General features: G+C 57.3%; 33 protein-coding genes (1 of these 33 cut by a window edge). 17 read left to right on the forward strand and 16 right to left on the reverse strand.

Features of this window, described 5'->3' with window-relative positions; translation table 11 throughout:
• The 3 genes from FHS27_RS01780 to FHS27_RS01790 all read right to left on the reverse strand — a co-directional run.
• On the reverse strand, positions 1–355 hold the 5' portion of the coding sequence (locus FHS27_RS01780) for a trypsin-like peptidase domain-containing protein (RefSeq protein ID WP_315854459.1). It extends 1,034 nt beyond the left edge of the window; only the first 355 of its 1,389 coding nucleotides appear in the window; the start codon lies at positions 353–355; its stop codon lies beyond the left edge, outside the window.
• Between the two features lie 504 nt (positions 356–859).
• The gene (gene rlmN / locus FHS27_RS01785) at positions 860–1,936 is read right to left on the reverse strand and encodes a 23S rRNA (adenine(2503)-C(2))-methyltransferase RlmN (RefSeq protein ID WP_184300845.1); all 1,077 of its coding nucleotides are present in this window, start codon (positions 1,934–1,936) and stop codon (positions 860–862) included.
• 149 nt (positions 1,937–2,085) lie between these two features.
• Positions 2,086–3,645, reverse strand: coding sequence for a hypothetical protein (locus tag FHS27_RS01790; RefSeq protein ID WP_184300848.1), 1,560 nt, complete (start codon positions 3,643–3,645; stop codon positions 2,086–2,088).
• A gap of 179 nt (positions 3,646–3,824) precedes the next feature.
• Here FHS27_RS01790 and FHS27_RS01795 point away from each other — a divergent pair, with 179 nt between their 5' ends.
• From FHS27_RS01795 to FHS27_RS01830, 8 genes are all read left to right on the forward strand, one after another.
• The gene (locus tag FHS27_RS01795; protein ID WP_184300851.1) at positions 3,825–5,471 is read left to right on the forward strand and encodes a hypothetical protein; all 1,647 of its coding nucleotides are present in this window, start codon (positions 3,825–3,827) and stop codon (positions 5,469–5,471) included.
• A gap of 1 nt (position 5,472) precedes the next feature.
• A complete protein-coding gene (locus FHS27_RS01800; RefSeq protein ID WP_009101075.1) occupies positions 5,473–6,105 on the forward strand; it encodes a hypothetical protein in 633 nt (210 codons plus the stop codon).
• A gap of 79 nt (positions 6,106–6,184) precedes the next feature.
• Positions 6,185–8,386, forward strand: a complete 2,202-nt coding sequence (locus tag FHS27_RS01805) for a type II secretion system protein GspD (RefSeq protein ID WP_246418988.1) — start codon at positions 6,185–6,187, stop codon at positions 8,384–8,386.
• Between the two features lie 7 nt (positions 8,387–8,393).
• Positions 8,394–8,849, forward strand: coding sequence for a hypothetical protein (locus FHS27_RS01810; protein ID WP_184300857.1), 456 nt, complete (start codon positions 8,394–8,396; stop codon positions 8,847–8,849).
• Positions 8,850–9,026: 177 nt separating this feature from the next.
• Positions 9,027–10,937: a 4Fe-4S dicluster domain-containing protein gene (locus tag FHS27_RS01815; RefSeq protein WP_184300860.1), complete on the forward strand. Its 1,911-nt coding sequence runs from the start codon at positions 9,027–9,029 to the stop codon at positions 10,935–10,937.
• Positions 10,934–11,869, forward strand: a complete 936-nt coding sequence (locus FHS27_RS01820) for a hypothetical protein (RefSeq protein WP_184300863.1) — start codon at positions 10,934–10,936, stop codon at positions 11,867–11,869. The genes FHS27_RS01815 and FHS27_RS01820 overlap by 4 nt, the downstream gene beginning before the upstream one ends.
• On the forward strand, positions 11,866–14,313 hold the full coding sequence (locus FHS27_RS01825; RefSeq protein ID WP_221224794.1) for a multiheme c-type cytochrome: 2,448 nt from the start codon (positions 11,866–11,868) through the stop codon (positions 14,311–14,313). The genes FHS27_RS01820 and FHS27_RS01825 overlap by 4 nt, the downstream gene beginning before the upstream one ends.
• Positions 14,264–14,965, forward strand: a complete 702-nt coding sequence (locus FHS27_RS01830) for an ATP-binding protein (protein WP_184300867.1) — start codon at positions 14,264–14,266, stop codon at positions 14,963–14,965. Before FHS27_RS01825 ends, FHS27_RS01830 begins: the two co-directional genes overlap by 50 nt.
• A 57-nt stretch (positions 14,966–15,022) precedes the next feature.
• Here the strand turns inward: FHS27_RS01830 and FHS27_RS01835 are convergent, their stop codons facing one another.
• From FHS27_RS01835 to FHS27_RS01845, 3 genes are read right to left on the reverse strand one after another with little or no spacing between them, the layout of a single operon-like run.
• On the reverse strand, positions 15,023–15,808 hold the full coding sequence (locus FHS27_RS01835; protein WP_184300869.1) for a 3-keto-disaccharide hydrolase: 786 nt from the start codon (positions 15,806–15,808) through the stop codon (positions 15,023–15,025).
• A 51-nt stretch (positions 15,809–15,859) separates the two neighbouring features.
• Complete coding sequence (gene hemA, locus FHS27_RS01840) at positions 15,860–17,185, reverse strand: glutamyl-tRNA reductase (RefSeq protein ID WP_184300872.1); 1,326 nt, start codon at positions 17,183–17,185, stop codon at positions 15,860–15,862.
• Positions 17,182–18,123, reverse strand: a complete 942-nt coding sequence (locus FHS27_RS01845; protein WP_184300875.1) for a cytochrome C assembly protein — start codon at positions 18,121–18,123, stop codon at positions 17,182–17,184. The genes hemA and FHS27_RS01845 overlap by 4 nt, the downstream gene beginning before the upstream one ends.
• A 258-nt stretch (positions 18,124–18,381) precedes the next feature.
• Here FHS27_RS01845 and dapB point away from each other — a divergent pair, with 258 nt between their 5' ends.
• From dapB to FHS27_RS01865, 4 genes are all read left to right on the forward strand, one after another.
• Positions 18,382–19,239 (forward strand): 4-hydroxy-tetrahydrodipicolinate reductase, encoded by an 858-nt coding sequence (dapB, locus tag FHS27_RS01850; protein WP_184300878.1) that lies wholly within the window; start codon positions 18,382–18,384, stop codon positions 19,237–19,239.
• On the forward strand, positions 19,239–20,114 hold the full coding sequence (locus tag FHS27_RS01855) for a 1,4-dihydroxy-6-naphthoate synthase (RefSeq protein ID WP_184300881.1): 876 nt from the start codon (positions 19,239–19,241) through the stop codon (positions 20,112–20,114). The genes dapB and FHS27_RS01855 overlap by 1 nt, the downstream gene beginning before the upstream one ends.
• Positions 20,115–20,215: 101 nt before the next feature.
• Positions 20,216–23,536: a serine/threonine-protein kinase gene (locus FHS27_RS01860; protein ID WP_221224795.1), complete on the forward strand. Its 3,321-nt coding sequence runs from the start codon at positions 20,216–20,218 to the stop codon at positions 23,534–23,536.
• A 164-nt stretch (positions 23,537–23,700) separates the two neighbouring features.
• Entirely contained in the window at positions 23,701–24,093 is a 393-nt protein-coding gene (locus FHS27_RS01865; protein ID WP_184300884.1) for a hypothetical protein, read from the forward strand.
• Positions 24,094–24,369: 276 nt separating this feature from the next.
• On the opposite strand, the gene FHS27_RS01870 is transcribed toward FHS27_RS01865, so the two are convergent.
• From FHS27_RS01870 to FHS27_RS01890, 5 genes are all read right to left on the reverse strand, one after another.
• On the reverse strand, positions 24,370–25,641 hold the full coding sequence (locus FHS27_RS01870) for an outer membrane protein assembly factor BamB family protein (protein WP_184300887.1): 1,272 nt from the start codon (positions 25,639–25,641) through the stop codon (positions 24,370–24,372).
• A 161-nt stretch (positions 25,642–25,802) separates the two neighbouring features.
• Positions 25,803–34,472, reverse strand: coding sequence for an Ig-like domain-containing protein (locus FHS27_RS01875; RefSeq protein ID WP_246418989.1), 8,670 nt, complete (start codon positions 34,470–34,472; stop codon positions 25,803–25,805).
• Positions 34,473–35,172: 700 nt separating this feature from the next.
• Complete coding sequence (locus tag FHS27_RS01880; RefSeq protein ID WP_184300890.1) at positions 35,173–37,575, reverse strand: multiheme c-type cytochrome; 2,403 nt, start codon at positions 37,573–37,575, stop codon at positions 35,173–35,175.
• 37 nt (positions 37,576–37,612) lie between these two features.
• Positions 37,613–38,845 (reverse strand): DUF1573 domain-containing protein, encoded by a 1,233-nt coding sequence (locus FHS27_RS01885; RefSeq protein ID WP_009104601.1) that lies wholly within the window; start codon positions 38,843–38,845, stop codon positions 37,613–37,615.
• 94 nt (positions 38,846–38,939) lie between these two features.
• Positions 38,940–39,599 (reverse strand): metallophosphoesterase family protein, encoded by a 660-nt coding sequence (locus tag FHS27_RS01890; protein WP_184300893.1) that lies wholly within the window; start codon positions 39,597–39,599, stop codon positions 38,940–38,942.
• A gap of 465 nt (positions 39,600–40,064) precedes the next feature.
• On the opposite strand from FHS27_RS01890, the gene FHS27_RS01895 reads away from it, so the two are divergent.
• Positions 40,065–42,200: a vWA domain-containing protein gene (locus tag FHS27_RS01895; protein ID WP_184300896.1), complete on the forward strand. Its 2,136-nt coding sequence runs from the start codon at positions 40,065–40,067 to the stop codon at positions 42,198–42,200.
• 62 nt (positions 42,201–42,262) lie between these two features.
• Here the strand turns inward: FHS27_RS01895 and FHS27_RS01900 are convergent, their stop codons facing one another.
• Positions 42,263–45,130 (reverse strand): ADP-ribosylation factor-directed GTPase activating protein isoform b, encoded by a 2,868-nt coding sequence (locus FHS27_RS01900; protein WP_315854454.1) that lies wholly within the window; start codon positions 45,128–45,130, stop codon positions 42,263–42,265.
• Positions 45,131–45,533: 403 nt separating this feature from the next.
• Between FHS27_RS01900 and FHS27_RS01905 the strand changes: the two genes are divergently transcribed.
• Entirely contained in the window at positions 45,534–45,974 is a 441-nt protein-coding gene (locus FHS27_RS01905) for a hypothetical protein (RefSeq protein WP_184300899.1), read from the forward strand.
• A gap of 30 nt (positions 45,975–46,004) precedes the next feature.
• Here FHS27_RS01905 and FHS27_RS01910 read toward each other — a convergent pair whose 3' ends face one another.
• Positions 46,005–46,577, reverse strand: coding sequence for a hypothetical protein (locus FHS27_RS01910; protein ID WP_184300903.1), 573 nt, complete (start codon positions 46,575–46,577; stop codon positions 46,005–46,007).
• Positions 46,578–46,913: 336 nt separating this feature from the next.
• Here FHS27_RS01910 and dnaE point away from each other — a divergent pair, with 336 nt between their 5' ends.
• Entirely contained in the window at positions 46,914–50,510 is a 3,597-nt protein-coding gene (gene dnaE / locus FHS27_RS01915; protein ID WP_184300906.1) for a DNA polymerase III subunit alpha, read from the forward strand.
• A gap of 13 nt (positions 50,511–50,523) precedes the next feature.
• Here dnaE and FHS27_RS01920 read toward each other — a convergent pair whose 3' ends face one another.
• The 3 genes from FHS27_RS01920 to FHS27_RS01930 form a co-directional block, all read right to left on the reverse strand.
• Entirely contained in the window at positions 50,524–51,483 is a 960-nt protein-coding gene (locus FHS27_RS01920) for a DUF1571 domain-containing protein (protein ID WP_184300909.1), read from the reverse strand.
• Between the two features lie 195 nt (positions 51,484–51,678).
• Positions 51,679–52,482 (reverse strand): OmpA/MotB family protein, encoded by an 804-nt coding sequence (locus FHS27_RS01925; protein WP_009104622.1) that lies wholly within the window; start codon positions 52,480–52,482, stop codon positions 51,679–51,681.
• 292 nt (positions 52,483–52,774) lie between these two features.
• Complete coding sequence (locus FHS27_RS01930) at positions 52,775–54,247, reverse strand: sulfatase (protein WP_184300912.1); 1,473 nt, start codon at positions 54,245–54,247, stop codon at positions 52,775–52,777.
• 348 nt (positions 54,248–54,595) lie between these two features.
• Here FHS27_RS01930 and FHS27_RS01935 point away from each other — a divergent pair, with 348 nt between their 5' ends.
• Positions 54,596–55,447 carry a DUF2314 domain-containing protein gene (locus FHS27_RS01935; protein ID WP_184300915.1) on the forward strand — a complete coding sequence of 284 codons (852 nt, stop codon included), beginning with the start codon at positions 54,596–54,598 and terminating at the stop codon, positions 55,445–55,447.
• A gap of 205 nt (positions 55,448–55,652) precedes the next feature.
• Complete coding sequence (locus FHS27_RS01940; protein WP_315854455.1) at positions 55,653–57,608, forward strand: sulfatase-like hydrolase/transferase; 1,956 nt, start codon at positions 55,653–55,655, stop codon at positions 57,606–57,608.
• Positions 57,609–57,671: the final 63 nt, after the last annotated feature.

Genomic DNA, 57,671 nt, shown 5'->3' on the forward strand with positions numbered 1-57,671 from the left:
TCGAGCCGTCGTGCAGAGTGACGTTGATTTCGTAAACGTCTTCGACGACGTGATAGTTCGTTACGACGTATCCACGAGGATCAATGACAACGCCTGTCCCCATGCCGTTGACTTGGCGGGCGACGTCGTTGGAGGATCCCGCCATCGAAGCGGCAGTTTGCCGGATCGTTTTTTGGCCGTGCAGATTGACGACCGACGGGGCCGCACGGCGAATCGCAGTGACGGTCGGTGTTTCACGTAGCGATCGACGGCTGCCGCTGAGCGAGCCATGGTCGGTGGCTGCGTTACGATAGCTGGTTGCGGCTACCGATTGCAAATCCTCCGCCGATGAGAGCGGGGCATTCGCCACGCCCATCGCCGCGATCACGACCACAGCGATCCCCCAAACCCAAGCGTTTCGGACCCCCGAAGGGATTCGAGCCTGAGTGAATTGGAGAGCCCTTGTCGCCGAAACGGGGAGACAGGTATCGATATTCTGATAATAAAAACGCATGTATCCCCGCACCCACCGAGCCGACCGAAGAAAACGGAAGCCGCGTGCCAGCCGGAGTGACCGGCACAAGGGGTAGCATCGGACATTCACGCTCGATCGCTTGATCACGCATAACCCGCCCCGCAAGGTTTACCACGCCGCCTGCCCAAGCCCGGTTAGGTAAGATGGGAGGCTCCGTCAAAAGGTGACGGTCGCTCCTTTTTCGGGGGCCATTGAGAGCGTTTGAGCGATAGAAAACCGATCAAAAAATGAAAGCTCTCTCAAGTCCTGGGTGAATTCGCGTTGCAGGCTCGACAATCGTCGAAGGAAGGCTCAATCGGCGCCACATTGTACGATTGTCGTACGTTGTGTTGGCGTGTTCTGGTTTCACGCGGTGGGGCTGTGGCGTGCCACGTTTGCATTGAGCCGCAACGCGTAGGTTCGGTTTTCTTTACGGACCAGTTGCCCACACGCGGCATCGATGTCACGACCGAGTGAATAGCGAACCGTGGTCTTCACGCCGAGCCCCTTCATCGCCCTGGCGAAGTCCGCGATCGCGTCTGGTTCGGTGCCCGCCAAATGCGGAGCGTCTTCGATCGGGTTGTACGGGATTAGATTCAGGTGAACGTTCAATCCGTCGAGCCATTTCGCTAAACGATCGCGGTCGATCACCGAATCGTTGACGTCGCGAAGCATCAGGTATTCGATCATGACCTCATGGCTTTGAATTTCATTGCACCGCTGAATCGTGGTTCGTAGTTGGTCGAGTGGATAACGTCGGGCGAGAGGAATGATTTTCTCGCGGGTCGATTGATCGGCACTGTGCAGACTCAGTGCGAGGTTGACTTTGGGAAATCGCCCTGCCATCTGAATCATCGCGTCAGATACACCGACGGTCGAAACAAGAATGCGTGAGGGAGAACGGTTGAAGTGGTCCGGGGCGGTGAGCACCTCGATCGTTTTGTGAAGTTGGGATTCGTTGTGAAACGGTTCGCCCATTCCCATGAACACAATGTTGTCGAGGCTGCCATCCTCGGAGGCGAGTAACTGACCGGCCTGCAGGACTTGGTCGAGAATTTCGGTGTAGTCGAGATTCTTGGCGATGCCCATTTTGCCCGTCGCGCAGAAGTCGCACGCGGCCGCGCACCCGACTTGGCTGGACACACACAAGGTGGTGCGTCCGGTCGCGATACGCAGAATCACCGATTCGATCAACATGCCCGCTTCGGTGCGGAACAGCAGTTTGGTCGCACCGTCGAGGTCGGAGTCAAACCGACGATACTGCTGCAGCACATGGCACCGGAGTGAATCCCGAAGGGGGAAATTTGACGTGGCGTCTTCGTCCGACCGAAACTGTTTGAATAAACGATTTCGCAGCGTGCGTACGTATTCCGGGTCGAGTCGGTGTTGTTGGCGTAGCTGTTCGATCGCGTCGGAATCGAATGGAGAAATCGGTTCGGTCACGTTCAATGCGGTGGGGGCTTCGGTATGGGATCTTGGGGAGCGGTGATCGTGGCAAAAACGTGTTCACCATGCCGGCGCTGAATTGCCGGCATGGTTGCGTCGACCTTCATGGCGGTCGAAGGTTGAGTGTTTCGGTGCAGCCGGGGCACTCACGGCGAGTCCTGCAAGAGAGCCGCTGTTAGCGAGGCCACCAATGGCAACATCTGTTGCTGTTGTTGCAGAACCGCGTATGCCCGCCGGCCGGTCAAACCGTGGTGATCGACGTGCTCGAGTTCCGACGCTAATGCCTGCCACGCTAGGGCCAACTGCGAGGCGGGACGTTGCAGCCGTTCGTAGGGTTGGCCGGCTTCGAGGTGCGAGTGAATCGAACGCGCCGCTTCGTAGAGATCATGTGCATGATCAACGAGTGAACGTGCGTAGTCGTCGGGACGCAGGTAGTGTTGCAGCCGTTTCATGTCGGCATAAAAGTACTCCGCGATGCCTTCGAGGGCAGCAGCATCGGACATCCATTTTTCACGAACCATTTCGGGAATGCCGACCGGTGGCAATCCGCTCGGTGGTGGCGCCATCCACAGCAACGCGTAGGTTTCATCACCGCACTGAGTTACGCGGGCGAGTCGTCGGTCGAGTATGGGGTCATGGTACCGGGCGATCGACTCAGCAAATGGTCGCCAACGGGCAACGAAGTTCGTGAAGTTGGTGACGATCTCGTCGTAGGACAACGACGGTAAGTGGTCGGCTTCTTCCAAGATGGCTTGACGTAGCAAACGTGCCTCATGAGTGAGCTCGCGCGATCGGTCGCTCGGCATGCGTGCGTCGGGTAAATCGTCGATGAGAGTTTGGATGTAAGTCGCCGCGATTACCATTTGGTCGTGTAACCCATGACGATCGAATTGCGGTGCGATCTCGCAAATTCCCGCGAGCGTTCGGCACGTCGCGTCACAGCGTGCGATCTGCCTCCTCATCGTTTGATCGCGATCGGGAACCGAACGCAATCGAAAGGACACCTCACGATAGCGTTGGTCGATTCCGCGATACGCGGGAACGAGCGGAGCCAGCGATGATGACGCTTCGGCTTGTGAGATGAGTGCGCCCACTTCGGCGCGAAGTTGGTAGAGCTCTGGTAATTGTGCGCGGAAGTCACGGTTGGATCGCGCGGCCGATTGGACGGTTTGCATGAGCTGAGTTAGCTCATTTTGAAACTGCGTCAACGTCAGGTCGAGCTCATGCACGTCGTGTGGATGGGGATCAACGCGTGAGGGCGGTCGTCGTCCGTATCGCGAGTCTTGGGGGCGTCCGAAGCCGGATGCGTCGTCGGAGGGCCGAGCCGGATCGCGACGTGTGTCGGGTTGCCGCGGGCGTGAGGGTTCACGCGGTGGGGTAACTTGTGGCGACGGCGACGTTGGACGCGGTTGGCCTTTGGCCGGGCCGAGAGGGCCCGCAGGGAATCCACCGGTTGTATCGGAGGGTTTGTCGCGAGGCTGAGGGGCCGGGGTGGGTGTGTCGGGTTGTCCCGTCCGTTCACGAGCTTCTCGCATTTGTTTTTCGGCGATCGAGCGAAACAGGCTCTCGAGAAATGAGCCGTTCTGTGCCATGGCGGTCGATACGGACAAGCTCGACAAACCGAACAGAACGACCATTCCGATTCGTCGGTAAAACCGAGCGTCTGGCGAGAGAAGTCGCAGATGACGCAAAGGATGTCGAAACATAATTAAGCAACCCGCGGGAACGTGGAGGAATAAGGCAAGCGTCAGTGTATCACGTTCACCGCCCGAATTTCATGCGAACAAAATCGACGCGAAGGAATTTCACGTTGCCGAGACTCCTCGTTGAACCGGTATGAGTTTGGCGAAGAGTCGCGGTTTCGATACTCGTTAATGACGCACCGATGCTCTCGTCTCTTTCTCCATTTCAACAACGCAGCGCGGGGCCCGAACTCGGGCAAAACCGCCGGTTTGCCTTTCGGATCGAATGCGACCGCGTGATCTTAGTCATCGCGACGTGCTGTGAGAATGAACCGGTCGATGTTCAAGTTGACTACATCCGACTGACCGCTCAACCGGACAGCATGTCCGAGGAAATTGAAAGCGGAGAGTTCGGCGATGAGACGCTCGATAACGCGGCGCCGACGAGTCGTTCTGCACGTGAGCCGCAAACGGCTCGGATGAATTTTGACTGGATGCTCGGCGACGGTTGGAAACGTCTGCGGGATGCGATCGATACGCTCGCGACTCGGCACAAAATCGGTGGCGAGAGTGTTGCCGTTTCTCTGACCGGTGACTTTTGTGTGACCCGAATTTCGACGGGCACTGTGGATGACGTGGAGCAAAAACTCGGTGCACTCGCCGGTCGGATACCGCGATATTTGCAACTCGGCCCAGGCGGGAAATTGATCGGTCAGGTTCGCGAGACGCTGAGCCCCGGGATCGATCATGCGTTGACCGCCGTCGGCAACTTCACCCGGCTGAATGCACTTTATGAAGCCTTCGTGAGTTGTCATGTCGATGTGGCATGGATCGAACCGTCGCTCGTCAGTATGGCGAGGATGGTGGGGATGCTTGGAATCGATAGCGAGAAGCCGGTTCTGATCGCCGACTCATTCGGGCAATCCTGGGAAGTCGGCATCACGCACCAAGGTCGTTTGTTGTTGGATTACCGTCCCGCGGCGGCTCACGACGCACAAACCTTCGCAATCGCGATCGACCAGCACCTCGCTCGGCTGCGCCGCTTTTGTCAACGTCACCGCGGAATGACGCAGAGTGAATTGAGCGATCTCTACGTCGGAGGTCCGCCGGAAAAAGTTGACACGGTGATCACTCATTTCGGGCCAACCGCCAGCCTCAGTGCGAAACTATTTCAGTTACCCGAATCGTGCGTGTCGGTTCGTGTTCCCAAAGAGATCGAGTCGGACGCGATCGCCGCATTCGCGGCCATCTTGCCGTTAACTCAACCGGATTTTGTTCAGAACCCGCCGGACCTTCTGCAAACGATCCGCCGTGATCGGGCGCAGTCAAAAATCGTTCGGGCTGTGTTAACGGTTTGGCCGATCGCGGTTGCGGCGGTTCTCTTGATGACTGCGTCGTTGTGGGTTGGTTCGTTACGAGATGAAGCGGAGCAGAAACACCAGCAACGTCAATTTGTTGAAGTACAGATGCGGGCAACCCAGGCCCGCATGGCGTCGTTGCAATCGGACCGACGTTGGGTTCAACACCTCGGCCGTATCGAGCAGCAAACCGTGTCGCCGCCGATCGTTGACTTGACCACTCAAATTACGCAGTGTCTGCCACCACAGGCAGCATTGACGTCAATTCGATTTGATGTCGAACACAACATTATGTTGACGGGAAAGACGTCTAACGAAGCGGAAATATACGAGATCGTGGGCTACCTGCGGCGAATCACCGGGATCAATCAAGTCGCATTGTTAGCGACGACCAGTGGTGTCGTGCAGGGCGAGTCCCAGTTCGAAATGCGGTTGTCTTGGTTACCCGAGCGTGATGTGGACGCGGAACTCGACCCGGCGCAGGAGTCGTAAGATGAATAAACAGAACGATCGGCTAATCAGAGCGATTGTTGCCTGTGGTAGTTTTGTCGCGTTAATCGTGATCGGGTATCCACTAGTCGATGAAGGTTATAGGCTTCGCGAAGACCATCGCGCCTTGTCGGAGCTAGAGAAAGAGTTTGAGTTATCGCAGTCGCGTGACGCTCGACTGCATCGGATCGAAACGAAACTGCACGAACAGAAGCTGCAGCTCGTCAAACAATGTGTGAATCAAAACCGCATCCCTGCGGTGCGAGATGAATTGATCGCCATGATCCGTGATTGCGGTGGTAGTTTGCGTGCTTTGGAAATCGAAGACGGACAGAAGCGACCTTGGGGAACTCAGGATGATGATCCTCGAGTTCGTCGGTCACCCGAATTTGGAACCGAATCGGAATTCGAACTGCATTCTCACGAAGTAGCCTTGTCGGTTGTTGGACCGCTCGAGGCGGTATTGAAAATTATTAGTGTCGTTGATGATCACCACTGGTTATTGAACATTGACGCGTTGACTTTGGAGCCGGTCGCGGGAGGCGAATCGGTGCTTAGTCTCGAGATGAATATGACGTTGTTCGGATTGTTGCACGCCCCCGCACCGATCGAAGACACGTTTGCAATGATTGATTGAATTTGACGGTGATGGACTGCTCCGTCTGTCCCAGACCTTATCCCTCTTGATGAACTGAACGCTTATGGCCACGGAAGGCATGGCGAAACGAAATGCCCGGCGACGGAAGCGGCAATTATGCTGCTTCCTGATCCTTTCGTCTGTTTTCGGCTCCGGGACTCAACGTACCGATGCGGCCGATCCTGCATCGGACCAGCCCCTCGTTTCGGTCGAGATGTCTTCGGGAAGCCAAGCCGGTGGAGCGATGAGCGCTCTCGGCGCCCCTCAACCTGTTTCGCTCAACGCTTCGGCTAACGCAACCCAAAACAACACACCTGACGTCGGTGGAGCACAGTCCGCGGAAGCCTCGTCCTCGCAATCGCAAGCTTCCCAATCTCAATCGTTTATTGAGGAAGCGTTAAAACGACGCGCCAGTATCACGTTTCGAAAAACGTCGCTGCAGGAAGTCGTGTTTTTGCTTTCCGATCTGTGGCAGATCAACATAGTTGCAGGTGAGAAAATCACCGGCGAAGTCTCAGGCGTGTTTAACGACGCGCCCTTGCGAGATGTGCTTTCGGCGATCCTCACGTCCTCGGGTTATGGGTACACGTCCGCGGGCAGTAGCCTCGTCGTGCTCCCGATCGATGAGGTCGGCACAGGAAGCCCCGACTTTCGATCGCGGACGATTGCGTTGCCGATTACCGATGACGTGCAGCGGGCATCCACGATCGAGGCGGCTAAAATGCTGCTCAGCGAACGTGGGAAAATTCAAGCGTTCGGAAACGGACGTGTGTTGGTGATCGATTCACCCGAACGGATCGCTCAAGTCGAACAGATGTTTTCGGATTTGCTGGCCAGCGATCGGGCGGGCTCCGGTACAACGCATGGTTCTGATTCCGCGGCCGGGGATTCGCGTGCGACCGATGGAGCCGGTAACGTGGGGTGGGCTCGAACGCGTATCGCGTATTTCACCCCGCAATATACCGAGGCGGCCGAGATGGGCGTGTCGCTCAGCGAAGCCTTGGGAAGTGGGAACACGGCATCGGCGGCGCCGGGGGCGACGACATCGACCGTTGATCCGCCAATCGTTGCCGTCTACGAAGAAGAAAACCGCATCATGGTTCGCGGCACAGCGGACCAATTGTCTCTCGCCGCCGAAGCGTTTCAGCAACTCGACGTGCCTCGGGCTCAGGTGCGCATTTCGGCATTGATCTACGACGTCAACCTGGAAGAACTCGAGAGCCTCGGTGTGCAGTGGGGACGCGGAAACTTGGGCGGTCAGGCGGTCGCCAAATCGCTTGAGTTTGCGAGCCTCGTGCCCACCGGTGCGATCGCGGAAACGGGACTGTCGACACTCAGCATGGGCTCCATCGCCAATGACTTTAACGCGTCGTTGATCGTGGAGGCATTGGACAGTACGGCGGAAGCGAAACTGCTGGCGAACCCATCGATTACCGTGGGAGACCGCCGTGATGCCATGATCAAAATTGTGACCCAGATCCCCTATCGAACCGCAGAGACGCCCGATCAATCCAACAGCGAAGAAGGCACATCGGTCATCACTCAGCAAATCCCGACCGTTGAATTTAAGGAAGCCGGTATCACGCTCGTCGTGCGACCACGTATCAGCAACGACGGGATTATCGAAATGGTCGTCAAGCCGAAACACAGCACACGGACGGGAACGGTCAACTTTCTACCGATTATTGATGAACGTGAGGCAGAAACAACGGTCCGCGTTGCCAACGGTCAAACGTTCATGATGGGCGGATTGCGGCAGAAGAAGGTCGTCGAAGATGTTTACGGCATCCCCTACCTGCAAGACATTAAGTACGTCGGAAAACTCTTTCAAAGTCACAACACGTCGATCGTCGAGAGTGAACTGATCGTGTTTTTGAAGCCGGAAATTGTGAGTCCTTGCCATCCGGGTTTAGCGAGAGAGCGTCAGGCGGCGAGAATTGCGATGCGTGAACTCGACCGAATCCCGTATGCGAGTCACTGTCCGCAAACTCCGTACTGCAACGATCTGAATTGTCCGAATCACCATCCTCGCGTTCGCATCAACGGCGGCAGTCAAGGACTCGCGATGTTGGGCGGGGAAGGGATCACACCGTTCATGGTTTCGTACAGCGACGAACAGTCCGCCTACGTTTCGGAGACCGCGCATCCGTCGCACGGCATCGAAAATATGGAGGACACCAGATGGGGAACGGGGACCACCGATTCGGTGCCGGACTCGTACCCGCCGATCCATGTGGCCCCGTATGAAACAATTCCTGCTCCCATTCCACTCGCACAGTGAGGCATCGATGATTTTGTTTCACTATCGCCAGGCAATGGTCGGCTTGATCGTGCTTGCGATTTCGGGCTGCGGGATCGAGCCAGAAACGATTTCTCGGATCGAGCAGATGTCGCGGCAGCAATCCACCGCGTTTTCGAGCATCGAAACTCCGCCCGAACTTACCATCACTCGAGTATCCAGCGAGGGATTCACGGTTCCCTTTCCCGAACGTCGCGACCCGTTTCACGTCACCGAGGAAGGCAAAAAGCCACAGAACAAAGCGATCACGGCGAGCAACGTGAGCGTCGTGGGTTTCGCGAAACTCGGCGAGCAGCAGGCGATTCTCAAAGTCGGCGGCGAGACTCGTTTCGTCGTTGTCGGCGATCGCGTGGGCGATGTTGAGGTGATGGCCATCAACCCGCCTCGCGTGCGTTTGAAAAACGGAAACTTGGTTTGGGACGCGAGTATGTTTCAGAACCACTGAAACCGGCGTGCAAATGTCCATCGGCGACACCCCGGTTGGAACGCGTCGAAATTCGGGACTTGTCGAACCGACTTGACGCGGTGGTGATCTACGGGGTACTCAGCGGGGTGAATATGGAAGACGTCCCTGCGGGGGGCGTTTCGCACTTCACCCAACCTGCCTGAATCTCCCCGTTTCATGCCGCCTGTCGACAGCGTTACCGTGCATCGTCCCCGACGTTGGGACGAACCGATGGATCCGCACATGACGGACGCGGATGTTGATTGGTTACTCGCGCGGATGCCTTTTGCGGGGCTGGATGCGAGCCAATTTCCCAAGTCCATCCCTCTCGATGGCGTGCTGAAGAACGATTGCCGGTTGCACCGTTTTTCGCCGGGCCAGGTCATCGTTCGTGAGGGCGATTACGCCAACAGTGCGTTCTTGGTGCTCGAGGGAAACGCGGAACTGATCACCCGTCCGCTGCCCCCTGATGTGCTCGGCCGAAGAGAAGTCGAGAAACGCAGTTGGCCGGAAGCACTTTGGCAATTTCTGCGGCCCAGTGGTGTTCGGGAAGCCCGTAATCCGGAAGACGTGACGCCGGATGTGGAATTGCATGACCGCCCCGGAACGGACCATTTGTCCGCGGCCTCTTCAGACAAAAGCAATCACTCTGCGGGCGAGGCCGAGACTCAGCCTACTCTATTCTTGCAAGATTTCGGCGGACTCGTTCGCGCCGGTCAAACCGCTCGCTTGGTCGCGGGCGAATTGTTCGGTGAGGTCGCCACCATGCTTCGTGGACCGCATGGGGCAACGGTCGTTGCCGGCGAAAACGCAACGCTGCTGGAAATCCGTTTGCAAGGATTGAAGATGCTGCAGCGGGACACCGCGTTTGCGGAGCGGATGGAAGAACACTACCGCGAACACTGGCTCGCGATCCATCTCAAAGAAATCCCGTTGCTGCGTTTTGTTCCCGAATCCAATCTGCGAAACGTGGTCGAGCACACGCAGTTGAGATCGTTCGGTCGTTTGCAGTGGAACGCAGACTATTCGAAGACTCGCAAACTCTCGCCCGCCGAGCAGATCGAATCCGAACCGATCGTCGCTCGCGAAGGTCATCACGTGACTGACCTGATTATCGTCCGCAGCGGTTTCGGCCGTGTTTGCCAAAACTACGGATCGGCTCAACGGACGACGGCGTACCTCGGCAAAGGACACGTCTTCGGGCTCGAAGAAATCACACTCAGTGTTACCGGTGGCAACGGTTCGCCCATGCCGCTGCAGCACTCATTACGTGCGGTTGGTTTTCTCGACACGTTGCACATCCCGGTGGAGTGTTTCGCACGCGAGGTACTACCGCACATTCGCCGGTCGGAGTTGCCACCCAACGCTGCCGAAGCGATGCTGCATTCGCCGAGTACGGTCGAGTCGCGTGAACGCCGCGCTCTCAAACGTGCCCGGTCGGACAGCGAGTCGGTTTCATCTGTTTCCGGGAATGAGGAAGCCTCTGGAACGAATGTGCAGGCGAAGGCATGGGATGACCTGCCCAGCCCCACGGGGACTTCCTTCGAACCGACGGGTTTGTTGGAGTTCATCGTTCAGAATCGATACAACAACGGCCGCCAAGCGATGATCATCGACTTGCACCGTTGCACGCGATGCGATGACTGCGTCAAAGCGTGTGCCGACGTGCATGACGGTAACCCTCGGTTTGCACGTATCGGTAATCATCACGAACGTTTGCAGTTCGTTGAGGCTTGCATGCACTGCACCGACCCGGTGTGCATGATCGGATGCCCGACGGGGGCGTTGCACCGCGACGAAGCGACGGGGTTGGTGCGTATCTCAGAAAATATCTGCATCGGTTGTGGCGTTTGTGCGAAAGGGTGCCCGTACGACAACATCGAGATGGTTGCGGTTTCCGATCCGAAGGGGCGACCTTTTCTCGACGTGAAGAGCAAGCAGCCGATCACGAAGGCGACCAAGTGCGACATGTGCAGCGGATTGCCGAGCGGACCGGCGTGTGCGGCGGCTTGTCCTCACGACGCACTCGTTCGCATCGATTTGAGTGAATCGCCGCCGCTAGAAGATTGGCTACGGAGGCGAACATGAGTCTCGTCGAACGCAGGCAAAGCAACGCTGTTTCTGCCACGCAAAAATGGAAAACAACAGTCGCCCATTCGGTGCAACGAGTCAGTGGATTCGGACGGGCGTATTCGTTCCGTCGCCGGCGAGTGGTGGCTGCTGCGATTGTTGCGGTTTCGCTCGCTCTGGACGCGGGGCTCGTTTCGGTCATGCATTCGGCGCTGTTGCATACCGGGGTGATGACCGGGTGGATGTTGATGAGTTGCCTCATTCTCCTGATTCTGATTGGCGTTCGGCGACGTATCCCGGTATTGCCGTTGGGGACGATGAGCGTTTGGACCCAGGTGCATATCTACACCGGCGTTTTTGCGATGGGAGTGTTCGCGATGCACGTGCCTGCCGTTTTGCAAGGGCGTCTGATCGCGAGCGGTTATCTCGAGGGTTCGCTGAGTGGGTTGTTTTTGCTGGTTAGCGGTTCGGGCGTGTATGGTCTGATCGCGAGTCGCCGGATCCCGTGGCGTTTGACCAACGTGGGTGAACAAGTCCGGATGGATCAGATTCCCTGGTACCGAGAACAGATCGCTCGTTCGGTTTCGCAAGAAGTACAGGCTCTCACCAATCCCGCATCGATTGCCGTGATCGGTGAATTCCACAGACGTTATCTCAGTCGTTACATCGGCGGTAAACCGTCCTTGTTGTATTTGCTCGTTCCGACCTCGGTGCGTCGTCGGCGGGTGCTCGCGGGACTTGTGGAACTCAATCGATATCTCGAAGAGGAGGGATGCCGCGTTTGCGGTCGCCTCGCCGCTCTCGTTCGCCGACGAGACGATTTGGATTACCAATACGCATTGCAACTGCGTCTTCGCGTATGGGTGATGTTCCACAGCACCGCCTCGATTGCGTTGGTGGTGATGGCGATCATCCACGGCATCCTCGCGATGCGGTTTGTTGAATCATGACACGATCTTCTCAACGCGACCAAATCGATTTACCTGATCCGCCTCGGGTGCAGCATCCCGGGCACCCTTACCAATGCGGTCGGGGGCACGGCGGCGTGACGGGAGCCTCGCAGTCGTCATCCGACGCGTCGCCCTGTGCCGAGGGGCCATCCGTTTCGGGCGAATGTCCGTTGGCCCGTCACTGCGCCGGACGAGGCTCGAAATCGGGGGCGCCAAAGAAGAAAGGTGCGTTGGATAACACTCCTTGCCGGCCGATTCCGACATGGGCGGGCCGTCGCCGTCGATGGACGGCGGGGGCATTGTTGCTGTTTGCGTTTGCGCTCGTGGGGGTCTTTGGGACGTCGCTGGCTCCCGAGTTCGTTCGACCTGGAAATCTTTCGACATCGCATGCCCAAATTCTCACCGGCGATTTGACTTCCGGCGGATGCACGGTTTGTCACGGGAACGTTTCGGCGGAAACGTGGATGGCAATGAAGGATGCCGGGCATGTTGAAACCGAAGCTTCGTTAACGATGACAGATCGGTGCGTCGCATGCCATCACGATCGTATTCCGACGGACTTCGCGACGTCGGCACATAACCTGTCAGTCGAAACACGGGTCGCGATTGGTGATCAACGCCGTGACATTTTTTTGGCGGCGAAGGAAAAAGGCGAGATTCGAACCGTCTCAAAATCCAGTGCAGCGATTTGGTTACCACCACCGGCGATCTCTCAAGATGAAGTGGCGTGCAGTGTCTGTCACCGTGAACACCATGGTGCGGATGCGGATATCAAAGCCATCGCGGATTCACGTTGCCAAACTTGCCATTCACAGCAGTTTGGTTCGTTTGCATCGTCACACCCTGAATTCACGGATTGGCCTCAGTCGTCACCCCATGCGATCGCGTTTGATCATTCCCGTCACGCCACGATTCACTATCCCAAAACGGCCGAGGCGGCAGCGAGCGATGAGTCTGTGTCGGTGCTGCAGTTCGATTGCCGTGCCTGTCACGTCGTTGACGGTGCAGGTTCTAGTAATCTTGCCGGCGGACTGCTGAACGATTCGATCGTTAGCACCCTGCCCTTCGAGTCGGCCTGCGTGTCGTGTCACGATCAATCACTCGGTGTTCAAATCGCGAGCGGTCCCGCGTTGATCGAATTGCCAATTCTGCCGCCCGAGATCGCCGATCAGCTCGAATCATGGCCGGCCGATGCCACCGGATCTCCCGACGGAAAGTTGTCGGCGTGGATGCTTTTGTTACTTCGCGATCAAGACCCTTCAATCGACTTCGCGCCGCTAGCAGATCTCTCGCTCGTTGATTGGCGGTTGCCTCATAACCAAGACCTCGCCGTGCGACTGGGCCGGGCGATTCGGCAATTCGCGATTGCGTTGTCTCTCGACGGGCAGTCGTTCCTGTTAGAGGCCGCGGAGCGGGCGGGGGCTGATCCGACGACCGCGAGAGCTTTTGCCTCCTCTTTCCCGACTCAAGTGATGCGCGACGCCGCAGCCGATTGGTTTGGAAAGCCGACGAGTTCGGCGGGCGATCGATTCTCCGCACGGCAAACACCCGCAAGCAACAACGATCAGTTTCTCGATGATGATTTGACTTCGGCGGGAGACGACCTCCTCGTCGATTGGTCGGCTCAGGAGGACGATGATCTTTTGCTCTCAGGCGACGCATCCGCATCGTTGGACGATCCTTTGGGGGGCGATCTGTTGAGTGGTGGGCCGGCTTCCGCTACGACGCAAAAAGCATTCGCGAATTGGGAAGATGAGTTAGGCCGACGTTTTGATGCGGCACATTCGCAGGCGCTCGGTGGATGGTATCGCGATGATCTCACACTCTCGATCCGTTATCGCGGTGCAGGGCACTCCGACGCGGTCTTGCGTAGTCTGATCGAAATGGCCGAGACGTCTGACCATGCGCTGCGTGATTTGGTGATGGAACAACCCGCCGTTGCCGCCTGCGTTACCTGTCATTCTCAACTTCCGTGGCGAGAGACGACGTCGAACAGCCTTCGCGACCGGTTAACTCGGTTTACCCATCGCCCTCACCTCGATATCGCGGCGCTGCAGAACTGCGAACATTGTCACACAATGCATTCGAACGTGGGTGCTGATCCAAGCCTGCCGGCGGTGGAAGCGGTCGCGGAACGCGGAGGCGTCGAAACGTTGTACCGGGCTCTCGACCTCGTCAATGCAGTGTCGGCCAAACCGGACTTAGGACTTGCAGCGTCGGATCATTCCCTAACCGGCGGATTTCACCACGATTCGATCGAACCCGGGACGGCGAAACCGCAATTGAACGGGCACTCCGATTTCCTTCCGCTTCGCAAAGTCGCGTGTGCTCACTGTCATACCGCGAAAGCCGCCGGGGATCACTGTACGACGTGTCATCGTTATCATGTAGGCGATGTCCTCTCCAACCCCACCACTGCCGACTCGGTCGAACCCGTTCGCTAGTCGATTTGTTCGACCGGGCGCTTTCGCGTTTCGGTTTGATCACGTATCGAGCACTCACGAAGAGGGATCCCGAGAAGACTTTGTTCGCTCGCTCGTCGACCGGCTTCGTGAGGAACGTTGTGGTGTGATCGTCGGTGATCACGGAACCGGCAAATCCACGTTGTTGCGTGAGCTAGCCGAAACACTTGAACGAGAAATGCCGGGCGGACAGTGGGTCCAATTGACCGGGCCTGACCCCGCCTCCACACGGAATGAACGCATCGTTCGAGGATTGGGTGATCTTTGGAACAACATTCGAACGGTCGGGCGACTGCAGCGTTCAGTGCCCCGCGGCGGTGTGTTGGTGATTGACGGCGGCGAACAGATTCCCGCGTTCTGGCGATGGTGGATCGCCCACCGGGCCAAGCGTCGCGATCACTTTTGTTTGTTGACCAGTCATTCGGACGTCGCGGGATTCGCGACGTTGTACCGAACCCATTTGTCACCCGATCTGATTGGTGACCTGGTGAGAGAACTGTTGTCTGGCACCGATGCAGCGCTGCAACCCGGCGCCAGAATCAAAGTGCAGCAGCACCTCGATACGATCGACCTCAGCCGGGTCGGGAACCTGCGCGACTTGTGGGACGATCTCTACGAAATCGTGCAATCGTGAGACCGTAAGCGGCCACGATTACGAATCATACCAATCGAGGGTGTTCGCTTTCGCCGGTTACTTCCACTGACGCAGCGTGATGTGTTTGAGTCGAATCGTCATCGCGGGGCCCTTGTGCAATTGCAACGCGATCACGCCGGAATGTCTCGCCTTTTCGGTTTGATTGTCAGTCAACTTCATCGTTTGCGTTTCGTTGATGAAGTGTTCGAGTTGGTTGCCGCGGACGACGACTCGGTAGTCGTTCCACTCGCCGGGGTGAATCCCATTCCCGAGTTCGGCGGCATCAGCGAACGTTTCGACTTGCTTCTTACCGGTCTCCGAGACGACGACGCTTTGCCCGCGGAGGGCGAGGATGCCACGGCCTTTTTCTTCGTAGAGAATTCCGGCAAACTGGTTGGCGGCATCAATGTCGGCTTGATAACCCGAGACGACGAATTCGTCTTCGTCGAGCACCCGGCTGTGGTATTGGATGCCCGAGTTGCCGTTCTCAATTTTGAATTGCAGTGATAACTCGAAATCGCCTTCGACCTCATCGTTGAGGATCAAGAACGTGTTCTTCGAGATCGGGGCTTCGTCAGTCGTTTTGCCGACGATCATGCCATCCTCGACGGACCATAAATCATCTCTGCCACGCCACCCGTCGAGCGACTTTCCATCGAAGAGCGTTGTGACCGTGCCGCCTTGCAGCGATCGAGCGTGGTCCGCATCGGCCGCTGAAGCGTTGGTGTTCTCTTGGGCCGTTTGGGTGTCAGTTTCCTGAGCCATGGATTGAGTGTGGAACGACAACGTACTCGCAACGAGCAACGCGGCGAACAGGAGGCTGCGGGTGAGGATTTGGTGCATGGTGGGGCGTCACAAAGGAGATGTTGAGGAACAGATTGACGGTCAGCAGAATTACGGATCGTCACCGAGGTTAAACAAATGTCGCAGCGCCTCGAGCAGGCCACGCGAGTGACCGGCCGCGGCGTCGTCACGTAGTGACGCCATTGGCGGGTGCAGAAGTTTGTTGGTTAGTCGGTCAAACGATTTTTCAATTTCTTTCGTCATCGCCGCGTCGGTGGAACCGTTGAGTTTGTCGAGCAGACGGTGTAGTTCCGCCGTTTTGACTTGGTCTGCCCGTTCCCTCAGTCGTCGGATGACGGGACCGGTGGCGCGGTGTTGCAGCGATTCGAAAAAGCGATTGACTTCTTCGTCGAGAATTCGTTTCGCCTTGGGCCACTGTTTTTCACGTTCGCGTCGGTTGCGGTTGCAGGCGGCTTGCAGGTCATCGATTTGATAGAGATAGACCCCCGGTTCGTCACCGATCACAGGATCGAAATCTCGAGGGACGGCGAGATCGAGAACCAGCATGATGCGTCCGCCACGTTGGCCGTTCAGGCGGGCAAAGGTTGCTGCGTCGACGAGAGGTTCGTCCGCCGAGGTGGTTCCGATCAACAGGTCGGCGGCGATGATTTGTTCGGGCAATTCTTCGAGCGGTTTTGTTTGGGCACCGAAGTTAACCGCCAGCGCGGCGGCCCGTTCTTGGCTTCGGTTGACGATGCAAAGATTGTCACTGCCCCCATTTTTTAGATATCGCAGGGTCTCTTCGGCCATCTCGCCGGCACCGCACAGGACAACGCGTTTGCCACGCAGCGTTTCGAAGACTTCGGGGACCACTTCGCCGACCGCGACGCTCGGCACGCTCAAACGGCGGCGATGGATTGTCGTTTCGGTTTGCACCCGTTTGGCCGCGCGATTGGCGGCTTGGAACGCCGCGTGCGTTACCGGTCCGGTCGAACCGGCGACGTTGGAAAGATCGTACGCCTGTTTGACTTGAGAAAGAATCTGAGCCTCGCCGACCACCATGCTGTCCAAACTCGCTGCGACGAGGAACAGGTGATCAACGGCTTCGCGTCCCTGGCGAACGGCCATGTGTTCGGCGACAAAGTCCGTGGGTTTTTCCAAACACTCGGCGACGAATTCGATCAGTGACGTGCGAACTTCGTCGAATGTAAGTGACCCCGATGCAGAATCGCTCGCGACCAATCCGCTGCCGAAGGGACCTCCGGCGGCGTAGAGTTCGACGCGGTTGCAGGTCGACAACACGACGAGTTCGGCACCGTCGAATCGTTCGCCAAAACGTGACAACGCTAGCTCAGTGTGTTCCGATGAGAACGACAATTGCTCGCGGATTTCGACGGCGGCATCATGATGCGAGCATCCGATCATTTGCAGGGTCATGCGACACCCCGCTGCGTTGTTGCCGAAAACGTTTCGTGCAGCTCAACGGATGCTTGCGACGGGTTGGCACCCGGGGACTCGGTTTCGGTCGCGGCTCCTCCGTGCGAAGTCGTCAGCACGCCTGACATGGCCAGCACGAGAAATCCAAAGCTCGCCAGCGTCAGATAGGCGACTTTCCGTCCACGGCTCGCCGGTGCGTAGAGAAACTCGACCGCGGTCGCCGACGCTAACCACACAAACAGCACGCCCGAAAGCATGATGCCGCGGTTGGTCCAGGGGATTTCGCCGAGGCGGTTGAGGTTCATCACGACGCCGGAGACCAAACCGATGCCGACCGCGACGGTGCTGACGACGAGGCATCGACGATTGAGGTTTTGTAGTGTTTCGAGGGTCGGTAGCCGGAGTGCCGAACCGGCCCGTTTCTGTTTCAGTCGCCATGACTGGACCATGTACATCGCGCCGGCGAGAAAACCGAACAGCACCGCCGCCGATCCGACCATCATGGAAATCGCGTGCACGCTCCTCCAGAACTCGGTCGCTTCGGTGCGATCGAATGCGGGCAGATGCTGGACCGACATGGCCAACGCGATCATCGCCAGGATCGCGGGCAGGAAAAAGAAACCGATGACCGTGTCCGGGCGACGCAGGTAGAGGATGAAGTAGGCGATCGCGAGGCCGAGGGCGACCATTAAGGACCAATCCGTCCACGTTGCGAGACGGCCGATGTCGGGGCCACCGGCGGACCCGGGATCGACCATGGTGGCTCGCAGCGAAAGGTAAACGACGTGCGTGAAAATCCCGATCGTCATCATCACCAGCCCCGCCAGTCCACGCCCCGGCAGGCGTCGCCCGACCAGCCGAAGCAGTTCGATGGCAAGGACAACGAGATAACTAGCGGTGAAGCAGGTTACGGATATTTGCTGGAGTATGGGGAGCATCGCCGTATCTTACACTGAGATCGAAATTTTTCGTACACGGCAACTCCTCCGGGTGGGGCAAATGACCTGAGCGTCGTCGGCGCGGTGTCGCATTGAACAAACATGTGCTGATTAGGCGAGCGGGTTCTTGCTGTGGCGAGGCGAGGGTACGAAATCTTTCACGCCGCAGTGATGCTCGGGGCCGCGATTCGGTTCTGCTCCCGGTGGGGCGTCACCACCGTCCTGGGCGAAACGGCGACGTGAGAGTAAATTTCGTGCATGAACAACACAATCAAACTTGCGGTCCACGGGGCTGCCGGACGGATGGGACAACGCGTAGTCGCTTTGGCGAGCGGGGCGGATTCGGTCGAGGACGCATCGGGGTTCACCGTGGTCGGCGCGATCGATCACGCGAATCATTCGAAAATTGGCCAAGATGCCGGAGTGGTTGCCGGTGGGAGCCCGATCGACGTGCCGATTTCCCCGCAATGGCCATCGACGGCGGAAGTCGTGATCGATTTCTCGTTGCCCGAGGCGCTTGATGCCTGCGTGGCTCAGTGCGTCGCCCAAAAGTGTCCGTTGGTGATCGCGACGACGGGATTAAGCGAAGCACAGAAAGAGTCGCTCGCCGAAGCCGCTCGTTCGATTCCGATCGTGTGGGCGCCGAGCATGTCGTTGGCGGTGAACTTGTCGATGCGGATGGCCGAGCAAATCACTCGCGCCCTGCGTGACGTCGCCGGTGGAGTGGACATCGAGATTCTCGAACGTCATCACCGCTTCAAAGCGGACGCACCGAGCGGAACAGCGCTGAAATTCGGTGAGCTGATCGCCGATGCGATGGACGCGGACGAACCCGTCCAGCATGTCCACGGACGTGAAGGGCACACCGGGCAGCGAACACGAAACGAAATCGGTTACCACGCGATTCGCGTCGGGGATAATCCTGGCGAACACACGATCGTGTTCGGAATGCTCGGTGAACGGATTGAACTGAACGTTGCCGCGAGCAATCGTGATTGTTACGCGTCCGGGGCTCTCGCGGCGGCCAAATGGCTGATGCAAGGCGAAGCGGGGGGGCCGAAGCCTGCCGGGATGTACAACATGTTCGACGTGCTCGGGATGGCGGATAGCCAGTAATGAGTGATCGAGTCCGAGTCGGATCCGGGGAGAAGATGCACCTCGCGATTTCGACCTGTCCGAACGACACGTTCGCCTTCGCCGCGTTGCTGGAAGGACGCGTCGATACCGGAGGATTCGAATTTGACATCGATTTGCTGGATATCGATCAGCTCAATCATGGATTAATCGACGGGCAATTTGATGTGGCGAAAACGAGCTTTCACGCCGCCTTGTCGCTGACCGAGGACGTCGTGGTGCTGCCGGTCGGGTCGGCGCTCGGTTTTGGCGTCGGGCCGTTGCTGTTGGCGTCGAAGGCGGGCGAGGTACCGCGGGGCGTTTCCGCCGGTGAAAATCCGCAATTGACGCTGTGTCCGGGCGAACACACGACCGCAAAATTGCTGTTTGACCTGTTTTATCCGAATACGACCGACGTCGAGCACGTGGTGTTTTCAGACATCATGCCACGGCTCTCGGCGGGGACTGCCGATTTCGGCGTGTGTATCCATGAGGGCCGCTTCACGTACGAACAATCCGGGCTGCACTGCGTTGCCGATTTAGGTCAATTGTGGGAATCGGCCACGGGATGCCCCCTCCCGTTGGGCGGTTTGGTGATGCGTGTGCAGCATGGTGCTGAGGTCATGCGGCGGGTCAGTGACGTGATTTCTCGTTCGCTCGCGGTCTCTCGGGCCGACCCACAGACGGCTCTGCCCGCGATGCGGCGATATGCCCAGGCGATGGAGGACTCGGTTTTGATGCAGCACGTGGACCTGTACGTCAACGACTGGACGGTCGATTTAGGCACTGTTGGCCGGGATTCACTGCGTAAATTGACAGAATTAGCGGGGCAATCGAGAAAATCCGAAGAACGTCCACCGGTGTTACGCGTTCTATAAAGACCGGGCTTGATTTCTTGCCAGAATGCGGCAACGAGATTAGTCTGCATGTAGTGACGGATCGCATCTCATCTTCTCCTAATTCCTCGATGCACGGCCGCATGGACTCCTCTTCTGCTATCCGACCTGAAGCCTCGACGGTGCATCGCGCCGAATCGACCGGTGAGGTTGTGCCCGAAGAGAGCGTCACGCCGTTATCGGTCAACGAGAGCGAGCTCGAGGCGGCCGAAACGGTCATTCGCCAGGATCCTCTCGGATCACTCTCGGGGAATTTGTCCGCGGGAGACGGATCGGCGTCTCGCGGTGATCCAGGAACGGGAAATTATGGCGGCGATTCGAACTCGCGTGGTGATTCTCGCTCGCGAGGCTCCGGCAGCGGTTCGTTGCCCGGGCCGACGCACCACACGCCCGCCTCCCTGACGCGGGATTTGCAGGGACAGCGGCTGAATCATTTCGAGCTTCTCGAACAGATCGGCGGGGGCGGAATGGGAGCCGTTTTCCGCGCTGTCGACGAACGGCTCGGGCGAACCGTTGCGGTCAAAGTGGTCCCCTTTGCCGCCGGTGACCCCGATTTGCAGCGGCGGTTTCGTAACGAAGCCCAGAGTGCCGCGAAGCTGGATCACCCGCTGATCGCTCGGGTGTTCGAAGTCGGCAACGACGGGCCGTGGTACTACATCGTTTTCGAATACATCGACGGTCGCAACATTCGCGACATCGTCTCGGGCAGCGGCCCGTTGTCTCTCGATGACGCGGTCTATTATACGTGCCAGGTCGCCGAAGCGATCGGTCATGCATCGCGTCGCGGGATCGTGCACCGCGATATCAAACCGTCCAACGTGGTCGTGACGGAAGAGAGTTCGATCAAACTGGTCGACATGGGTTTGGCTCGGTCGGAGAGTTTTGACACGAGTGAAGACATGACCGCGAGCGGCGTGACGCTCGGTACGTTCGATTACATTTCGCCGGAACAGGCACACGATCCTCGATTGGCCGACATCCGCAGTGACCTCTACTCGCTCGGTTGTACGTTTTTCTACATGCTCACCGGATCGCCACCCTACCCCGGTGGCACGATGTTGCAAAAATTGCTCAATCACGGCAATGCGGCGATCCCTGATATCCGCGAACACCGCGACGATGCGAGTGACGATTTAGCGGCGATCTTGCGGAAGATGCTCGCTAAGCAGCCCGACCAACGTTATCAAAACTCGCAAAGCTTGATCGCGGATTTGCGCGAGTTGGCGTTGCGAGAAAATTTGCGTCGCAGTCGTGGCGTGGACGTCGTGACGGTCGAAGACGACAAAGCGATCCTGCGACGGGTGCTGCGTCACTTGCCATGGGTGGTCGCGGCCTCATTATTGTTGGTCAGCGCGATCGGATTGGAGGTGTTTTCGTGGCAGGAGCGAAGTGAGTTCAGTTCGCAGGTGGCGTCGACGGTTTCTGTTGATGCGATCGAATCGGTTCCCGTATTCAATACCACCAACAGTCTTGAACAAAAGGGCGATTCGAAAACCCAGGCCACGACGGATCCGCTCAAGAGCAACGGGCCTGTTTTCACTTCACCAGGGATCGTCGAAGACGACGGACTCTATCTGCCCCCGCTGGGCCCAACCGACTCCGGTGCAACGACTGGTGTTCCGGGCAGTGGCGGCGTCAACAGTCCGGGAACGGATTATGGGGCAACGATCGGTTCGGGAGTCTCGAGCGGTGCCATCGGTCCTAACCCTCCTCGGTCGAATTTGCCGCTGTCGCGAGACATGTTGGATGCCAGCGAAGGGCCGCGTCTTCCCATCATGGGGCCGCAGTTGCCGTTGTCGGTTCCGACCGTGCCCGTTGAATCGCCCTCGATCGTTGATGTCTTGCCTGGACTCGATCCGCGTGGACCCACGATCGGACCCGAATTGCCGTCGCCCACTGTGTCGGCGAACTCGGGGGCTGCCAGTGAGATGGATCCACGACGCGTCGGTTCAAACCGTCTGCCGAGTGATCCGCCGAGCTTGCAGAACTTTCCATTGCCCATCGGTTCGGAGGGAGACATCGATGACATCAGCGAGATGCCGATGACGCCTCGCGTGCCTTCTTTCGCGGGCATGAATCTACGTCCGAGTGATTCCAATTCGGTAGCGATGAGCGGCACCGACTCCGATCGCTCGACAACGGCAGGGGACCTTCCCGATCGCACCACCATCCTGGATCCTCCTCACCTCGTTCGCATCGTCACGGCGGATGCGATGCAGAGCATGACGATTCGAGAGGATGCCGAGAGCGCTGGTGTGGTGTTGACGACGTCGCTCGCGGACGCGTTGGAATTGGCACGTCGCCATCGTGTTGAACAAATCGATATTGATACGCCGATGTTGGCCAGTGGTCCCGTTGTCGTGGAGGAAGACGACTTGGTGATTGCGTCGTCGGTTCCAGGCGGAACGGCGATCGTGTTTACGTCTAATCGTGAAGTCGATATGCAACGCAGCGACATGATGTCGATCGGGTCGAACCGGATCGATCTCGTCGATTTGCATTTGTACTGGACGGTGCCGGCGAGTGAGACCGATGGCGGTGCGATGTTAGCAATGAACGACAATCGACAGGTTCGTTTGACGGATTGTTCGATCACGATCGACAACCCCTCACGCCGCGACGAGATTCACGCGTTCAACATCGTGACGGATGAAGACTCGCTGGAGATGAGGGGTGTGCGTCCGGCACGAACCTCAACGGGTTTGGCCGATCCGTTGCCGCTGATTTCGATCGAATTGTACAACGTAATCGTTCGCGGTCAGATTTCGATGTTGCGGATGGACATCGCTGCAGAGTTGCAGTTGTTGTGGGAGAACGGACTGCTCGCGGTTTCCCGGCGAATGATTGAAACGGGCGGATCGATACAGTTGCCACAGCCCAAATCGGGATCCATTCGGTTGTCGCTGCAGCGGCTCACCGCGTACGTCCCGCGAGGTTTGTTGTCGATGCGCCTCGGGGTCAGCACGCCGTACCCGGTCGCGATCGAACGTCAGGCTGAAGAGAGCGTGTTTGTGGTTGATCGCGGCGTGCCTCACGTTGAGATTACAGGAGTCTCTCGGGATGACGAGGACCAATCCTGGCTGCGTCTGCGTGGAGCGTCCAATGCCTACGAAGCCGACACTACGTTGAGTGATCCCTTGTACGTCATTCGCGATCAAACCGGTCAAAAAACAACGACAACGTTGAATGATTTAATCGTGAATCAGCCGATTTGGGCCGATGAAAGAACTCCGCGATGGGTGGTTCGCTGGTCGCAACCGCTTCCGGATTCGGTTTCGGTTAGTCGATTGGTGCCAGCCGATTTCCGCCAAGATGGCTCATTATTTGCCGGATTCCAAGAAAAAAGCTTGCCAAAAATGCCGATGCAGCGAACATTGGATTTCTCGACGACCGAAACCCCCTAGTGGGACGCCATCGGTCTAGAATCGAGGCGTGGAAATTTTTCGTGCCAAAAAGTATGATCATTTGACTTTGCCCCCTGCGAGCGACTTTAATAGGGGCGATTAAAGATCCACTGATCGTGACTCCCACCTTACTTACCCACCGATTCAACCCAGGAAACAACTCGATGAAACGTTTGGCTCTCATGTTCGGCCTCCTCGTCTGCCTGACGACACCGTCGTTTGCTATCAGCGAATTCGGCAAACAATTCAAGGCACAAGTGATGGAATCCGAAGCACCGGATGAATTCAAGAAAGCAGTCAAGAAAGCGAACTGCTACATTTGTCACGTCAAAGGCGAAGACAAAGACGAAGTACGCAACGAGTATGGAATCGCTGTCGGTAAATTCCTCGACGGAGAGGATTTCCCAAAGGACTACATCAAGAACAATCCAGATGAAGCCAAAGCAAAGATTCTCGAAGGATTCAAAAAGGCTGGCGAAGTCAAAAGCAAAGACGGCCGAGCGTTTGGCGAGAAGATCAAAGCTCACGAGTTGCCCGCAACCGACGCCGGCATCTAGTTCCGAAGATTGTCTGAGATTCGCATCGCGAAATCTGTGACATCGCATTGACCAAACAACTGATCCCGCAGGAGCTTTGTTCCTGCGGGATTTTTTTGTGTTGATCCAACGCTGCGACTAACCAATCACCGCGATCGCTTTGGCGGCACGGTGGCGCGGATCTTCCACGACGAAAAGTGACACCCATGCCGGTTCGTGCGTGGGTCGCGGCAATTGTTCCGTCAAAGATGTTGCGGGAGTGTCTACTTCCGTCGCCTGCTCACGAAAAGATTTCCGTTAGCGTGAAAAATTGAACAGATGCTTTTCGCCACGGATAATCAATTGATTATCAATCGGTGCCGGGGTGGCATCGATCGTTTCACCTAATTCGTTGGTCGCGACGATCTCGAAACGTGGGGAGTCTTTGATCACAACCACCGTCCCGTCGCGGTCCGACAGATAAACATGCCCACCCGCAGCCACCGGCGACGCGTAGATGTTATCGAGACCTCGGATTCGTTGGGTGCTATAGTGCGGCTTGCCTGTCGTGGCATCAACACAGGTCAACACGCCGGCTCGCCCTTTGTAGTAGTACAGCCGATCGCCTGAAAGTAATGGGGACGCGATATCCGGCGTGTCGCGTTCGATTGTCCATAGGACGTTCGACGTGCCTTGCAAGTCTCCTCGCCCGCCAACACGAAACGCACCCAAGAATGAACCACGGAAACCGCTGGCGATGTAGACGACACCATCGCGATAGACCGGTGATGCGGCGGGGCGTTGAGTTTGTCCCGCACATCGCCACAGTTCTGCACCGGTGTCGAAGTCATACGCTCGTGCGTAGTTTTGGCCCGTTGTGATGATCTCGACACGTCCGCCGTGTTCGATTACCAGCGGCGTTCCCCAATTGGTCGGCTCATCACGCTCGACTTCCCAGATCGTTGCGCCGGTGGTCTTGTTGATCGCGTAGAGTTTGGATTGTCCTTCGTGATCCCAAGGCAGGATCAATCGATCACCGGCAAGGACGGGGGAACTGCCTTCACCGAAACCGTTTCGCGTCGTCATCGGTGGGAAGTTGGTTCGCTTCCAAACGAGGTTGCCGTTCATCGTGTAACAATACAGACCACGCGAACCGAACGACGCGTAGACATGTTCACCATCGGTAACCGGCGACGCGGATGCGAATCCGTTCGTTGAGTGGGTTTCTTGATGTGGTGTGGCTTCAACGGCAACTTGTCGCCATCGTTCCATGCCTGTTTCGCGGTCGAAGCAAAAGAGCACAAACTGATGTTGGGGGATTTTGCCTTCTGACACTGGAATCGCCGAAACAACGAAAATGTCGTCTTCCCAGACAATTGGCGAGCCGGACCCGAGACCCGGCACGGCAACTTTCCATCGCAAATTGAGTGAATTGTTGAATTCCGTCGGCGGGTCGGCGTTATTGGCGACGGCGTTCCCATCGGGACCTCGCCAGTGGGCCCAATTATCGGCGTGACAGGTGTTGGAAAGGCAGCCGACCAAAAACAGGATGGTCAGTCGTAACGCGCAGGGCGAAATTAGATGGTTCATGAGACGAGGGCGATCAAGGGAAGAGTAGAGAAGCGTCGGCAGTATAACGGCTAACCGTAGACGAGCAGTAGACACGAAATTTCGACGCTGCTCGTGAACCCACGCTCAAATCCCATGATCGCCCGGAAGCGATCTTATCATGACGTCGTGTTGCGTCTTGCTTAGAACGTCAGGCCGATCAAAGCGTCGAGGGCGTCTTCGGTCTCGTCATCATCTTCGCTGTCGAAGAATGAATCCACCGCATCATGCCATTCAACTTCGCTGGCCTCGGTGCTGTCCGAAGGATCAACCGCCTCTCCGCCGACCCCAACGGTATCGAGCCGGTTGAGTTCGTTGATGACCTGCAGCGCATCGACGGCGGTCAACTTCGCGTCCCCGTTGACGTCGATGAAGAGGTCGCCAATGGTTGCCTGAACACGAGCCCGCGAACCCGCCTCGGCTTCGGTAACGCCTGAATTGAGTTGATTGATAATGATCAACGCATCGAGTGAAGTCACGTTGCCGTCGTTGTTAACGTCGTAGGCGTTGGACTCGTTCGTCAGTGTGCCCGAATCAACGTCGATGTCTTCACCGGTCGGTGGGTCGAAATTGCCAAAGATCGGTAACGCAAACTCATCGCCCCACTGCGTGAACAGGTCGTTACCGAGAGGTGCGGGGCTGAAGGATGCGAAGTTCGTTTCCGCGTTGGCTCCGGTATCGTCGGAGACCCAGAAGAAGAACTCACCTTGTTCCTTCGGCAGCACGGCTTGCCGGCCCTTCACCCAAATCCCGATGTCATCGATGCCGTCGAGGTTAATGTCACCGGCGACCGGTTTGTCAGTGAATCCGCTCAGGCCGGCAAATCGGCCTGCGTCATCGGTCAGTGGCAATTGCATGTCGGCGATGCCGTCACGGTTCGAATCGATGATAATCGTGTTGGTGTCGTTGACGTAGACGGCCAGATCATCTTGAGCAGGATTGCCGGGCGTGCCTTCCAAACCGATGTTGACGAAGTTACCGACCAACGGAATGCCGTTGTAATTGGTTGGGATAATCTCACCGAGATCGATGGTGTTGTTGCCGTTGGTGTCGAGATACCAGTTCTGGCCGTCAAACAAACCGATCTCATCGCTCGGTCGCCGGCCCGCGGCAATCGCGGCAACGTCCGCAGCACTAGTGAAAAAGTTGCCCGCAACGGGTGCGGCATTGACCTGATACGCACTCACGCTGGCGACGTCACCGACACCGTCATCATCGGTGTCAATCAGGAAGCTGTACGCGCCGTTGAAGAGGCCATACGCACCGAGTTTATCGAATCCCGAAGCCGCCGCTCCACCGCCGGCGCCGAAGTTGCCTGCGAACAACCCGTCACTGATTCGTCCGAATTGGTAAACGAAATCGCGGTTGGTAGCATCGTTGTCCTGACCTTCCGGATCCCAGACTTGGTTGCCATTGATATCAGCGTAAACCAGACCTTGGCTCCACGTTCCGACTTCCGGGCGACTGTCGACGGTGAATCGGGCGACGAAATCACCGCCTGGAATACCGTCACCGGAGGGTAGGTTCAATCCGCCGAGCGGTCGATCGGAATCGCTCTCTCCGTCTAGGTTGTTTCCTGCCGGATCGATCAACGTGTCCTTGATTGTCAGGGTGAAGCGGTCGTCGGGAAGTGGTTCCGTGAACGTCAAGATGATGTTTCCGGTAGCTTCGCCGTTGACAACCGCCGCATCGGGAGTGAACGTGATGTTTGCTATCGGCATGATTCCCGAGTGATCGCCAACGACCGAAATGGTGGATCCGTTGAATACATTCGATAACGCGTCATACGGGAACTTCGCGATGCGTTCGACAAAGTCTTCAATCGCGATGGTGAGCGAATCGACTCGCGGGGTTGGACCTTGGTCCACGTTGTCGGGTTTCAGCGTGAATAGATCAAAGTCAACGTCGGTGATCGTTACGTCGGTTACGCGAGGGCCTTGCGTGTCGAGGAAAATCTCGAGTTGCTGAATGTTGTCGCCAACACCATCGGCGATCGAATTCAGGTTGCCCGCCAAATCTTCCGCCGTCACGAAGACTTCGCGAAGTCCGTCGACGGCTCCGAAGAAGTTCGTGTCGTTGAGGTCGAACAGGAACTCGTTACGCCAGGTTCCTGACGGGTAGGCATCGTCGCCATCGAGCGGTGAGGCAACCGTGATGACGGTTTCGGTTCCCGGATCAACCGTGTCATTGTCCGTTGAATCAACGAACAAGTAAACGATCGCGTTGGCTTCCGCGGTTCCGACGAATTCCGGGCGCGTGTCGTTGGTGATCAGATCGTTGAGTGTGCCGGGGATCAAAACGTCACCGCTGTCGTTGTCAACGACTCGCCGAATCTGAACCGGCGGTGCGACGGTGTCGATCGTCACGTCCAGCAGGAAGTCGTGGCTGATGTTACCGGCACGGTCTTCCACTTCGAGTTTCAAATTGTGAATGCCGTCAGCCAGCAGTGGCAAAGTCTCGGTGATGAAGGTGTTCGCGGTAAACATGGCTTCGAGACCGACGAGTGACGTGTTCGCGTCCTCCGCGGCATCGGTCGATGAATCGTACAGCAGGATTTCGGCAGACGTTTCCAACCGATCGTAGATGCGGAATTTGAAGTTGTCCTGGAATAAGACTTGGTGCAGATCGACGTTGGTGTCGTGTGACGTCATCGTGACCGTCGGCGTGTTGTCGTTGGTGACGTTGTCATCGTTGTGACGCCCCGAGTCGCTCGTTTCGACCAGATCCAAAAATGCCGTGTTCGGCTGGATCGTGTCGACTTCCAATCGAATGGTTTCCGAGGTCGCATGGTTGCCGCCCCAATCTTCGATCAACGCATAGACGTCGTAGACACCGTCGGCGAGCGGTTCGGCGGTGATTTCCCACATGCCTAATCGGTCATCATCGGTGGCGCCCGGAATTCCAGCTTCGACGTCGGTGTAATCCGACCCAACGACTCCGGTGCCGATGATCAACAGATCGCCAAATGGCACACCCGCTGCGTTGACCTTCTGCGCGAATAGCGTGATGTCATTCATCACATCGCCGCGGCCCTGGAATGCGATCTCTTGAATGCTGGTCACGTTGTCGTCGTCATACATCCCCGTGTCGCTCGACGAGAGAATGTCGATCGTCGTCGCAGGGTCGACTGTGTCGATTTCGACCGTCAATAGGAAGTCAGGGCTGATGTTTCCCGCTCGGTCTTCGACTTCGAGTTTGAAGTTATGCACTCCGTCGGGGAACGGTGTTCCGGCGGGATTATTTACATCTTGGCTGACGGTCCGGATGATTTGTCCGAGATCGGTTAGACCCGCGAATTCGGCGAGTGAGTCATACACCAATACTTCGCCTGTGCCGGATCCTGGTCCGGCCGGATCGCCGGTTCGCCAGTACAGACGGTACTGAATGTCATTAGGGATCGGGTTGTCTTGTCCGTCGCGGGTGTCGTTGCCGATCATCTCGAATTCGAGCAATCCCGATCCGGTGATGTTGTCGGTGTCGCTGTGCCCATCGTCATTGAGCAGATCCAGGTACGGCGTATTGGGCACTGCCGAATCGATCACGACGTCCAATGCTGCACTGGCGGCACTGATGTTGCCGGCTAAATCTTCCTGTTCGATCGTCAAACTGTGCGTGCCGTCGTCGAGCGGTTCGGTCGTGATCTCCCAGTCTCCTTCGCTGGTCGCGACGCCTTGGCCGACCAAGTCGCCGCCGGAGAAGACACGAACTTTGGCGTTTGGTTCCACGCCGGTGCCACCCAACGCGAGTGCTTTGATACTGGTCACGTCGTCGTTGTCGAACAATCCGGTATCCGCAACGGAAAGCAGATCAGGTGCGGCGGCGACGGCGGGAGCGGTGCGATCAATTTCGACAACCAACTCTTCACTTTGGTGACTTCGGTTGCCGGCACTATCGGTCGTTTCGACGCTGAGCAGGTGTGTGCCTTCGGCTAGTGTCAACGTTCGGTTGACCACACCACCGGCTGCGCTGACGAACGTGTCGATCACGTTGTTGCCGTCTTTGATGACAACGGTCAGTGGGAAGCTCGCGTCACCCTCGTCAACCGTGACTGTGAAGGGAACATCGTTGGCGTTGTTGGTAACGTTGTCGTCGTTGCTCGAGCCGCTGTCGTTGGCAAGCGGCAGGTCTAGCGTCGGACGTTGTGGTTGCTGTGTATCCACCACCACCGGGAGTGCAACGCTCAGAGCACTCACGTTTCCGGCGGCGTCTTCTTGTTCGACGGTGATCTGATGGGTACCGTCAATCAGTGGTTCGGTTGTGATCTCCCATCCACCGGTGGCAGAGGCAACGCCCTGGCCGATCAGTTCGCCATTGGAGAAAACACGCACTTTCGCGTTGGCTTCGACATCATCACCGCTGATGTTGAGTGATCGAATGTTCGTGATCTCGTCATTGTCGGCGGTGCCAGAATCGGCGACGGCAGCGAGGTCGATGTTCGTGGGGGCTGCCGCGGGGGTGGCGTCGATGACAACTTGCAGTGGTTGGCTAAACGCAGCACGACCAACCGCCGCGGTTGCGGCACCGTCGATGACACGAACCCAAGCGGTTACCTGATACTGGCCATCGGCGAGAGCGGCAGGAGCGGTTGCGGACCAAAGTGTGCTGGTCGTTGGTGCGGTACTACCACCGACGAGGTCCGCGTCGATCGTCGCGACGGTTGTTCCGGTCGCGTCAACGAAGGCAACGATGACATCGGCACCCGGCGTCCCGCCACCTTGGTCAACCGGAATGCCCATGGAGGCAAAGTTGTTCAGGTCTGCGATCACGTGGATCGTTGGTGTGTTGATGTTCGTGACTTCATCGTCGTCCATCATGCCGCTGTCGCTCGCGGCAATCAGATCGGGAAGTTCAGGCACAGGGGCGGCGAAGTTTTCGATTTCGAGCGAATAGGTGTTCGCGTTGCAGATCGCAGGATCGGCGTTTGGAACCGCAGAAATCTCAACGTAATAAACCTCTTGTCCGACCACGGGGATGATGATTTGTTCGTTGTCGGTGAGCGTGTCGACGGTCGCAATGACGTTGCCCACACCGTCGCGAACGCTCATCTGCAGGTCTCCGAGTTCATGGTTGAAGATCGAATTGATCGCCACCATTCCCGTCGAATGCGCGGTGAAGCGGAAGACGTCAACGTCCTCATCGCTGTGAATGCTCAGGTCGGATTCCGTGATCTCTGTTTCCGATCCGAGTGCATAGGATTGGTCGATGTCGTTACCGGGATCGAAGACATCATTGATTTCATACCGGTCTTGCCAAACCACGTGTTCAAAATCAATGAACGTCGCGCTGGTCGGTCCCGGAGGTGCCGGAATCGCGGCGGCGGTAACAAAGATACCTGAGGTTGCGTTTCGTTGCGGGGTAACCAGCAGCGGCGTTGTAATTACCAATTGGTCTCCATTCGGATCGCCACCGGCGCCCGTCGGGAGGTTTCCATTTAAGAAGACCGTGTCGGCATCGCTCTGATGGAAGACCACTTTGTCGATACCAATACCTGCCAACACGTTCAGCGTCTCGACTTCGTCATACTCAATCACCACGTCGGGAGATCCGCCGCCGACTTCAACGCGAGTGACATCGTTCGCGTTGACAAAATAAGCGTTGTCGTTGGTGTCGTCTTCGTCGTTGATTGTTAATGCGTCAGTGCCTGTACCGCCAAAGACGCGAACCGATCCAAGGATTCCGTCGAGCGTGTTGGGGGCTGATCCGTCGATGTCGATCGTGTCGTCGCCGAGGCCGCCAAACACATCGGTGAAGCTGCCTGCCGCGGTGCCATTGACGTTGATCGCGTCGGGGTCATCACCGCCCTGCACTTCAACGACAGCACCACCGCCGCCGGTTCCATCAACGATCAGCGTGTCGCCATTGATGCCACCGATAAGGCTCACGCCAGATCCATCACCGCTCGATGCCAGTGTGATGGAATCCATGCCAGATTCGCCGTTGGCAATTGTCACACTGCCTGCACCCGTGGATGCGATGTCGATCGAATCGTTGGCGGTGCCTGCATTGATGATCAGCAAAGAATTATCGCCGGTTGTGGTCACATCAATGTCGTCACTGCCACCGAAATCTCCGATGTCAGTCACGATCGAATCGGTTGTGTCGAGAACGTTAACGTCATCGGCACCGCTGCCCGTGTTGATGAACAGGGTTTCGATCGTGCCGTATGTGATCAGTCCGGCGGCAGTGCGAGCAATCGTGCCGTCATCGATGTCCCAAACGCTTGCGTCGCCATCCCCGGCGTCATCAACGATCAGCACGTCACCGCTAGGTTCCGAATAGGCCACCACATTGCCATTGGCGGTAGCGGATCCGTTGGTTAATGGTGCCGCGTTGTTGTCTTCACCGGCAATGATCACGTTGCCCAAAATTGGATCCAGCGAACTCGCCATTGACCCGACAATGATTACGTCGTCGCCCGCTCCGCCGGTAACCGTCGCAGTCACCGTCGTCGGCACCGCTTCGACAAGGATCAGGTCATTGGATAAATCGGTGCCAGCGGCGTTGTCACCATCGAGCGTGACACTCGTAAGAGCAGCACCAGGTCCCGCCCCATCGGGATCCGCGGCATCGAGCGAGGCGAGCGTGATCGTCTCCGATCCATCGCCACCACGCAGTGTCAGGTTGGCAAATCCGCTGAAGGTGGTCGTCTCGAATCCGCCATCACCGGTGATTTGATTGACGCCATCGCCCGCAGGTGCCAGATCGGCCAACGTGAGCGTCGTGGTCGCGGGGGTTCCCGTCGCATCCACGATCAGCGATCCGCCCGCACCGAACAGCCCGATGGGAGCGAGCCCCTCGAATGACATCGTAAAGACGCCCGAGACATTGACCACGCCACTGTTGGCGGCGCCCACGCCGTCGGAGAAATAGGCGACGTCCTGGGCCGTTGTGAAGTTCGCGATGACGGAATCGTTCTGGCCGCCGCCATCAAAGTGAATGCCGACATTGGCAGGACCGAGACCGCTCGTCCCGAACGGACCGTTTGTGTGAGCGCCCGTTGCAACTCCCGTCAGGCTCGGTAATCCACCCGCCGTTTCATCAATCACGAGCACGTCGTCGCCGCCCATGCCTTGGAAACTCAGCGCCGTTGTGGTGATTGTGAAAAACAACCCGTCGAGCGCCAAGGACAGTTCATTGTCGGCGCCGTTGCCGGTCACTTCGAGAATATTGTTGCCCGCGTCGCCCACGATTTCCGTTTGGCCCGCGTTCTGGATGTCGAGTTCTTCGATGTTGACGTAGGTGATCGGATTGCTACCCGCAACCGTCACGGTGGTCGAAGTCACGGTGACGTCGGCGCCCCCGGCATCGATGCGCAGCACGTCCGCGACGTTTTCGATTCCACCGTCAACGCTCACGTTCAACGTCGTGCTCGGAGCGACGGTGATATCGTCGTCACCGGCGAGCCCGTTGAGTTCGACGTTCTCAATCGTCGCCCCTTCGATAAAGAACGCAGTAGGGGCGGTCCGCTGCAGATTGAAATCGGCACCGACCAGCGAACCGTCGCCCGCCCCGGAGCCCAGGATCAAAACATCGTCCGCGCCATCGGCGCCGTTGAACTCGAACGTGTCTTCGTCAGCTCCGCCCGTGTTGTCATCCGGACCGTCCCCGTTGTTCCAAATGAATCGATCGTCGCCTGCATCTCCAAACTGAATGTCGGCACCGCCGTTGCCGGTGATAATGTCGTTGCCGATACCTCCACTGATCACATCATCGCCAGCGGAGCCTAGGATGACGTCATTGTCATCGCCGCCATTGATGATCACACCCTCGGTGTTGGCGGTCGCATCGATGTGGTCGTTTCCATCGCCACCGTTGAGCACCAAGTTCACGTTGACGGCGGCCGTGACGGTGATGCTGTCTTCGCCACCGTTACCATTGATTGTGATTTCATCGCCAAAAATTCCCAGCGCCGGGAACGTATTGATGACCGGCCCGAGGCCCAGAATGGTTTCATTAGGTGAGATGGTGATGGTGTCCGCACCGGGAGTGCCGTTGAAGACCATTCGATTATTGTTGTCATTGCCAACATCAATATTCAGCTCATCCAGATCTGTCCCGCCGAGCGGATTTACCGTTACCAGTTCGTTAGCATCCGATGAGCTTTCGGTTTCCAAATTGAGTTGTTCAACGCCGTCGATGTCCAGCATGAACGTTGTCAGATTGTTGCGAGTTAGATTGACACGCCCCGTGCCATCGTCCTCGATCGTGTAATCCTCGCTCGCAAACGTTCCGTCGGCACCAATGACAAAGACACTGTCGGTATCATCACCGCCTTCGATAACGTCGCTTCCGTCACCGTTGTTCCAGGTGAACGAATCATCGCCCGCGTCGCCGTTCAAGACATCGGCGCCACGTCCGCCGACGATAATGTCCTCGCCATCACCGCCATTGATGCTGTCAACCTGAGTTGAACCTGTCAGCGTATCAGCACCACCCTCGCCATTGATGGTAAGAACGCCACCGATCACACCTTCTTCTTGGCTGGCGTCGACCATGTCGTTCATGTCACCTGCATTGACTACCGCATCGTTGATAGGCGAACCGCTGGTATCTATGGTCAGCGTGTCATTTGCCGTGACGGTCGTTGACAGCACGAAGTTCGCATTCGCGACCGCGTCGTCAGCCAGTGTGATTGCATCCCCATTGCCCACCGTGATGGTGAGCGTATTTGCGCCTGTGCTACCGACAATCTGAACGTTGTCGACTTCACCGGCATCTGCGGTAAACGTCAGAGCGTCGGTGCCCGCTGTATAACCCACAACTGCCAGTAACCGTCGGTCTTCCAAAGCTTCGACGTGCGGTCGCCGTGTCATTAACCGTGCCAGTCGGCCGCGACGAGCGTCTCGATCTTTGCCACTGTTCGTTCGATTCCTTCGTTTCGTTTGCGAACGTGCTGTCTTGTCGTTTGAGTTTCGATTGAAAAAGACCACTGAAAGAACTCCTGGTATGCCTGGCTGCGGATCAAAGATGATGAGTGTCAGCGGCGAGTTTCTTTATCGAATCCAATCGGATGTCGAGGATCAAGAAACGATGCCGGAGATAAGGCGACGGTGGGGATCCCCCCAAGCCGTAAGCGTCCTTTCTCCAGGATGGGGGCCCTGCATCGTCCTATCAGTAGAATCACGACGCCTACGCAAAGCAATGAAATTTGCAAATGCAAAATCGACATTTTGTCAAAATTCACGGCGTCTCAGGCCGCGAAAGACCGGGATGGCGCGATTTTGATCCCACGGTCTCCGGCGGCCGATCGGGTTCTACCCACCAACAGAAGCGCGGCGTCCTGGCCCTAACCCGCACCGTGGAACGCAAAAAAACACCAGGTTCGCCATTTTGCCAGGCTTGCCAGCGGCGCGTCGCAGGGGGGAGGCCGAATGCGCGTGCCCGCGTGCGGCACCCGTTCGCCCTTAAGAGAGAACTGAACTCGTTCGAAAGCCCATCAGCTAACGGGCAGGGACGCCGAGTTGGCGGTGCCGCGCCACAGCAAAGTTTGAGTTGGGCGGGCCAGCGTTAGAGTCAGTCGACTCCGTAGTGCTCGACTTCGGCCCAGTAGTCGTCGAACGCGCCTTCTTCGTGGAAGTCGGGGCTGTTGTCGAGATCGTGGCATTCCATGCACTTCTCGCGAGCCTTTTCCAGCGGCAACTGCATGGCCGCGCGGAGCTGCGCTCGTTGCTCGTCGGTGACTTCGATCTCGCCGTTTTCAGCCGCAGCGTGCGATTCGCCAGGACCGTGGCAGTTTTCACAACCGTTGCCGTGCAGATGCGTGTGGGCATCCAGATCGAGGTAGCCTGATTCGTAGGGGTAGTAGTTCTGCGCGTTCCATCCAGTGACGTGACAGGAGATGCATTCGGGGTCAAAGTGCCGGGGCACGTCGCCGCGTTCGCCCGGGTGCACGAGGCTCTCGGTGGCGCCGAAGTGAGGTGAGTTTTCCCAAATATCGTAGGCGGTCGTATGACATTCGCCGCAGGTTTCCGAGCCGACGAATTTTTCGCCCGACGGGTGCGGGATCGGTTTGAGGCCGAGGTTGTCCAGGCCGAGGTCGCGGAGTTGGAATTGATATTCGGCCATCAATTGACGCATCGCCGGAGCGTCGCCGAAGGAGTCATCCAAAGGCACGCGGGCGTACCTCATTTCGGCGTCTTTGTAGAGTCCGACCAGTCCGACATACATGCCTTTGTTGCCGGTGAGGATCATCTTCGTTTTGGACCCTTCAATGGCTTCGGGCTGGTAAGTCGGTTCTCCGTAGCCGCCGGCCACGACGACGAGATCGAACCCGGGGACCTCGCGGACGAGCTTCTGCGCGGCCTCTTCGGTGCCGTAGAAGGTGAGAACGGTGTAGTCCGGCGACTCCGCTTTGATGTCCGCGATCACGGCCTTCGTTGATTCGACCGGGTCACCCAAAATGATCTCTTCGTTGAGTGTCGATTCGAGCGACTCGGGATCGAGAATGCTGGTGATGGCGACTTTCATCGTGGCCCGTTCCGCGATTCGGTAGGCGGGCATCAGCGACGGGTCGAGTAAGACGACGTTGGCCGACGCGTAGATCGCATCTTCGGGTTTTTCGGCTGCGGCTTCTTGGATCAGATCGCCGACGCCGATGCGAACGTCGTCGGGACCGAAGCCGACAGCCACATATCCCATTTTGCGAAGGGCTTCGAGCGAGCGGTGGAATTTGATTTCAGCCTGTCGGCCGAACCGCCGGATCAGATTGCCCGCGTCGACGGGCAGCAGTTCCCATCCTTGATCGCGAAGCTGGGTTGCGAACGTCATGCGGCGAGCGACGCCACCCTTTTGGTGTTCGAGCCCCGTGCAGCCACACGGTTCGATGTAGCCGTGTTGTTGTCCGGTGACGAAGATCGCGACTTCCGGGGTGGGCCATTTGGTGAAGTCCACGGGGCCACCCAATCCGGTTCCTGGCAATGCTGCCGTTTCGGCGGCCGCGACGGCTTGATCGAGAATCTGGGTGCCGTGCTGCACCGTTTCGGGGGCTTGGTTTGTTCCGTCCGCGTTCGAATCGTTCGACATCAGGGCGTCGGAACTGGGACGCACCGATTCAACCGGTGAAGCGGCGATTCGAGGCGATTCATTGGCTTCCGCGTCGGCGGTTTTTGGCGAGGCCACGACGGGGGAACCCGCGATCGGGGAAGGGCCGCCCGGGACGACCGAGGTCACGTCGGCGCGGGTGCGTGGGGTGATCGGTGGTTTGCGGACGACGCGTGGATTTTCGGGAATGCCCAGAGGCGTGGGAACTTCCTCGGCAACGATCTCTTTTCGTGGCAGAGGGGTAGGGACGAGTTCTGCGTTTCGCCAATCCGATGCTGATGGCTCGACAATTTCATCTTCGCTGGTGTCGATCTCGCTCGGATCGAATTCGCCGTCGAATTTCCCACTCGTTTCTGCTTCCGGCTGGTCTGCGTCGGAGGGTTGGTCTGCGTCGTCAGGCTCATCTGATTCTGTAGCCGATTCGTCAGCGGTCTCGACGGGTTCGGCGGGCACCTCGTCATCTTCGCTGGCCTGCATTGCGACGAGAGTAGTCGCGGGACTCGTTTGCTGCGGCGATTCGGTGTCGGCGCGGCGGACGCGTTCGGTCAATGCGTTGAGATCGAGGTAGGCATCGCGAATCGTCGACTCGAGTGCCGCCGGATTGGTTTCCTTCCGGTTCCCAGAAATCTTTGACACATTTGCCGACGCAGTGGAAATTTCGGCGGCGAGATTGGCGTCGAACTCAGGCGAGCCACAGCCCGTCAGTGTCATCGTTCCCGCGATCGCGGCCAGAACGCCGCATGTTCTCAAAAGACCGTAAATTGCGGGGCTTCCTGCTGTGTTGGGCAGTTGGGACGCAGTCAAACGGACACCCACTCCCCAGGCTGCGAGGGACTCGGCGGCGAGTAGGGCGAACGGTGATTGAGAGACGGGCATGAATTTCCTCGGTCAGAACGATGCGTTGGGCATCAGTCTAACGCGCAGAGAGCGCAAATTTCAGTAGCAATTTCAGGGCTGGAACCTTCGGATTATCGGATTCAATCATCACGTACCCGAAATCACCTTTCCCCATGCCTAGTCGTTCGACGTTTTTAGCGCCCGGCTTGAGTTTCAGCTGCAAAGTGTACAGCGTCATTTTGCCCTGGCCGACCGGTTCGTTCAGCGAGGCTTCGATAAATTCGGCCGGCTCAATTTCGCCAATGCTCAGTTTCGTGGCGGCTTGTTCGGCACCTTTGAGCACCACGAACGCCTTCGCCGTCATCGAATCTTCGTCTTCCACGATTCCAAAGTCATACATATAGCCACCCCCCGAGACGCCCTTGAGTCGCGAGTTGGGCAGCATGCTCAGTGCCCCAACGATTCGCCCAGTCACGGGGATGTAGACGACACGACCTTTCGACACGTCGTCGTCCTCGGCGTCTTCGGGCATCAACGTCAGCATCATGTTTCGGTTGACGGGACCTTGTTTCAGCCCCGGTTTGAGCTTCACCGCGACTCGGAACGCTTGCTCGGCCGCTTCATTGACACCGTCGTCCTCGCTCGGAGTGAACGTGGTGACGTCGAATTCAGCCAGTTCATCGATCGTTTCGTCACCGAATTTCACTTCGCTGGCCCGCATCGGCTGGCCGAGGTAATTGAAGACTTTGACGACGAAATCAACGTCTTCGCCCGCTGCGGTTTCGCCGAAGGTGACTTGTTCGGGCACGATCTGAACTTGGCGGACGACTTGGCCTTGGATTTCAAAACGAATCGCCACTTGGCTGGGGTCGTTCGTCCGCAGTTCTGCTGATTGGCCGAAGGAGCTTTCGTTCGTCTTTACGGTCCAGCTCATTTTGACTTCGGTCTGTTCGCCCGGTTCCAGGTTTTCGGTCCCGAGTTCACCGACGGTGCATTTGCAGGTCGACGCCCCGACTTTGAGTTTGAGCGTGTCGTCGCCGACATTCTTGACGATGAAAATGTGCTCGCCTTTTTCCTCGGGTTCCATCACGCCGAAGTCGTAAACGTTCCCGTTGGGCAGCTCGACTTTGGGGAACGTGTCAGACCACTGCGACGCCATCGACGCCATCGCGTTGGAGGCATCGACGTCACCGTGGAAGGTGATGGGGCCGAACGCCGGCTCATAGTGGCCGTAGCGATCGTTATTGATTTTCAAACCAATGCCGATGCCGATAGCGGCAATCACGAGACAAGCGATGAACGTCTTCATGCGAATGAGACCCAAACGGGATTTGCAGGGGGGACTGACTGATTAGCTGGAAAGAATGCATGGGGCCTACGGAGTTGCCCCATGGTTGGTTCGATCAGCGAATCAAAACCCCTTCGGGATTGGATTGCCAAACCCGTTTGGATGGCAATTCCATCGCCGTCAGCAGTCCGCCGCCGTAGCAGTTCGTGTCGAGGCAGATCAGGTGTCCGACGTCGAGGATCTCGGCCTCGTGGTTGGCGGTGTGACCGACGACGGCGGTGCGGCCGCTGAAGTGCGGGTCGGGGATGCCCGCCCGGAGCGAGTGCCAGCGAAGAAGCTCCGTCGGCTGTTGATCCATTTCCAGGTTCGGATCGTAGGCTGCATGGGTGAAGAAGAACTGATCGTGAATGAAATAGTCGCCGAGCGAGTTGTAAAACGCTTCATGTTCGGGCGGCAGGAAATTCATTTCACCGTCGAAATTGTAGCTTTCGAGAGTCTCGACACCCCCGTACCGCAACCACGCGTGGTGTGGTTCATCGCCCCGAACGACGTTGAGCATCATTTCCTCGTGGTTGCCCTGCAACGCAACGAGCTGTGTTTTTTGCCCCAATTCAATCAAAGTATCGATCACGCCCTTCGAATCTGGACCCCGGTCGACGTAATCACCGAGCGTGACAATCAGGTCTTCGGGAGCCGGTTTGATGGCTCCCAACAAGGTTTGCAGCGGTTTGTTGAAACCGTGAATGTCGCCGATCGCGATGAGTCGTCCGTTCAAGTCTTTATTTCTCCGTGTTTTTTCGAATCCTCAGCCGATTCGGCTATAATCGGGGGAGTACAAATCGTCGCAGAAAACGTTTCCATGTTAACCCCACTGGTGTTCTCGACCCGTTGCAGCCAGCCGTCAGCGGTTGATTGCGAATCGCCAATGACCCCCTTATCCGAATCGTTTGCCGAACCCGATCGTTGGTGGGGGCGGTCGCGGGTCTGTTCGCTCAAATGCTGTTCGATCCGTTGGCCGGTCGCCCACGCTTGGACTCAAATCAGGACAAAACCACCGGTGAAGGGCCTCAACTCGGAACCGAAACCGCTACATCACCAACGTTACGTGACCCCAAACGTTCCGAGCCGGATCATCGAAGGCTCGCAACGACGACAGAACCGACTTCGCTGACCCGACGATCAAACTGCTGGCATTCAGACTGCCCGGTATCGAACCGCCTCATCTTCTTAGCCTTTGAGTATGAATTCATCCTTCGCTGACGACTCGACGACGCTCGAAGTTCCCGGTGCCGCACCGATGGAGGGCGATCAAAACACGCCTGTTGAGCGATCGCTGCATGCCGGGCTTTCGAAATTCAACCCTCTGAACTGGTGGAGCCGGCGAACCGGAACCGATTCGGACGGAGTCGATCCGGCCGAGGATTCGGATCCGCTTTGGGATTCCGATGAGACGATCGCGATGCTCGGCAGCATGCAGGTGCACATCATCATCTTTCTGTCGCTGGCGTTGATCCATTTGCAAAAACCGTTTGATGACGAAGCGGTGGTGATGATCGCGGCGCCTCCGGAATACGAAGAGACTCTCGAATCGATCGAGGAGTTTGTCGTCAGCGATATGCCACAAACGGAAGTCGGCGCCGACGCTCTCGCCGAACTGGACATGGCCGAAGCGTCCGCCGAGGTTTACGCGGAGGTTGCGGATATCCCAAACCCGGTCGATTTGCAGCCGACTGACCTTGGTCAGATCATGGTCAACAAAATCTTCACCCAGCCGGCCGCACCACAGAAACGTCTCGTCACGCAAAAAGGCAGCACCGGAGTTGGTGTTGCTGGGGCGCAGGGAGCCGTCGATCAGATCACCGCCGAAATCACCCTCGCGGCCGAAGAACGCCCGACCCTGGTCGTGTGGTTGTTCGATCAAAGCGGTTCGCTCACTCGCCAGCGTACCGATATTCGTGATCGGTTCGACCGAATCTATGATGAACTGGGACTCTTGCACGCCTCTCCGAACGACAAAAAGACCAAACCGGAAGACGAGCGTATTCTGACGTCGATCATCGGTTTCGGTGAACGCGTGGAACTGTATACGGAAAAGCCGACTGCGGATTTGAAGGAAATCAAAAAGATTGTCGACAACATCCCGGTCGATAACTCGGGCGTCGAACGTGTCTTCACCGCGATCGAATCCGCCGCGAAAGAGTACAAGCCACTGCGCCGGAACGTTGGGCCGAACGGCCCCAAACGCAACGTACTGTTCGTTGTCGTTACTGATGAGAAGGGCGACGATTACGGAAGACTCGAAACGTCGATCGATTCCTGTCGCAAACTCGGTATCCCCGTCTACGTCGTTGGAGTGCCGGCGCCGTTCGGCCGCGAGCACACGTTGGTCAAATACGTTGACCCGGACCCGCAGTACGATCAATCGCCTCAATGGGCACAGGTCGACCAAGGCCCCGAGACGTTTTTGCCAGAACGCATTCAACTGAGCTTCACCGGTAATTTCGAAGAGGAACCGGTCATCGACAGTGGTTTCGGCCCCTACGGTTTGACTCGATTGTGTTACGAAACCGGTGGTATTTATTTCACCGTGCACCCGAGTCGAAACACGTCGCGGGAAGTTCGCCGTCGTGAGATCGAAGCATTCAGTTCCGACATGCGTTTCTTCTTCGACCCGACCGCGATGATCCGGTATCGCCCTGACTATCTCTCGCAGGAGGACTACGTCAGTTCGGTCAAACGCAGTCCGCTGCGGATGGCTCTCGTGCAAGCGGCGACGATTCAAAACGCAACCGGGATTCAACGACCCAGGTTGCGGTTTGTGAAAACGAACGAAGCTCAACTCGCCGGCGATTTGACCAAAGCACAGCAGGACGCCGCACCGCTCGAACCGACATTGATTCGGTTGGCCGCGACGTTGCAACAAGGCTTGTCATCACGAGAGGAAGAGAAGAGCCCGCGTTGGTTGGCCGGGTTTGATCTCGCCTACGGTCGCGTTTTGGCACAGAAGGTGCGAACCGAAACGTACAACGCGGTCCTTGCACAGGCCAAACAAGGGATGCCCTTCAAAGAAAAGAAGAACAACACGTGGGTGCTCGAACCGAGCGACGAGATCAGCGTCGGCAGCAAGTGGCAACGTGAAGCCGACACCGCTCGTGAGTTTCTCACTCGTGTTGTGGATGAACACCCGGGTACGCCGTGGGCCTTGCTGGCTCAACGCGAACTCGATGTGCCGATCGGTTGGACGTGGAAAGAAACCTTCACTGACACCACGCCGCGAACGCCGCGTCAGGGTGGCAACAACAATAACAACACGCCCAGAGACGATGAGCGTCGGATGCTCAACCGAGCACCAAAACGTCCGGTGCCGAAACTCTAAGCCGCTATCCGGTTCGGTTGTATCGGACGTGTCTTCGTGTCGAGCAAACCGAGTGTTCGCTGTTAGCGGCGACGTTGTTGATGGGTGCGTTCCGAGGCGACGTTGCCCTGAGGGTAATCAGGAGCGGTGCCGTAGACGCGGCGATGGAACATGGCGAGCGATCGCAGTGCGTGACCCCGATAGCCAACCCCGGCATCGTCGAGTTCAACACGTCCCATCGAATTGGTGATGAAACGCACGGCGTTGACGACGTGCGGATCCACCAAGTCTTCGTCCGGCAAATGCGTCAACAAGAACTCGAGCATGTGTCCGGTCGTTTGAACCTTGCGTTGCAAGACGCCGTTGTCCTCACGTGATTCGAACCAATTGGTGCTGAACGAACCGTCACGGTTTTGCATCGAGTAGGTGTACTTCGTGAAGTCATTCAGGAAGTCCTCCGCCCGTTTCCATTGTCCGTCGATCGGCTCTCCCTCGAGACGTCGTTTCCGCAACGCGTGGGCGAATCCCATCAAGCGGTGTGTCCCGCCGCATGCCGCGCCGACGACCGGTTCGTTCAGCTCAGCGGCTAGCAATCGGTCGAAGTTCCATCGTTCACCTCCGACGCCGATCCATGTCGCATCGGTGTCGAGATAATGCGTCAACCCGATGAGCGTGAACGTTAACTCTTTGCCCTCTTCACAAGCTGCCGCTTCCACTTGGACGAGGTCCTCAACGGTGAACTTTTGGTTGTCGGCATAGAGCGGGTAATTTGACGGCACACCGGCGAGCGATAACACGCAAAGGAATTGCGATTGGTGTCCCTGCAGTCCGGTGCCTTCGCGGATCTTGATTTTGCCACGCTCGGTCGTCATCAATCGGTTGCCGCGGCAAACATTATTTCCCGCGATCCATGCGATCGCACTGTAGTTGCGGCGACGGGCAATGATTCGCGTGTCCGCGCCGTAGACCATGATCGCGTGCATCATGCCCCAGTTGCTACGCGAGTCGGCTTTCTCGGTGCGAGCGTGGAAGCTGCGGAGCGTTTGCAGTATCGGGCGTTGCATCCGTTGGATTGCCGGATCGAGATTCGCGACCGCGCCGCGACCGGAGTACGTCTTCGGTCGTCCGGTTGCATCCAAATCTGCGAGCCGGTCCGCTGGCAACGAGGCAATCCGTTCGCTGCGATTCTTCGCCGATCGATCTTCGGCGCGAGTATCCGATAATCCCCGATCCGATAGGTCTCGTGCCGAATCGCTGCGACGGGACGAACCCGCCACTTCGCGGCTTGCGTCGTCATGGACGTCATGCAAATCGGCTTTTTCGTCGATCGGTTTGAGTGGGCCTGCCGGATTGATCACGAGCGGTTTGATGCGAGTGACGGACAGTTCCGGTTGCGAATCCTTTTCTTCGCTCGGTTGTGCCTTGGCCGTGACCGACGGTGTCGTCGCGTTTGGAGATTGCAGCAACTCGACCAAAGCAGAATCGCTTTCCAATTCGTCGGGATCTTTGCCATCTGAATCATCTGCGGCGAGCGGTCCGCTCATATCACCCTCGTTGTTGCCTTCATTCACATCCGTGGTTTTGGCGGATGAAAGTTCAGGCAATTGCGAGGATGCCGTGGGAGCACCCAGGCTCATTTCGGACGCATCGAGTTCCGATTCGTCGCCGTCGAGCGTCTCGAGTTCGAGGCTCGCGTTGAGATCCTCGCTGAGGTTCTCGTCGAGATCAACTCGCGACGGGATGTCCATCGAAGCCGGGCCATCGGGCAACGCGTCGAGCGATGGCATACGTTGCACCGGAGAAAGAAGTCTCGGCGGATTTGCGATCACAGGTGCCGGCGAGACGCCGCTTCCAACCGGTTCGTTGTTGCGAGGCACGGTGTCAAGTCGTGTAGTCGTCTCCGGCAGTCCTGGGGTGGATTCGGGTAGACGCGATATCGGCGCGGGGGTACGCGTCGTTACCGAAGGCATCGGGGTGCTTCGCATCGGCGTGGTGACCGACATGGGAATCGGATCACGCAGCGGTTGCGGTGGGATTGATTGACCGCGAGGTTGCCAGCCTACCGATGGTCCTTGCGAATTCACTTCGGGTTGATTGTAGGATCGGTCTGACGTTGAGACGCGATCGGGTGTCGTCCGAGTTGGTGCCGTTTGAGTCGGCGTGGTGCTACGTGGACTCATCCAGGCGGGAAATAGTCGTCGATCCGATACTGTGCGGGCATTCGGGCCGGTGGCAAGGTTCGGGATTTGCGTGGGAGCTGCACCGGGGGCAAATTGCGATGGCGGCGGGGCTTGTGTTGCAATTTGTTGCGGCGGTTGCAGCAACGCTCGCGGCGCGGACAGGTCTCGTTGGGGTGCTGGTGTCGCGTCGACATCCGGAGCGACCGGTCGCAGAACGAGTTCATTGGTGGGAGCTTGGAATGTCGGAACGGCCGGCTGCCACGTGCGGTGCATGCCTCGCAGTTCGGCGTTGTCTCTTGTGACGAAATTAGGCGTCGAGATAGTCGGCTGCGCGGGCGGCGGTGCGGCAGGCCGCAATTGGGCCGACGCTTCCGCGGTCGGTTGTGGTTTCGGTGCGGTCGGACGCTCCACCGGGAGCAACTGAATCGATGTGCCTGCGGGACCCGTTTTTCCTCCGTCCCAATCGGCGCGACCTCCACGCAGGCCTAGCACCGAATTGACCGAATCGGTGGGGCGGAACGTCGGCACTTTGGCATCGCCGTTCTGCGATTGTTGCCCGTCCGTCATCGGACTGCTTAGTGCCGGGGATCCCGAATTTGAAGTCGGTGCCGAGAACGAAAGCCCATTGCCCCAGTCGAGATCGTCCGCTGCGCAGACACCGCTGTTCACCATCGGGCTCGATGAGACACAACCGAGCATGAGCCACATCGCCAAACGACGGCGGCGCGAGCTGGAGACGGGCGACAGGCGACGGACATTCTTAACGGGCACGACGGGATCTCCGGGTAGTACGAGTTCTAACGTAGCTATCGGAAATTCGGGGCACACAAATTTACCCCAATGTTCAGACCCGGCACGCATCTTTTGCACAACCGGACCTCTGCAGCCTCTTGTCGTCATTTTGGAGCAAATCGTCGTGGTTCTTGGTCCGATGACATTCGGCCACCCGAAGGGACGTAACGGCACTAACGGGGAGTTGAGTCATGACCCCGAAATCAAAGTTGCCGATTTCGCGTCGTCTGAAATCGTTTTGTCTCAAGATTCGCGTTCCAGATGACGAACGCGTCTGCGATGGCGCGCCACGGTAACGTTGAGGCATTTGAACGCGGGTCACTCCCACCGGTTATGATGATGGCTCGGACGAAGTCATTTTCTTTCTTTGAGGCGAGTGCGTGTGAAGGGTTCAGGTGGTACCGATGGCGGCGTCGGTCTCTTTTTCTTTGGGCTGCTGATGGTAATCGGCGGCATCTATTTCTTCTTTGACTCGGTTCGCGTCACGACCGGGCACGCGGGCATCCTGAGTGGGGCGATGGGGGGAGGCGGTGGTCGCGGGAGGATGATTGACACGACCTCGATGGGAATCCTGTTCGTCCCGTTCTTTATCGGCGTCTTCTCATTGTTCGTCGATGCGCGACGCAAATGGGCGTGGTGGTTGACCTACATCGGACTCGCGTTTCTCGCGGTCGAAATCCTCAGCCGGATCCGGTTCATCGTTGACACCAAACTCACTCACCTGTTGGCGATGTTTGTGTTGATCGCGGCGGGATGTGCGCTGATCTTTCGGTCGTATCGAGAGCAACGCCGGTTTACGAAGCCGGATGATTCACGCGAGTAAAACCTCGACATCACCTGAGGATTTCTAGCATCACTCCTGGATTGCGGACGCCATGCGAACCGGAGGCGTGGTGGGCGAAGGAGTGCCTTCGGCGAGAGAAATTTCGGTAGTGGTGTTTGCTGGTCTTGTTACCGCGGCCCGGGCCAGGAAGGAGCCCTCGTTGGGGTCGACGACCGCGAATTGGGCGGGGATGTCGCCTTCGACGCGTTTGGGCAGTTTGAACATGGCTCCCGTCGCACCGTCGACAATCGCACCGGCGCCGCCACCGATCAGGATGTTTCCGGCGACCCAGGGGTCGAAACCGGCCTTGAGTTCTCGGCTCTGTGTCATCGAATCGGTTCCCGCGTAAACGACCGTGTATTTGGCGGGCCAAAACGGGAACGATTTCGCATCGAGGGTGACCTGTTGTGGCGTCACGCCTTGATGAACGACGTTGTTTTTGCGGTCTTGGACGCTGAAAAACGTCGGCCCATGGGTGTTATCAACCGTCACCGGGTAGCGTTTCTCGCTGGCGATCGTTGCGCATCCGATTTGGCCGAGAAGGCACGCTCCGGCGAGGCCGAGCATCAGGTATCGGCGAACGGTGGTTTTCCGGCGGCGCATGCGTGTCTCCTTTGAGAACGGCCCATTTAGAAAAAATGGTGCAGGAGAAAGTTCGTCCCCCCTGCCGTGGTTGTCCATCGGAAATCCATGCCAACCAGTACAGTCCAAATGGAGGAAAATGGGTTTCACGCGTTCGAGTCAAAATTCGTCAAGATCGCCTCTGAACAGACTCCAGTTGACCCGTTAGGCTGGACGACCCGAACCCACAGACACCCAACGGCGATCCCTCGAATCTGCGTCACGGCAAATGCGTGTGAGGCGAGAATAGGACACGGCGGACCGCGACCCACCCGTTGTGACGCACGAAACACAATCTCTCAGCAAAGGACCTCTGCGATGAGCGACATCATTCCCGCTTCCGCGAACGATTTGGCCGCCGACGGAACGTTGAAAGAACCCCGTCCGTTCGTCCACTTGCACTGCCACAGTCACTACAGCCTGCTCGACGGCGCCGGTGACATCGGCAAATTGGTCAATCGTGCCGCCTCTCATGGGATGAACGCGCTCGCGTTGACCGACCACGGCAATCTTCACGGGGCGCTCGAATTTTATCGAAAGGCCAAAAGTGCGAACATCAACCCGATCATCGGGTATGAGGCCTATATCGCGCCGGGCAGCCGATTCGACAAAGGCGGTGCATCGAGCAGCAAGGCGGCCAGTTATCACCTGACGCTGCTCGCTCAAAACCGAAAAGGGTTCAGTAATCTGATTAAGCTCGCCTCGGCGGCGTCGCTCGAAGGTTTCTATTTCAAGCCTCGGATCGATAAAGAGATTCTCGAAAAGTATAGCGAGGGAATTATTTGTCTCTCGGGTTGTGTCAGCAGCGAATTCAGTCGCGCCATTTTGAAAGGCATCGCGACGGAAGAGCATGAGCGCGAAGCGAAGAAGATCGCCGGTTGGTTCCACGACGTTTTTAAAGATCGATACTTCATCGAGATCATGAACAACGACGTGGAGATCCAACGGCAACAACTCGAGGGCGCCGTCACGATCGCCAACCAGATGGGGTTGCCGCTGGTCGCGACGAGCGATTGCCACTACGTCGATCCGGAGGACGCGGAAGCCCAAGACATTATGCTGTGTATCAACACGGGGCGTTTCCGCACGGACCAAACACGCATGAAGATGGAGAACGACCAGTTCTTCTTGCGCAGTCCCGAACAGATGTACGAGAAGTTCCCGGGACTCGATGATGCGGTCGCTCGCAGTCAAGAGATCGCCAATACCGTTGATATCGAAATCGAATTCAACAAGTACTTCTTCCCGAGCTTTCCGTGCCCGGACGAGAAAACGCCGCTGCAGTACCTTCGCGACTTGTGCGAACAGGGGCTCATGGAGCGGTATGAAGGCGATGATGAAAGGATCGTCGATGGCAAACTATCCGAGGAGGTCATGGCGCGGCTCGACCGGGAACTCGACGTCATCGAGAAACTCGGTTACCCGACGTACTTCTTGATCGTTTGGGACTTTGTGAACCATGCCCGCGACATCGGTATCTCGGCGACGGCACGGGGAAGTGGTGTGGGCGCGATCGTGTGTTACGCACTGTACATGTCGCACGTCTGTCCGCTGCGATACGACCTCTTGTTCGAACGGTTTCTCGACGAGAGCCGCACCGAGCCGCCTGATATCGATATCGACTTCGAGAAAGAACGTCGCATCGAAGTTATCGATTACGTGAAGGAACGATACGGCAGCGAGATGGTGTGCCAGATCGGTACGTTCGGAACGCTCGCTGCGAAGGCGGCGATCAAGGATACCGGCCGTGCGTTGGGCATTCCGCTGTCGCGTGTTAACCAGATCACGGAGATGGTTCCCGACGAGCTAAAGATCACGATCAGCAAGGCACTCGACAAGAGTGCCGACCTAAAGATGGCCTATGACGGCGACCCCGAAATTCGCGAGTTACTCGATCTCGCAATGAAGATCGAAGGTCTCGCGCGAAACGTCGGCACGCACGCGGCGGCGGTTGTGATCGCGGACAAACCGTTGACCGAGTACGTGCCTTTGGGGCGTGTGCCTGGTAAGCAGGATGTGATCACGCAGTGGGCAATGGTCGACGTGGAAGCGTCCGGCTTGCTCAAGATGGACTTCCTCGGTCTTCGCAACCTGACGATTCTCAGCCGTACGGTCAAACTCGTTGAGCAAACAACGGGCAAGACCATCGACCCGCTGAAATTCCCGCTCGACGACAAACCGAGTTACGCGTTGCTGCAACGCGGTGAAACGAAGGGCGTCTTCCAGCTCGAGTCCGGAGGTATCCGCGACCTGTTGCAACGGATGAAGCCGGACACGTTTAACGACATTATCGCAACGGCGGCACTGTACCGACCCGGACCGCTCGAGGGCGGGATGGTTGATGATTACGTCAACATCAAACACGGGCGACAACAGCCCGAGTACAAACACCCTGTGCTCAAGGAGATCCTGGAAGAGACCAACTCGATCATGGTCTACCAAGAGCAGGTGATGCGGATTCTCAACCGTCTCGGTGACGTGCCGCTGGCCAAAGCGTACACGTGTATTAAGGCGATTTCGAAGAAGAAGCAAGCGTTGATTGACGCCAACCATGACGTCTTCATCGCCGGTTCGGTCAAGAACGGTCTTGCCGAAAAAGACGCCGAAGATATTTGGAATCTGATCGTTAAGTTTGCCGGTTACGGTTTCAATAAGTCGCACAGTACCGCGTATGCACTCGTTGCCTACCAAACCGCGTACCTGAAAGCTCACTACCCGGTTGAGTTCATGGCAGCGTTGCTGTCGAGTGATATTTCCGGCCGGAACTTCAAACGCAAGGACGCACTCGTCGAGCACATGGAGGATTGCGATCGGATGGAGATCGAGGTCATCCCGCCGAGCGTGAATACGTCCGCCGCAGACTTCTCGGTGCTCGACGGCAAGATTCCGTTTGCACTCTCAGCGATCAAAGCGTGTGGTGGGTCGACGGCGATCTCGATCGAAGCCGAACGTCAAAAGAACGGACCGTTCCGAGATATCTTTGATTTCTGCGAACGCGTCGATCCGCATGACTGTAACCGCAGCTCGATCGAAACATTGATCAAGGCCGGGGCGATGGATTGTTTCGGCGCCAAACGCAGCCAACTCGCTGCGGTTATCGAACGTGCCATGCAAGCCGGTGCGGCGGTGCAAGCGGATAAGAAACACGGCCAGGGCAGCTTGTTCGGGGCGTTTGATGAAGAGGAGGAGGCCGCCGAAGAGGCCGCGTCACCCGGCGTGCCGTTACCCGACATCGAAGAGTGGCCCGATCGCGAGAAATTGCTGGCCGAAAAGGAAGTGCTCGGCTTCTATCTCGACAGCCACCCGCTCGCGGAATTTGAACCGAAACTCGCCACGTTCCGAACTCACCAAACCGATCTGTTGACGCAGTGCAGTGATCGCGAAGAGGTGATCCTCGGCGGCATGCTCAGCTCAATCAAAATCGCGCACACCAAGAACCCTAAGCCGGGGCAACCGAGTAAGTACGCGAACTTCGATCTCGAAGACATGCAAGGCAACGTGCGTTGCATTCTATGGCCGCGTGGGTTCGCCGTATGCGGCGAGCGAGTTCAACCCGACGCCGTCGTTTTGCTCAAGGGCAAAGTCGACCGGCGTGGTGGCGGTGACGAAGTGAACTTGATCGTTGATGAAATCACGCCGCTCGATGAACTTGACAATAAGTTCACTCACGGGATGCGGATCCGGCTCGACGAAGCCGATCACGATGAGACCACCGTGTCGAAGGTGCGTGAGATCGTTCGCGGGTATCCCGGTTCGAAGGAACTTCACCTTTCGATGGCGTTGCAGGAAGGTGAAACGGTGCACTTTAAAGCCGATAAATTCAAAGTCGATATATCACCGCAATTGCGTGAACGACTCGATGATTTGTTAGGCAACGGGCACTACAAATTGTTAATGAGCAAACCTCAGCGATAACGGTTTGACGTTATCACCGGGAGGCGGCGCTCTCGGAAAAGGTGTATTCCGGGTTTGACGGATCGAAATCTCTGTCCGTCAAACCGACGTTCAGTTTGAGGTCGTGATACTCATACGATTCGATCAACGTTTGCTCGCCCGTTTTGGCGTCGGGCCAATCAAAGCTGCGGAAACTGACGACGAGGTTTCGCTCGCGGTCGAGGATCAATTCGGCGAGCGAAAAGTCTCCTTCGCGGCCACTCGGTTTGCTCCGCTCGATCCGCAGATGCGTTAGCGATCGGCCGTCATATGGATGCCCTTCGGTCTTGAAGACTCGCACGTTCGGATCGTCACGGTCGACGTCGCCGCGACTGATCAATTTTTCGAGCAATCGCGTCAGACCGATTTCGGAGATCGGGTAGCGTTGTCCTCGCATCGCAAGGAAGCCATCGGGTGGCAAAGGGACAGTCATCATTGCACCGATCGTGCCTGCCTCGCGGACGAGCAGTTTGCCGTCGTTTTGGTTCTCAACCCAAATCACTTCACGGCCCTGAACGTCTGCCGGTGAATCGAATCGCATGTAGACCTTGAGCGGCGCACCCGGTTGCCCGCCGGGATGTCGGGTCGCGATTTTCATGAAGGCCTCTGATGCCGGTTGCAGCACGCCACTGCGGTCCTGTTCCTGTTTGATCATTCGCGTCGTGTAGTCGTCGAGGTTGGCGATGGTGGCTGCCAATGCCTTTTCAGCGAGTGCCAACATTTCACTCATCGTGACCTCAACGGTTTTCCCATCGGCGACCTGTTCTCCCTCAGCGGAGGTCATGATGTCGTCGTTTGACATCGGTTTGGGCGCGGTGGCGACCGCGACGACTGAGTGAGTTCGGTTGGATTCCCCCGACGCTAAAAATGCGATCAAAATGGAGGCGATTGCGGGGAAGGCGAGCAACCGGAGCCAAGCATTGGGGGTGCGGGAAGGTGGAGTTGTTGCGGACACCGCGAAAACCTTTGGAATAAAAACGAAATCGGTAGGCGAACACTCATCGGCCCGGCGTTGCGGGCGAAATCCGTTAACGCAGCAGCCGGTACCGCAGATTGCGTACCGATGGGATTCCGCTCTGACGACCTAACACAGGTACAGGATAATCACGTACCGCGGAAGGAGAGCGAACCGAGAAAGAGTCGATCGAACCTAGAAGGTTTCTGGGTAGATCACTAACTCAATGCGTCGATTGGCGACGCGGCCCGTGGGCGTGGAGTTGTCGCCACGCGGGTTGTTCGAACCGTGTGAAACGATGAACAATTGCTGTCCCGGCATTCCGCTGCGACGGGTCAGCAGGTCGAGCACTGCGGACGTTTGGGCTGAGGTGAGTTGATGGGCGCTCGAGGCGGCACCGCCATACATCGGTGCGTTGTCGGTGTACCCTTCGATGCCGATTCGTTGGCGTGGAAACACCGAACGCAATTGGGCGGCGACGGGATCGAGTAGGGTGCTGGATTGAGGTTGCAGTTGGGCCGTTCCGGGAGCGAACAATTGGTCCGACGGTAGGATCACCCGAATGACTTCGCCGTCTTGTTGGACTTGCAAATTGCCGAGATTGAGCCGACCGGCGAGTTGATTCAGATTCGTGTTGGCGCGGATCGTTGCTCCTCCACGCAATTGCGCGGACGCTTGGAAGCTGCGAGCGGAGTTTTGAGCTTCGCTCGCCGCGATGCGTGCGGCGTCGTATTGTTGGGCCGTGTCGGCGAGTTGTTTGCGAACGAGATTGAGCTCGTCACGATAGACCTGAGCCTGTTGTTCGCTCTGGGCCAATTGAGTGGTGAGTTGGCGATTGTTGTCGTCGAGTAATTGCACGCGGCGATTGAGTTCGGCGACTTGAGCCTGAACAGCGGTGATCCCGCCACCGGTTGCCGGAGGCGGTTGCCAAACGGACGTTCCACCGCCTGCCAAATAGGGATTTTGGCTGCATCCGGTCAGAAAAATGACGGACACCACGGCGCACCCAGCGATTGCACGATTCACAAGATGTGATCGCTCGATGGAGGAAGCGGCCGTGGAGTGCGGACGATTCTGACGCATGACTGCGAGCCGGCGGGGGTGGAAAAACTCGAACACAGCCGGACTTTAGACAAAACTTTCATTTCGTCACAATATTGATTCGCCGCAGTTTGCAATGGCGAAACATCGAACGTTCTTTCGAAAAAATCGCCGAATTCGTTGGCCAAAAATGAGCCACGGGAGCGGACTGGTTCGAGCCGGCGTCACGCACTGCGTGAGATTTCCCGAGCTATTTCAGCTTTTCAAACGCGGGATAGGCGAGATCCTCGTACTTCGGAATTTCGATCTCGGTTTGCCACGCGGTCAAGTCTCGCCGTAGTTCTTCAAGCTTTGCGGGCTCCTCACGTGCGAGATTATGTGCCTCGTAGGGATCTTCGTGCAGATTAAAAAGCTCGAATCGGTGTTCTAAACCGTGGGGCGTCGGATAGCGTTCCACCATTTTCCAGGGCCCCTTGCGAATCGCTGCACACGGACCGAACTCGCGATCGTTCTTGTACGTTGGGTAGTGGATCAATTCGCCATATCTCAACCAATGCATTGCACGCGTGGGAAGCGAAGCCGATGGATCACGAAGCAGCGGTGTGATATCGACTCCGTCCATGTTTGCATTTTGGTCCGCATGTCCTTTCACGTCGCTCATACGCAGGATTGTAGGATACAGGTCATGTCCAACGACGGCTTCTTGGCACGTTTCGCCGGCTCGGGTGACACCTGGCCATCGGACGAGCAGGGGCACCCGAATGCCGCCTTCGTAGAGAGAGGTTTTTCCCGATCGCAAGGGGAAGTTGGACGTCACTCCTTTGCGAATCTCGCCCCCGTTATCGCTGAAAAAAATCACGATGGTGTTGTCGCGAAATCCTTTATTGTCGATTGCCCTGAGCACCGATCCGACGCTGTCGTCGAGATGCTCGACCAATCCGGCGTAGGATGGATTGCGTTGATGAGAGTCTGGATCGATTAGTGATTTGTACTTAGCGACCTTGTCCCGCTGCGCTTCGATAGGCGTATGAACCGCGTAGTACCAGAGGTTGAGAAAGAACGGTTTATCTGACGCTTTTTGACGTTCGAGATAATCCACCGCCTCTTCGCCCAGACACTTCGTCAGATGGTCGCCGGGATGACGGTCTTCCAGATCCGGAACGGCACTTCGTTCGGCCGCCTTTCCTGTCTTGCGTTTATCGCGGAATGGGTAGAAGTAACTTCCTGGGCAACAGAAATCGTTGGAGGCGATGACTTCATCAAAGCCTTGCTCGTGCGGTCCCGTGACACTTTTTGTTCCGACGTGCCATTTTCCGATGTGGCAGGTGGAGTACCCGGCATCACGAAGCGCCTCGGCAACCGTGTATTCCTCACTGACGAGAAAATCACCACCGCCCTCCATGCTTCTCAATCCGCCGTGGCCGACGATGCCCAGGCGGGCCGGGGTCTTGCCGCTCATGATGGCCGCGCGACTCGGTGAGCAGGTTGGCGATGTGTAGGCTCTTTCGAACTTCACGCTATCACGGGCGAACGCGTCGATGTTCGGAGTCTGATACAAATCGCTGCCGGTGCAGCCCAAATCGGAATAACCCAGGTCATCAGCCAGGATCAAAACGATATTGGGGCGGTCGTCTGCACCAATGGTAACGGTCGACGACAGCGTCATCGCGATGCCCAAACACAGTGATGAAAAGATCTTTCGGGATTGTGTGAGTTGGTTCATGGAAATAGTTCAGTGGTCGTGGTGAGGTTTCAACGAAACGTGAGACGCCGAGAGGGATGGTCGGAGGCGGACGTCACTCGAAGCGAGCGTGGGCGGCGAAGAACGAAGACGGAAGCCCACTCCTCCGGTCACTGAGTTACTACCGCAGCAGAGCATTTTGGCCTTTATTCGCTCGCGTCGATGTCTCGCGGCGACGCCGAATCGTGTGATGACCGGGGAGGAGGTAGTCGCTGGCTCCCCGATGCCCAGCCATGGGGGCGAACACCGTACAATGCAATTGTCCGCGTCGTCGGCATCTACGTGATTCACTTTCGTGCTCCCCACATTCCAACCGAAAGCGTCATCCCCATGTCAAACACTGAAAACCCTGTTTTCCTCTCTCCGGGTGACGATCCTGAGATGGCAGCAGCGAGCAAGAAAGCCAGGCAAACGTTCAAATATTTTTGGCGAGAACTTTCTTGGGAAAACCGTCGGATCATTCCCGGGTTAGAAGTGGCCGCGGTGAAAGCCTCGTTGGCCGATCCTCCGGAAGTGCAGGCCGAAAATCCGGATGGTTTGGAGGTTGAGCATATGTGGTTGTTAGACGTGGATTTCGATGGGCGGCACGTCGAAGGAACTTTGATCAACACGCCTCACTCATTGAAATCGTTTCAAGAAGGCCAACGTGTGAAGATCGCTGGCAAACAGCTCGGCGATTGGATGTACGTCTGCATGGGAGAAGTGTGCGGTGGGTTCACGATTGATTTGATGAGAAGTCGTATGGAAGCGGGCGAACGCAAACAGCACGACCGTGCGTGGGGACACGATTTTGGTGATGTTGGCATTGTGCCTTTGGTGCCAGCGAGTTACCTGGGCGGCGAACCACCCAAGAAAAAAGGCTTTCTATCGCGTTTCAAGAAAACACCTCAGAAACCACAGGACTACGCAAAGATTGCCGCCGCCGAACACCCGATGTCGGTCAACATGCGAGAATCGTTCGAGCAGACGTTGCAAGAAAATCCTGAGCTTCTCCACGAGACCGATGACAAGGGCTTCACGTTCCTGCACCAACTCTCGCTGGCCGGCTCACTTGATGGAGTTGATGTTTGTTTGAAGCATGGTGCTGACGCGAACACGCCCGCGGCCAACGGAATGAAACCGTTCGACCTTGCCAAGTGTTTGGCATGGGACCGAGTGATGAAACGGTTGCAACAAGGGTGACAAACCGCTGGCTTCGGACATGCACTACCATCCGACGGGCACTGGTATCTGATATACGCCGGAGTCTTTTCTTTGGCCGATTCGTGATTGATCGACGTGCTGCCGTTGCCCTCATTCCGATATCCATTCCGCTTGATTGACCCGGTATGAGCCACCGATGAGAATGGGCAGATTCATCCCCGCTGAAACTCGTACGGACAAACCTGTGAACTTCTATCCCCGCGTCTTTTGTAAGTCGAGTTCGGTTCTGCCGAAGTCTCGCACATGGATCGTTTTCCTTTGTGTGCTGTATGCCCTTATCGGAAATGGTCGTGTCGTTTGCTCGGCGCAAAACATGGCGAGACCCAAAGCGTCCGAACCGGGCGAGGTCAATGCGAACCAGGTAAAGCCGAATATTCTTTGGATTACCAGTGAGGACAATGGCGTCTCATGGGTGAGTTGCTACGGAGGGACGAATGTTCAAACCCCGGCGATCGACCAATTGGCGAAGGAAGGGTTTCGCTACACGCACTGTTTCGATAACGCTGCCGTCTGCGCGCCCACGCGATCATGTTGGATTACGGGAATGCATGGTGTCTCCAACGGCACCCAACCGATGCGAAGCCGTAACGAAATTCCACACGACAAGATCAAGTATTATCCAGACCTTCTAAGACAGGCCGGTTATCACACCTCCAATCCGGGGAAGACGGACTACAACATCGGCGGACGCCCCGACAAAGAATGTTGGGACTACGCAGGCGGGAAAAAACAGACCCAATACGGCTGGAAGCTTCGTGAACCAGGCCAGCCGTTTTTCGCAGTGGTGAACATCACGGACAGTCACGAGAGCCGAGCCCACGGGAGCGTCGAGAACACGAAGCATGATCCTGCGAAGATGAAGTTGTTTTCCTATCATCCGGATCTGCCCGATGTTCGGAAGAACTACGCGAAATATGCCGATGCGGTTGAGCAAATGGATCGTCGGGTGGGCGAGATTGTCGCGGCGCTCAAGCACGACGGTTTGTATGACGATACCATCATCGTCTACAACTCCGATCATGGCGGTGTGATGGCGCGAAGCAAACGCTTTCTTTATTCAAGTGGCGTGCATTGCCCACTCGTTGTTCGGATCCCCGAAAAATGGAAGCAGTTCTATCCCGCCGCCGCTCCCGGTACGACAGTCGACCGTCTCGTCAGTTTTGTTGACATGCCGAAAACGTGGCTCAGTTTGGCGGGAGCTGAGATCCCTGACCAGTTCCAAGGCAGAGTTTTTCTAGGCGAGGGTGTCGAGTCGCCGCCGACGTATCACTTTGGGTTTCGCGAACGTGCTGACGAACGACTCGATAACGTCCGGTTAATGAGGGACGCGCGGTTTGCGTATCACAAGAACTACATGCCCTACGCCCCCGCGGGACATCACTTGGCCTATCTGTGGAAATCACCACTGACGGCGGCGTGGGAGAAACATCACCGCGAAGGCAAAACGGACGAAATCACGGGGCGATTTTTTCGTCCGCGTGTGACCGAGGAATTCTATGACAACGAATCGGATTTCGATAACGTTCACAATTTGATTGACGCTCCCGAGCAACAGGCGAGAATCGCTGAACTCAAGTCCGCGATGCGTGCCAAGCAACTCGAGTTGAGAGACTCGGGCCTGATGCCTGAAAAGATGCGGGAGCGTCGCGCCGCAGCCCACAACGTCACGCTGTACGAAATGGTGCGAGATGAATCGCTGTATCCGCTCGAAAAGTATTTGGACGCGGCTGACTTGGCACTCGCCCGGGAGACGGCGAACCTGAACGTGTTCGAGACCGGCATGTCGGACGCCGATGAAGTGGTGCGTTGGTGGTCCGTTGTTGGGATCCACTTACTCGGTGCAGACGCGGCGGAGGCAATCGATGTCTTAGAGCGTGCGTTGCAAGACGAGGCAGATGAAGTTCGTATGATGGCGGCCTGGACGTTAGTCAATCTCGGACACCCCGACGATGCGGTCGAATGCCTCGATCGATTGCTGTTCGAGGGAACCGACGACGAAGTCATGTTGCACAACGTGATCGATTGGATAGGCGAGCCTGCATTTCCATTGGTGAAGAAGTACATCGGAAATGGTGGAAACCGCCAGGGTCGCTACGGTATCGGAATCTTAGGGCGTATCGCTGAACTTAATGGTTGGTGATCCCTTGTGGATCTATGACGCTCGGCAGTAATTTGCAGATGGTTGGATGGGCCATCACGATCC

Origin of the sequence: Aporhodopirellula rubra (assembly GCF_014192335.1) — a bacterium.
Lineage (GTDB): Bacteria > Planctomycetota > Planctomycetia > Pirellulales > Pirellulaceae > Rhodopirellula > Rhodopirellula rubra.

Coding starts and splice junctions, on each gene's coding strand:
- FHS27_RS01790 (WP_184300848.1), bottom strand. CDS start 3,645: ATGTTTCGACATCCTTTGCGTCATCTGCGACTTCTCTCGCCAGACGCT.
- FHS27_RS01795 (WP_184300851.1), top strand. CDS start 3,825: ATGCTCTCGTCTCTTTCTCCATTTCAACAACGCAGCGCGGGGCCCGAA.
- FHS27_RS01800 (WP_009101075.1), top strand. CDS start 5,473: ATGAATAAACAGAACGATCGGCTAATCAGAGCGATTGTTGCCTGTGGT.
- FHS27_RS01805 (WP_246418988.1), top strand. CDS start 6,185: ATGGCGAAACGAAATGCCCGGCGACGGAAGCGGCAATTATGCTGCTTC.
- FHS27_RS01810 (WP_184300857.1), top strand. CDS start 8,394: ATGATTTTGTTTCACTATCGCCAGGCAATGGTCGGCTTGATCGTGCTT.
- FHS27_RS01815 (WP_184300860.1), top strand. CDS start 9,027: ATGCCGCCTGTCGACAGCGTTACCGTGCATCGTCCCCGACGTTGGGAC.
- FHS27_RS01820 (WP_184300863.1), top strand. CDS start 10,934: ATGAGTCTCGTCGAACGCAGGCAAAGCAACGCTGTTTCTGCCACGCAA.
- FHS27_RS01825 (WP_221224794.1), top strand. CDS start 11,866: ATGACACGATCTTCTCAACGCGACCAAATCGATTTACCTGATCCGCCT.
- FHS27_RS01830 (WP_184300867.1), top strand. CDS start 14,264: ATGTCCTCTCCAACCCCACCACTGCCGACTCGGTCGAACCCGTTCGCT.
- FHS27_RS01835 (WP_184300869.1), bottom strand. CDS start 15,808: ATGCACCAAATCCTCACCCGCAGCCTCCTGTTCGCCGCGTTGCTCGTT.
- hemA (WP_184300872.1), bottom strand. CDS start 17,185: ATGACCCTGCAAATGATCGGATGCTCGCATCATGATGCCGCCGTCGAA.
- FHS27_RS01845 (WP_184300875.1), bottom strand. CDS start 18,123: ATGCTCCCCATACTCCAGCAAATATCCGTAACCTGCTTCACCGCTAGT.
- dapB (WP_184300878.1), top strand. CDS start 18,382: ATGAACAACACAATCAAACTTGCGGTCCACGGGGCTGCCGGACGGATG.
- FHS27_RS01855 (WP_184300881.1), top strand. CDS start 19,239: ATGAGTGATCGAGTCCGAGTCGGATCCGGGGAGAAGATGCACCTCGCG.
- FHS27_RS01860 (WP_221224795.1), top strand. CDS start 20,216: ATGGACTCCTCTTCTGCTATCCGACCTGAAGCCTCGACGGTGCATCGC.
- FHS27_RS01865 (WP_184300884.1), top strand. CDS start 23,701: ATGAAACGTTTGGCTCTCATGTTCGGCCTCCTCGTCTGCCTGACGACA.
- FHS27_RS01870 (WP_184300887.1), bottom strand. CDS start 25,641: ATGAACCATCTAATTTCGCCCTGCGCGTTACGACTGACCATCCTGTTT.
- FHS27_RS01875 (WP_246418989.1), bottom strand. CDS start 34,472: ATGACACGGCGACCGCACGTCGAAGCTTTGGAAGACCGACGGTTACTG.
- FHS27_RS01880 (WP_184300890.1), bottom strand. CDS start 37,575: ATGCCCGTCTCTCAATCACCGTTCGCCCTACTCGCCGCCGAGTCCCTC.
- FHS27_RS01885 (WP_009104601.1), bottom strand. CDS start 38,845: ATGAAGACGTTCATCGCTTGTCTCGTGATTGCCGCTATCGGCATCGGC.
- FHS27_RS01895 (WP_184300896.1), top strand. CDS start 40,065: ATGAATTCATCCTTCGCTGACGACTCGACGACGCTCGAAGTTCCCGGT.
- FHS27_RS01910 (WP_184300903.1), bottom strand. CDS start 46,577: ATGCGCCGCCGGAAAACCACCGTTCGCCGATACCTGATGCTCGGCCTC.
- dnaE (WP_184300906.1), top strand. CDS start 46,914: ATGAGCGACATCATTCCCGCTTCCGCGAACGATTTGGCCGCCGACGGA.
- FHS27_RS01930 (WP_184300912.1), bottom strand. CDS start 54,247: ATGAACCAACTCACACAATCCCGAAAGATCTTTTCATCACTGTGTTTG.
- FHS27_RS01935 (WP_184300915.1), top strand. CDS start 54,596: ATGTCAAACACTGAAAACCCTGTTTTCCTCTCTCCGGGTGACGATCCT.